Origin of the sequence: Okeania sp. SIO2C9 (assembly GCF_010672455.1) — a bacterium.
Classification (GTDB): domain Bacteria; phylum Cyanobacteriota; class Cyanobacteriia; order Cyanobacteriales; family Microcoleaceae; genus Okeania.
Window position 1 is genome coordinate 106718 of the sequence record NZ_JAAHGO010000010.1, and the last position, 57671, is coordinate 164388.

General features: G+C 36.8%; 45 protein-coding genes and 3 pseudogenes. 22 read left to right on the forward strand and 26 right to left on the reverse strand.

Annotated elements, in window-relative coordinates; genetic code table 11:
- Positions 1-6: 6 nt before the first annotated feature.
- The gene (locus F6K23_RS41665) at positions 7-150 is read left to right on the forward strand and encodes a hypothetical protein (protein ID WP_367267670.1); all 144 of its coding nucleotides are present in this window, start codon (positions 7-9) and stop codon (positions 148-150) included.
- A gap of 217 nt (positions 151-367) precedes the next feature.
- Here the strand turns inward: F6K23_RS41665 and F6K23_RS09340 are convergent, their stop codons facing one another.
- Complete coding sequence (locus tag F6K23_RS09340; protein ID WP_293153778.1) at positions 368-1213, reverse strand: hypothetical protein; 846 nt, start codon at positions 1211-1213, stop codon at positions 368-370.
- Between the two features lie 173 nt (positions 1214-1386).
- On the opposite strand from F6K23_RS09340, the pseudogene F6K23_RS41670 reads away from it, so the two are divergent.
- Positions 1387-1527, forward strand: a pseudogene (locus F6K23_RS41670) (fatty-acid synthase); the annotation flags it as partial.
- On the forward strand, positions 1515-1889 hold the full coding sequence (locus F6K23_RS09345) for a XisI protein (RefSeq protein ID WP_293153781.1): 375 nt from the start codon (positions 1515-1517) through the stop codon (positions 1887-1889). The pseudogene F6K23_RS41670 and the gene F6K23_RS09345, both read left to right, overlap by 13 nt.
- Before the next feature lie 34 nt (positions 1890-1923).
- Here the strand turns inward: F6K23_RS09345 and F6K23_RS09350 are convergent, their stop codons facing one another.
- On the reverse strand, positions 1924-2115 hold the full coding sequence (locus F6K23_RS09350) for a hypothetical protein (RefSeq protein ID WP_293153784.1): 192 nt from the start codon (positions 2113-2115) through the stop codon (positions 1924-1926).
- A 454-nt stretch (positions 2116-2569) separates the two neighbouring features.
- Here F6K23_RS09350 and F6K23_RS09355 point away from each other — a divergent pair.
- Positions 2570-3055 (forward strand): annotated as a pseudogene (locus F6K23_RS09355) (Uma2 family endonuclease); the annotation flags it as partial.
- Between the two features lie 865 nt (positions 3056-3920).
- On the opposite strand, the gene F6K23_RS09360 reads toward F6K23_RS09355, so the two are convergent.
- On the reverse strand, positions 3921-8132 hold the full coding sequence (locus tag F6K23_RS09360; RefSeq protein ID WP_293153787.1) for a pentapeptide repeat-containing protein: 4212 nt from the start codon (positions 8130-8132) through the stop codon (positions 3921-3923).
- A 598-nt stretch (positions 8133-8730) separates the two neighbouring features.
- On the opposite strand from F6K23_RS09360, the gene F6K23_RS09365 reads away from it, so the two are divergent.
- Positions 8731-8994, forward strand: coding sequence for a hypothetical protein (locus F6K23_RS09365; RefSeq protein ID WP_293153790.1), 264 nt, complete (start codon positions 8731-8733; stop codon positions 8992-8994).
- 430 nt (positions 8995-9424) lie between these two features.
- Here the strand turns inward: F6K23_RS09365 and F6K23_RS09370 are convergent, their stop codons facing one another.
- The 4 genes from F6K23_RS09370 to F6K23_RS09385 all read right to left on the reverse strand — a co-directional run bounded on the left by F6K23_RS09370 (position 9425) and on the right by F6K23_RS09385 (position 12342).
- Positions 9425-9823 (reverse strand): DUF309 domain-containing protein, encoded by a 399-nt coding sequence (locus F6K23_RS09370; RefSeq protein ID WP_293153793.1) that lies wholly within the window; start codon positions 9821-9823, stop codon positions 9425-9427.
- A gap of 226 nt (positions 9824-10049) precedes the next feature.
- Positions 10050-10412, reverse strand: coding sequence for a ferredoxin thioredoxin reductase catalytic beta subunit (locus tag F6K23_RS09375; RefSeq protein ID WP_293153796.1), 363 nt, complete (start codon positions 10410-10412; stop codon positions 10050-10052).
- Between the two features lie 545 nt (positions 10413-10957).
- Positions 10958-11191, reverse strand: a complete 234-nt coding sequence (locus F6K23_RS09380; protein ID WP_293153799.1) for a hypothetical protein — start codon at positions 11189-11191, stop codon at positions 10958-10960.
- Positions 11188-12342 carry a DUF58 domain-containing protein gene (locus F6K23_RS09385; RefSeq protein WP_293153802.1) on the reverse strand — a complete coding sequence of 385 codons (1155 nt, stop codon included), beginning with the start codon at positions 12340-12342 and terminating at the stop codon, positions 11188-11190. The genes F6K23_RS09380 and F6K23_RS09385 overlap by 4 nt, the downstream gene beginning before the upstream one ends.
- 718 nt (positions 12343-13060) lie before the next feature.
- Between F6K23_RS09385 and coaD the strand changes: the two genes are divergently transcribed.
- Complete coding sequence (coaD, locus tag F6K23_RS09390; protein ID WP_287244388.1) at positions 13061-13561, forward strand: pantetheine-phosphate adenylyltransferase; 501 nt, start codon at positions 13061-13063, stop codon at positions 13559-13561.
- Between the two features lie 371 nt (positions 13562-13932).
- Entirely contained in the window at positions 13933-14610 is a 678-nt protein-coding gene (locus F6K23_RS09395) for a DivIVA domain-containing protein (protein ID WP_293153807.1), read from the forward strand.
- A 1729-nt stretch (positions 14611-16339) separates the two neighbouring features.
- On the opposite strand, the gene hisA is transcribed toward F6K23_RS09395, so the two are convergent.
- The 3 genes from hisA to F6K23_RS09410 all read right to left on the reverse strand — a co-directional run bounded on the left by hisA (position 16340) and on the right by F6K23_RS09410 (position 18662).
- The gene (gene hisA / locus F6K23_RS09400) at positions 16340-17113 is read right to left on the reverse strand and encodes a 1-(5-phosphoribosyl)-5-[(5-phosphoribosylamino)methylideneamino]imidazole-4-carboxamide isomerase (protein WP_293153810.1); all 774 of its coding nucleotides are present in this window, start codon (positions 17111-17113) and stop codon (positions 16340-16342) included.
- A 35-nt stretch (positions 17114-17148) separates the two neighbouring features.
- Positions 17149-17835, reverse strand: a complete 687-nt coding sequence (locus tag F6K23_RS09405) for a DUF2459 domain-containing protein (protein WP_293153812.1) — start codon at positions 17833-17835, stop codon at positions 17149-17151.
- A 155-nt stretch (positions 17836-17990) separates the two neighbouring features.
- The gene (locus tag F6K23_RS09410; RefSeq protein ID WP_293153815.1) at positions 17991-18662 is read right to left on the reverse strand and encodes a TetR/AcrR family transcriptional regulator; all 672 of its coding nucleotides are present in this window, start codon (positions 18660-18662) and stop codon (positions 17991-17993) included.
- Positions 18663-18941: 279 nt separating this feature from the next.
- Between F6K23_RS09410 and F6K23_RS09415 the strand changes: the two genes are divergently transcribed.
- Both F6K23_RS09415 and F6K23_RS09420 read left to right on the forward strand, forming a co-directional pair.
- Complete coding sequence (locus F6K23_RS09415) at positions 18942-19496, forward strand: carboxymuconolactone decarboxylase family protein (RefSeq protein ID WP_293153818.1); 555 nt, start codon at positions 18942-18944, stop codon at positions 19494-19496.
- Positions 19497-19686: 190 nt separating this feature from the next.
- On the forward strand, positions 19687-20013 hold the full coding sequence (locus F6K23_RS09420; RefSeq protein ID WP_293153821.1) for a Rieske (2Fe-2S) protein: 327 nt from the start codon (positions 19687-19689) through the stop codon (positions 20011-20013).
- 421 nt (positions 20014-20434) lie between these two features.
- On the opposite strand, the gene F6K23_RS09425 is transcribed toward F6K23_RS09420, so the two are convergent.
- The 4 genes from F6K23_RS09425 to holA form a co-directional block, all read right to left on the reverse strand.
- Positions 20435-20752 (reverse strand): STAS domain-containing protein, encoded by a 318-nt coding sequence (locus F6K23_RS09425; protein WP_293153824.1) that lies wholly within the window; start codon positions 20750-20752, stop codon positions 20435-20437.
- A gap of 522 nt (positions 20753-21274) precedes the next feature.
- Complete coding sequence (locus tag F6K23_RS09430; RefSeq protein ID WP_293153827.1) at positions 21275-22264, reverse strand: hypothetical protein; 990 nt, start codon at positions 22262-22264, stop codon at positions 21275-21277.
- A gap of 210 nt (positions 22265-22474) precedes the next feature.
- Positions 22475-22621, reverse strand: a complete 147-nt coding sequence (locus F6K23_RS09435; RefSeq protein WP_293153830.1) for a hypothetical protein — start codon at positions 22619-22621, stop codon at positions 22475-22477.
- Positions 22622-24339: 1718 nt separating this feature from the next.
- Positions 24340-25341: a DNA polymerase III subunit delta gene (gene holA, locus F6K23_RS09440; protein ID WP_293153833.1), complete on the reverse strand. Its 1002-nt coding sequence runs from the start codon at positions 25339-25341 to the stop codon at positions 24340-24342.
- A gap of 33 nt (positions 25342-25374) precedes the next feature.
- Between holA and F6K23_RS09445 the strand changes: the two genes are divergently transcribed.
- Together F6K23_RS09445 and cbiE are read left to right on the forward strand one after the other, a co-directional pair.
- The gene (locus tag F6K23_RS09445) at positions 25375-26154 is read left to right on the forward strand and encodes a DUF1868 domain-containing protein (protein WP_293153836.1); all 780 of its coding nucleotides are present in this window, start codon (positions 25375-25377) and stop codon (positions 26152-26154) included.
- Between the two features lie 723 nt (positions 26155-26877).
- Entirely contained in the window at positions 26878-28134 is a 1257-nt protein-coding gene (gene cbiE, locus F6K23_RS09450; protein ID WP_293153839.1) for a precorrin-6y C5,15-methyltransferase (decarboxylating) subunit CbiE, read from the forward strand.
- Positions 28135-28935: 801 nt separating this feature from the next.
- Here the strand turns inward: cbiE and F6K23_RS09455 are convergent.
- The 4 genes from F6K23_RS09455 to carB form a co-directional block, all read right to left on the reverse strand.
- Positions 28936-29745: a phosphodiester glycosidase family protein gene (locus tag F6K23_RS09455; protein ID WP_293153842.1), complete on the reverse strand. Its 810-nt coding sequence runs from the start codon at positions 29743-29745 to the stop codon at positions 28936-28938.
- Between the two features lie 1293 nt (positions 29746-31038).
- Complete coding sequence (locus F6K23_RS09460) at positions 31039-31677, reverse strand: PEP-CTERM sorting domain-containing protein (RefSeq protein ID WP_293153845.1); 639 nt, start codon at positions 31675-31677, stop codon at positions 31039-31041.
- A 358-nt stretch (positions 31678-32035) separates the two neighbouring features.
- A complete protein-coding gene (locus F6K23_RS09465; protein WP_293153848.1) occupies positions 32036-32161 on the reverse strand; it encodes a hypothetical protein in 126 nt (41 codons plus the stop codon).
- Between the two features lie 256 nt (positions 32162-32417).
- A complete protein-coding gene (gene carB, locus F6K23_RS09470; protein WP_293153851.1) occupies positions 32418-35648 on the reverse strand; it encodes a carbamoyl-phosphate synthase large subunit in 3231 nt (1076 codons plus the stop codon).
- Between the two features lie 450 nt (positions 35649-36098).
- Between carB and F6K23_RS09475 the strand changes: the two genes are divergently transcribed.
- The 5 genes from F6K23_RS09475 (at position 36099) to F6K23_RS09495 (ending at position 38778) form a co-directional block, all read left to right on the forward strand.
- On the forward strand, positions 36099-36350 hold the full coding sequence (locus F6K23_RS09475) for a hypothetical protein (protein ID WP_293153854.1): 252 nt from the start codon (positions 36099-36101) through the stop codon (positions 36348-36350).
- Between the two features lie 346 nt (positions 36351-36696).
- Positions 36697-37683, forward strand: coding sequence for an ROK family protein (locus tag F6K23_RS09480; protein ID WP_293154120.1), 987 nt, complete (start codon positions 36697-36699; stop codon positions 37681-37683).
- Between the two features lie 232 nt (positions 37684-37915).
- On the forward strand, positions 37916-38320 hold the full coding sequence (locus F6K23_RS09485; RefSeq protein ID WP_293153856.1) for a hypothetical protein: 405 nt from the start codon (positions 37916-37918) through the stop codon (positions 38318-38320).
- A gap of 43 nt (positions 38321-38363) precedes the next feature.
- On the forward strand, positions 38364-38621 hold the full coding sequence (locus tag F6K23_RS09490) for a hypothetical protein (protein ID WP_293153859.1): 258 nt from the start codon (positions 38364-38366) through the stop codon (positions 38619-38621).
- Positions 38584-38778 (forward strand): hypothetical protein, encoded by a 195-nt coding sequence (locus F6K23_RS09495; RefSeq protein WP_293153861.1) that lies wholly within the window; start codon positions 38584-38586, stop codon positions 38776-38778. Before F6K23_RS09490 ends, F6K23_RS09495 begins: the two co-directional genes overlap by 38 nt.
- Positions 38779-39467: 689 nt before the next feature.
- Here the strand turns inward: F6K23_RS09495 and F6K23_RS09500 are convergent.
- The 7 genes and pseudogenes from F6K23_RS09500 to psbH all read right to left on the reverse strand — a co-directional run bounded on the left by F6K23_RS09500 (position 39468) and on the right by psbH (position 45859).
- On the reverse strand, positions 39468-39896 hold the full coding sequence (locus tag F6K23_RS09500) for a hypothetical protein (protein ID WP_293153864.1): 429 nt from the start codon (positions 39894-39896) through the stop codon (positions 39468-39470).
- Positions 39897-40212: 316 nt separating this feature from the next.
- Entirely contained in the window at positions 40213-41934 is a 1722-nt protein-coding gene (locus tag F6K23_RS09505) for a CTP synthase (protein WP_293153867.1), read from the reverse strand.
- A gap of 420 nt (positions 41935-42354) precedes the next feature.
- On the reverse strand, positions 42355-42621 hold the full coding sequence (locus F6K23_RS09510) for a DUF3146 family protein (RefSeq protein WP_293153870.1): 267 nt from the start codon (positions 42619-42621) through the stop codon (positions 42355-42357).
- 391 nt (positions 42622-43012) lie between these two features.
- Positions 43013-44307 (reverse strand): annotated as a pseudogene (locus F6K23_RS42830) (RNA-guided endonuclease InsQ/TnpB family protein).
- 101 nt (positions 44308-44408) lie between these two features.
- Positions 44409-45059 (reverse strand): aminoacyl-tRNA hydrolase, encoded by a 651-nt coding sequence (gene pth / locus F6K23_RS09535; protein WP_293153885.1) that lies wholly within the window; start codon positions 45057-45059, stop codon positions 44409-44411.
- A gap of 216 nt (positions 45060-45275) precedes the next feature.
- Entirely contained in the window at positions 45276-45548 is a 273-nt protein-coding gene (locus tag F6K23_RS09540; protein WP_293153888.1) for a TatA/E family twin arginine-targeting protein translocase, read from the reverse strand.
- A 107-nt stretch (positions 45549-45655) separates the two neighbouring features.
- A complete protein-coding gene (gene psbH / locus F6K23_RS09545; RefSeq protein WP_287517723.1) occupies positions 45656-45859 on the reverse strand; it encodes a photosystem II reaction center phosphoprotein PsbH in 204 nt (67 codons plus the stop codon).
- Positions 45860-45947: 88 nt separating this feature from the next.
- Here psbH and psbN point away from each other — a divergent pair, with 88 nt between their 5' ends.
- The 4 genes from psbN to F6K23_RS09565 all read left to right on the forward strand — a co-directional run bounded on the left by psbN (position 45948) and on the right by F6K23_RS09565 (position 50122).
- Positions 45948-46079, forward strand: coding sequence for a photosystem II reaction center protein PsbN (gene psbN, locus F6K23_RS09550; protein ID WP_293153891.1), 132 nt, complete (start codon positions 45948-45950; stop codon positions 46077-46079).
- A gap of 506 nt (positions 46080-46585) precedes the next feature.
- Positions 46586-47761: an RNA-guided endonuclease InsQ/TnpB family protein gene (locus F6K23_RS09555; RefSeq protein WP_367267669.1), complete on the forward strand. Its 1176-nt coding sequence runs from the start codon at positions 46586-46588 to the stop codon at positions 47759-47761.
- A 188-nt stretch (positions 47762-47949) separates the two neighbouring features.
- Positions 47950-49047 carry a chorismate synthase gene (gene aroC, locus F6K23_RS09560; RefSeq protein ID WP_293153894.1) on the forward strand — a complete coding sequence of 366 codons (1098 nt, stop codon included), beginning with the start codon at positions 47950-47952 and terminating at the stop codon, positions 49045-49047.
- Positions 49048-49213: 166 nt separating this feature from the next.
- Positions 49214-50122 (forward strand): MBL fold metallo-hydrolase, encoded by a 909-nt coding sequence (locus tag F6K23_RS09565; RefSeq protein WP_375340745.1) that lies wholly within the window; start codon positions 49214-49216, stop codon positions 50120-50122.
- Between the two features lie 370 nt (positions 50123-50492).
- Here the strand turns inward: F6K23_RS09565 and F6K23_RS09570 are convergent, their stop codons facing one another.
- Positions 50493-51311, reverse strand: a complete 819-nt coding sequence (locus F6K23_RS09570; RefSeq protein ID WP_293153897.1) for a tetratricopeptide repeat protein — start codon at positions 51309-51311, stop codon at positions 50493-50495.
- Between the two features lie 1224 nt (positions 51312-52535).
- Between F6K23_RS09570 and F6K23_RS09575 the strand changes: the two genes are divergently transcribed.
- Positions 52536-54407: a tetratricopeptide repeat-containing sulfotransferase family protein gene (locus tag F6K23_RS09575; RefSeq protein WP_293153900.1), complete on the forward strand. Its 1872-nt coding sequence runs from the start codon at positions 52536-52538 to the stop codon at positions 54405-54407.
- A 1767-nt stretch (positions 54408-56174) separates the two neighbouring features.
- A complete protein-coding gene (locus F6K23_RS09580; protein WP_293153903.1) occupies positions 56175-57539 on the forward strand; it encodes a tetratricopeptide repeat protein in 1365 nt (454 codons plus the stop codon).
- Positions 57540-57671: the final 132 nt, after the last annotated feature.

Sequence of the window (57671 nt, forward strand, 5' to 3'; positions counted from 1 at the left end):
GCTCGGTTGGAGAAGAAGTTAGGAAAGTTAGAAAAAGAGATTTTATCTACTTCTAAAAGGTTAAGTAAACCAGAGTTTGTTAAGAAGGCTGATGCTCTCTTTGTAGAGGAAACTAAGAATAATTTAGCCGAGTCAGAAAAACAGGCATAAATATTACGCGATCGCTTACTTCAGCTAAAGTCAAATTAGGTTTATTTGCTTGGGTTTAGTTATGAGCTAGCCCAACCGTAGAGAGCGATCGCTTACTTCAGTTAAAGTAAAATTAGGCATATTTGCTTGGGTTTAGTTATTAGCTAGCCCAACCTTTAATTTTGAAAATAAATAATGCAAATTTCTTTGCTAGTCAGAAGTATTGATCATTCTGTTGTTAAACAAGTGGATTTTCTATAAACTCTATAAATTGTTTTCCTAAATCTGTTGTGATACTTTCTTGGGAGCTATATTTAACATCTGAGATAATTTTGTCAATATTTTTGGTATGTTTGACAGTTCTAAAATTTTTTTCATACTTACGACGAGGTATAAAAGGATTTGAGTCTGATATTATTGACTCTATTTCATCAGTGTGTTCTTTTAACATTTCCTCTACTTCATCATAATCAGTAGTTGGAGGTTCTTCTTCAAAAGTTTCATATACTTCTCTCAATTTTATCAATCCCTTACCCCTCAATGCTAGTAATACTTGATTGTAAAAATCGCGATTTTCCTCTAAATCTTGCAAGTTAGCCAAAAATTCTTCGTAATTATAATTATCTATATAATGTAGCATTCTGAGCAATCTAATATGAGACACAGTAAATTCATCAATCCATTTAAGGAAAATTGCTTGAATATCGTCTTTAAGAGAGTTAGGAATAGCCGAATTTAAAACCGCATTTCTCAACACCTCTAATTTTTCTTGCTGATGCTCACATTCAGCAATACGGATAGCTTTCAAGAAAGTTGTCTCAAATGTAGGATTATCAAAACTTACTGCTTCAATTTTTTGCTGTAAAATCAATAAATTTTGTACTAATTCTTCTAAAAAATCATGCAATCTTTGGCTTGAAGGTTCTTTAATATAATTCTCATAAAAAGTTACTGCAAGTGAACCTATTGCGGGAATAGCACTAACTAATGCTTTCTTAGCATTATAATTTTTATCCTTACTATTTCCTTGCTTTAACAACTCTAATTTTTCTTGTAGTTGAGAATTATTATTTGTATCGCTCATTAAATATTTCCTCCTATAATAAATCATAGTTAAATATTATAGCGAGGTTTATCTAAATCCCGTCTGTGGTGAACACCGTAGTTTTTTAGGTTGGGTTTCACTCTCGCTTAACCCAGCAAAAAATTATTACAACGCGCTTATGAAAACATGATATTGCCTAACCAGAAAGAGAGTTATATCTGGCTCTTCCATTAACTGCTTTTACAGACCTTTTTGAAGGAGAAAAATTTGGTAAAATATTATTGGATAATCACCGATTAAAAATAATTATTTTTAATTCACAAACAGAGGATATTGTCAGATGGATACCATAGAAAACCATCGTCAAATTATTAAACAACTATTGACAGAATATGCTCAGATACCAACTACTGAAAGTGGGATAGAAAATAAAACTTTATTTGATTCAGAAAATGATAGATATATGTTAATTTCTTTAGGTTGGTCTCAAGAAAAGCGGATTCATTACTGTATAATTCATCTTGATATTATCGCAGGTAAAATTTGGATTCAAGCCAATAATACTGACTGTTTAATAGCAGAAGAATTAGTTGCTGCTGGAATTCCTGCTAAATCAATTGTTTTAGGAATGCAGCTTCCTGAAGTTAGACCTTACACAGCTTATGGAGTAGGAACAGAAGAGAGCGATCGCCTGATTCAGTTAAAGTCAAATTAGGCATATCTGTAGGGGCGAATGGTATTCGCCCTCCCTATTTTTCTTTGCAACTCCATCCAGACTTCTCCGTAATTTCATTCTGTAAAATTTCCTCAGAATTGGTAGCTAAATCTGGAGAAGCTGAAAACAGACCAATCAAACCATCTGCTTCTGAATTTATATTTTCAGAGGTAGATTCTAAGTTAGAATCTTGTTGGAAATTGCCAGATTTTTTTGATTCTCGCATTTGTTCAACAATCTTTTCTAATAACCATAACTTCTCATCTCAAGATAAGCCTTTGATATAATTTTCTAGTTCTAATAGTTTTGATGAAACAATATTTTTTATTCTGAAAAATTGGTTGTTAATATCTATAGTAATATAACCAATTATTTTTTGAGTTTCAACCTTATTATTTGCTCGAATAAACAATCTATAGAGTAAAAGTAAGTTTTTTCCGACTTGTAATCCTTCTTCCCTCTTCCTTACCAAACAAGCTAAAATAAAAATAAATCTCTGAAAAAAACAATATTAAATTATGACCAAAAAATAAGGTCTCAAGCCTCCCCTTTCAAGGGAAAAAAAATAAAGCTCCATATTTCAAGCCTCTGACTTAAGGCAGAGAGAGGTACTGATAACTGATAACTGATAACTGATAATTGAAATGGCAAATCTTACTAAATAGACAGTAGAAGATTATCATCGTATGATAGATGCAGGAATAATAAAAAATCGTCAAGTGGAATTAATTAATAGAGAAATTATTAATATGATTCCTGAAGAACCAATTCATCGTTTTATCAATTATAGAGCAGTTAAATACTTACGTTATATTTTAGGAAATCTGGCAGAAGTAATGGAAGCACATCCTGTTACTTTAGTTGACTCTGAACCAGAACCTGATATTACCATTGTTCGTTCTCCCGATACATTATATTTAGACCGTCATCCTGATAGTGAAGATATTTACTGCATTATTGAGATTGCTGATAGTACATTACAAAAAGATTTAGGAACTAAAAAGACATTATATGCAAATTCAGGAATAGAAGAATATTGGGTAATTGATGTTGCTAAAAAAAATTTAAAAGTATTTCGTAATCTGATGAATAATGAATATCAAATTGAACAAAACTATCAAGATGGAGTTATTTTTTTCATGGCGTTTCCTTCAGTAGAAATTTAATTCCAAAAAATAATTGGAATTGATGAAAAGGATTAAATGGGGTGTGTGACGGTATCCTTAGCATTACTATTTTTTTTGATTAATTGATGTTGGATAATAATTGTATTTACAGGACTTACGCATAACCGTCATAGTAGGGGCGAATGGCATTCGCCCTCTTACCGAATAATTAATAATTAATAATTAATAATTAAATAATTCGCGCCTTGAAGCCTCCCCTTTTATATCAAATCCGGTTGAATACCCACACTTTGGAGTTAGGAAGGCAGAAGGCAGAAGGGAAGAAAAGGCTAGAAGGAAGAAGTTTTTTTATACCGAATTAAGCGGATTTGATATTAAAGGGAAAAAAAGAAATAATATTTCCTTATTTTCAATTCCGTAGCGGTTTTAACCAGAGGTAATTATCAATTAATGAAGGATAGCGTATTGTCTAATAATTTGCGTAAGTCCTGTTGATGCTTGAACTTAGGTTCTATTACATTAGCTTAAATGTCGAAGGTCAAAATTTAATATTTTGTAGGTTTGGTTGACAAAAGGAACCCAACATTAACGAAGTCAGAAGTCAGAAGTCAGAAGCGGTGCGACCCCGCGACGACGTCAGTCGCAAGGGAACGCGCACCAAGAGAGTCAGAAGTTAACCCACCCCTCGCCCCTCCCCCTCCCAGGAGAGGAAGTAGGGGATTAGAGCAACGCTCCAAAAATATTGCGCCTTAAAAGGCGGGGTTTTAGACCCATGTTATTTTGATAAGCTTGTCTTTTAGCTAGTTTAGCATAAGCGATCGCTCTGTGAGTTTCTCACATTTAATACTATTTATGAATAGTGAGGGCGAATGCCATTCGCCCCTACATACCACACTCCCCACACTTAACGTTCTACTGCTCCTAATGCTGTGAGGCTTGCTTTTTGGATGTCGCTTAATCCTTTGACTCCCCTAATGTTGGCGTTTTCATAAGGTCTGGGTACTCTCAGGGTTTTGATGCAGTCTCCTGTTTTGATGTTCCACAGTTTTATTGTTTCGTCGGCGCTACTGCTGGCAAGAATTTGACCGTCTGGGTGGAATGCTACTCCCAATACCCAACTCTGATGTCCCCTAAAGGTGGCATAGGGTTCGTGGGTGTTGACATCCCACAAATAGACGGAATTGCTTTTTCCTCCATTTGCTAATAGTTGACTGTCTGGACTGAAGGCTGTCTTATAAGTCCAGATTTGTTGCCCTGCAAAAATAGCGAGACATTCCTGGGTGGTGACATCCCACAAACGTACTGTTTTGTCATAGCTGCTAGTAGCTAATAGCTTGCCATTGGGGCTGAAACAAACTGACATTATTTCTCCTTGATGTCCTCGGAAACTGATTAAATTGTCGTCTGTCTCAATATCCCACAACTGAACGATAGGTTCAATTCCACCAACAGCTATTTTCTGATTATCTGGACTTAGGGCAAGTGCAAAAACTTTTGATGTATAGTGCTTAGGTGCAGTTTTCAAATGTCGGTTGCTCTTAGCATCCCAAAATCTGACAGAGCGATCATCTCCAGCACTGACTAAGAAGCGATCGTCAGAACTAAAAGTAACTATATACAAATGATCTGTATGTCCGCCCAAAGTTGCTAAACATTCACTGGTATTAACACTCCATAACTTAACTTTAAAATCCCTACTACCACTGGCAATAGTTTGGCCGTCAGGACTAAAAGCAACTGATTGAACGCGCTCTCTATGTTCCCACCAAGCTGCCACTACTTCTCCTATTTCTAAATTCCAAAGTCTTACACAATGGTCATCGCTTCCACTAGCTAAAGTCTTGCCATCAGGGCTAAAAACAATCGAACGTATCCAATTATCCCAACCTCCCAAAGTGTTTTGGAGAGTGACATTATGAATATTGTCAACATTCCACAAATTAACTTTTTTATCAGCAGCACCACTGGCTAAAATTTTTCCATTAGGACTAAAAGCTACTTCCTCCAACCAAGAAGTATGTCCTCGTAAAGTATTCAATAATTGCGGATGCTTATCATAGCTGACATCCCATAATTTTGCAGTTAGATCGCCACTTCCACTAGCAAGAATTTTTCCATCTGGGGAAAATGCCATTCCTCTTACATCATTATTGTGTGCAGGTATAGTAGCAGAGACGGAAATGTTATTGATATCTCTAATATCCCAAAGTTTGATGGTAAAGTCAGCACTGCCACTTGCCAAGGCTTGACCATCCTGGCTAAAAACAATGCCCCACACTTCTTCTTCATGGTCTGACAAAGTGGCTAGACATTTACAATTACCAATGTTCCATAACTTAATATTTGTGTCTTTGCTAGCAGTTGCCAGAATTTCCCCATCTGGACTGAAAACTATCCTATTTATCCAACTTGTGTGTCCTTCTAGGGTCGCCAGACATTTACCATTGCCAATATCCCATAATTGAGTTGTACCGTCGATGCTACCAGTAGCTAAGATTTTCAGATTCGGACTCAAGGCAGTATAGAAGACAAAATTAGGATCTATGGATAAGCTTTTCAAACATTTACTGCTTGTCATATCCCAAAACTTTACTGTTTTGTCAGAGCTAGCGCTAACTAGAGTTTGACCGTCAGCAGCAAATTTTATGCTTCTGACTATATGGGTATGACCTTCCCAAGTCAAAAGTTTTTTACCATCAGCAACTTGCCACAGATGAATTTTCCCAGACTCATCTCCTGTTGCCAATAATTTACTATCAGGAGTAAAAGCAAAAGACCTGACTATATTCATAGGTTCCCTAAAAATACAATCAGTCAAATTTGCCTCAGCCAAATTAACACCCTGCAAACTAGCACCAGTAAAGTCAGCACCCAAAATAATAGACCTACTAAGATGACAACCCTCCAAACCAAACTTATCAGTCTTCACCAACAAAGTCGCCGCATTCCCACCAACATAACCAACTTCTGCCGCAGTTTTCCCCCTCGTCCCTTCCACAACTTCCCGCAACCTACCACAAACATTCTGCTTTTCCTCCTTCCCTTCCCCTAGACGCAACATCGGCAATAACAAATCCAAAACCGCCTTTGTCAACGGCATTTTTCCCAAAGTCGAACGTAAATTTTCCAGACATTCCCGAGAAAAAGTCTTCAGAGGTGGAATAGAAATAACCCCTCCCTTAGCATCCACCTCCCGACGGAAATATTCAGACCAAGTACAATTTTCACCCATTGCCTCCAAATTAACATGAGACTGCATCCGCGCCACCTCCACAAAATCATCAACCAATACTCCCAACTCCGCAGCAAACTTATAAGCAACAAAAAATTCCAACATAGAACGATGAGCAGGAGAATAGTCGCCATCCTCATTTCTAATCAATATTGTCTGACCCATCATGTCATAATGCCAATGATCCAAATCTCTTTGTTCCTGCACCCTTGACTCAAACAAACGCCGAATGCGGTCTGGAAATTCCCGATAATTCAGACTCATCCGGTCATTAGATAACATTTCCCAGGAAAGTTCGCAGAGAAAATAAAGCTTATCTGCAAGAGAAGTAAAAGTCCGCTCTTCCTTGATATCCCCTTGCATTTTATGTGTAACCGCATACAAATATATCCGCGCCAAGTCGATCGCTTTCCCTTTCTCTATCTCTGGCAACGCTGCCAAAATTAACTCGCTCATTACCGGGCGTCGTGCTAAGTCTAAAAGTTGGGAATTATTCATCACTTTTTCTACCGTAGAAGGTTCGGTATTAAAAGAAAGTACCTGACGAATTTGCTCATCGTTAAATTTTTTCAAATCCAAAACTTCAAACTGTGGCGGTTCCCCAGTCAGGTTAGCAACAGAAGCTTGTAACTCAGCATTCAACAGAGCGCGACCTTCCTGTGCTTCGGGAAAATGTTCGGTGCGACAAGTGAGAATAACCTTCGCCCCCGGTACCACCGTTTGAGCTAACTCCCAAAAATTATTAATCATCTTTTGTCGGTCAACCCTCGCTGCCATCTCGTCAAAACCATCAAAAATTACCAACAATTTACCCATACGGTTGAGTAATTCAAAAGCAGAATAACCGGGTAGAGGAATTTCATGTTGTCGGAAAAAGAACTCGGAAAATAGAGACTCCATATTAACAGCTTTAGCATAGTCCCGCAGCAAAATAATTATGGGCAAACGCGGGCGTTCCACACCTCGTTTTTTAGCATCCAAATATTTTTGTAACTGCTGCCAAGCATAATGAAAAACAAACCAAGTCTTGCCAGTACCAAACTCCCCCAAAACCGAGAGATGCTTTTTCACCGGGTCATCGAGCCATTTATCAATGTAACCATCTATCCAACCATCCGCCGCTTCGTAGTCACTCACCCCTATTTTTTGTTTCGTCTCGGGGTCAACTTCCTCCTTCCGACAAGCAAGAGGTACATATTTTTTATCAATACCCCGCTGCTTCACTTGTTTTTCCAGCCATTGAAAATAACGTTCAAAGTCAGCTTCCTGGTCTAAAAGTTCATCAAAAGTGTAGCAGAACAGATTTTGATTTTCCTCCTTTTCAACCCCATGGCGAGCCGCTTTACTAATACGACGCACAGCTACCAACCAACCCTCATCAGTTTTTTCCTTTGCCACGGACTGACGCAAAGCATTGAGGTCGCAAGTTGCCGCCTCTCCTTCCACACCCCTGACCAGAATGCGGTCATATCCCCGACGAGTCTTAACCTTAATTATCCATTCAAAAAATCTTTTACCGTGAATTTTATCTACAACATTGTAGTTTTCTGCAAATTGATAACCCAGAATTTTAAACCATTCCTTCATCTGTTGAGGTAGGGGAAATTTGTCGCGATCGCTCTGTTTTTGGAGTTCTGTTTCTACAACTCCACGAAAATTTTTGCAGGTAATTTTTTGCCCGAATAAATCTCCCAATATTTTCCATAAATTAGCTGCTTCCTGTCGAATATATCCCTCAGCAAAATTAGTTTTTATCGCAATTTCTCCATATTTTTCATTCTCCCAAGCTAGGCAAAAAATATTCTTTTGTAAATCGCTTAAACTTTTTCCTTTCTGATTAAGATATTGATTATTAACAAAATCAAAAGCTGGTTCTGGATTCATAATATTTTGAAAATAGTTTCTTAATTTTTCAACTATTGTTCATTATAGATTCTGGAAAAAATCAAATGTCGCTTTTCTTTCAAACTCCTAACTTTTTCTAACTTTTTCAAATAATTGAAGGAAGAATCTCAAATCTGTAGAGCGTCATACAATGGATAAGGGCGAATGCCATTCGCCCCTACAATTCAGAATATTTTCTAACCATTGAAGAGCCGGAAAAAGCTACATTATCAATATCGAGCGTCATAAAATGGGTAAGGGTGAATGCCATTCCCCCCCTACAATTCAGAACATTTTCTAACCATTGAAGAGCCGGAAAAAGTTACATTATAAATATCAAAGGAAGAATATTAAATCTGTAGAGCGTCATAGAATGGGTAAGAGTGAATGCCATTCACCCCTACAATTCAGAACATTTTCTCATCATTGAAGAGCAGGAAAAAGCTACATTATAAATATCAAGTAAAGCGATTTTTATTCACAAAAACCAATAAATTTTGCTATTAATTTTTAGTCAAATATCACAATTTATTAGGTAAAAATATCGGCTTCAGCACAACTAAATTTTAATTAAAATATCCTAGTCAGTCAAAAAAAAATGACAAATTCTAATAACTATCGCACCAAAACCACTATGTCAATAAACCCAAAAAAAGGAGTAGAAATAGCATTAACTACAACTCGAACAATCATTCTTGGTTTAACCACAACTTTTGCCTTAACTATTTGTCAACCCACAATTAATATTAATATTTGTTGGCGTTGTACCTTAAATTCTGAAAATAATAGTATTCCGGAAAATCAAGTAGGAGGAATTATCGATGAAATTGGCGAAATGGATTATACTACCGATCAATTATAGCAACCCCCAGATTGGTTAGGAAAATTAGTGCGAGCATCTTGCTCGCGTCATTTCAGTTATTAGTGCGAGCATCTTGCTCGCGTCATTTCAGTTATCAGTACCTCTAGTTAAAGTCAGAGGCTTTAAATATTGAACTTTATTTTTTTTATCCCCTTGAAATTGGAGGGTTGAGACCTTATTTTTTGGTCATAAATCATCATAATTACCCGATGTCCTAACTATAGTGACAACTGCTATAATATTGAAGAACAAAGATAAAATAGGGGAAAAAGGTAGAAAAATGGGTATTCCTGCATAGTAATGGTATACAAGGTACAAGGTACAAGGGATGCTTGACATTGTTAGGGTGCGTTACGCTACCGCTAACACACCCTACTGGACTCCCCTACTCCCCTACTCCCCTACTTCCCCACTCCCTGTAAGATTATATTTAAGATTCTAATTTTAAAATTTTCGGGTATTTTGTATTATCAGAAGAGCGCACAAAATCAGCAATATTTTCCGGACCAGACTCTTGTAAATTTTTCAATAATTCCGTACTTTCTGTCAGTAACTTATCAACATCAATCTCAAAATAAGTAGGTAAATAATAATTCAATTTCCTAATACCTTCCCCCAACAACATAACAGCACCACGCCAATTTTCATTACCCGCGTGATAAAGTCCAACTGCTATTTGTAAAACCCCTTGATAAAAAGTACGTTCTGGTTCTCCAGCTTCCATCCATAAAGCCTCCAGAGTATCATGGCATTTATAAAATTCTTGTTGATTAAACTCAGCTATTCCCTGCCAAAACTCTTGAGGAATTTTTTCTTGTTCAGAAGTCATATCAGTTATCACTTATCAGTTATCAGTACCTCTTGCAATTCAGTCCAGTAGCGTGCATTAGTATAGCAGAAGTAAGAAGAAAAAATATTGTTAAAATTATGTATTTTCAGTAGAAGGAAAAAGGAAAAAAATATCTTTGTTTATCTGAACAAAACTCATCAGAAAAAGCTCTACTTTGGCAAAAATTTCAACTAAACTTTCTTCCTGATTCCTTCTACTTTTCAACCTACATACTTGCTCTAGTAGCTTCTAAAACTTCTTGAGTAATTGTTTGCTCTTCCCCAGCAAAATCATTATCTGGAGTTAAAAACAACATACAATGACATTCTTTACGCTCTCGCATCGGTACACAAGGACAATTCCAATATGTAGCTTTTACTTCTGCTTCTTTATCTTCATAATGACGACATGGACATAAAGGAGCGCCCAATTCATCCTTATGTTTAGCCAACCCTTCAATTACCACTGCTGTAACGGAAGGATCTACACAAAAATAAGTATTTGTATTCTTAGCATACTTTTCAGAGAAACTTTTCATCGCCTTCAACGATTTTTCAGTGGATAGTTTGCTTTCTGTAGTTGGGTTCATAATATACGTTTGTTATGCTGTTGATATGAGATAATTCTTTCAATTTTACAGCACAAAGCCATTTTCAGGAGAAAATATGGTAAAAAACTTAGATTTTTCACTTGCATATAACAAAAAGTTAAATTTGTCAATACAAGTATAGCTTTTAGGTCTTAGGTACACCATCAACGAGGGTGCTTAAAATTGCTTGGGGTTATACAGCGCTTTTCAAATTGATGAACCACATCTTCACAAGCAAAATCTTGTAGGGACGTTCCATGGAACGTCTCTACTGTGGTTTACCCAAATGAAAACCGCTGTAAGACATGAAGTGGGGTGTAGAAGACATCCTCATGCAATTTTCCCTTCTTCCTTCTTCCTTCAAAGTTGAGACTAAAGTTGAAACTTTAATGGCTGAGTCGAAGACTATCCACAAGCAATTTTCCCTTCTTCCTTCTTCCTTCTTCCTTCTTCCTTCAAAGTTGAGACTAAAGTTGAAACTTTAATGGCTGAGTCGAAGACTATCCACAAGCAATTTTCCCTTCTTCCTTCTTCCTTCTTCCTTCTTACTTCAAAGTTGAGACTAAAGTTGAAACTTTAATGGCTGAGTCGAAGACTATCCACAAGCAATTTTCCCTTCTTCCTTCTTCCTTCTTCCTTCTTCCTTCTTCCTTCTTCCTTCTTCCTTCTTCCTTCAAAGTTGAGACTAAAGTTGAAACTTTAATGGCTGAGTCGAAGACTATCCACAAGCAATTTTCCCTTCTTCCTTCTTCCTTCTTACTTCTTCCTTCTTCCTTCAAAGTTGAGACTGAAGTTGAAACTCTAAAGGTTGAGTAGAATTAATTTCTAAACCAGAAGAATGCGAAATCTTTCCTGCTTCTGTTCCTGGAGAAATAGACTCATCTAACCATAACAACCACCGACTTCCAGAAGGTAGAGAAGATAAACTAACTCGGTCTTGAGTCAACCAGAGCAAAGACTTATTTGGTGGATTTCCTAACACAACCTCCTCCCCAAAGTTAACTCCAGCTAAAGTTTGCAATACCACCCTATTCCCCTGTACCAACCCAGTAGCAGCAGTCCAAAGCTGGACATTTTTCAGAGAGCGGTTAGCATAAAAATACAAAGAAGCTGCTACTGTTACCGCCGCTTCAAAATTATCCGTTTGCCAATGAGCAGCACTATCAAGACAAATAATAACTTCTTCTCCTCCCTTAGATACCTCTAATTCTCGAACTCTCAACTCTCCATAACGAGCGCTACTCCGCCAATGGATCAAACGACTGGGGTCGCCAAACCGATATGGTCGTAATGTCCGAGTTAAGCCTTCCGAAGCCATCAGATAACGACTATCCTCATTGAGTTGACGGCTATTTTCTTTACCAAGTTCATCTATTATCGGACAATTACTCAGGGGTAAAACAGTAGGATACACAATAGCAGTAGCTTTAGCATTCCGACTACGGCGACACCAAAATAAACCTAGAGGTGCTGCACTTCTCAGTTGAAGATCCTGCCAACGATATATTCCTCTTCTTTCGGTAGGTAAATGGTAAGTCCAATGGTAAACTTCTTTGCCAGGAATGACTTCTATTGCTTCTTGAGGTAATTTTCCTAGCACAAAAGGAATTTCATCCTTGAGTTGTACTAATGCTATTGGTTGATTAGTAGAATTTTCAATTGTGAGAGCAATAGTTAAATAGTCGTTCACCGTTACAGGTTGAATTGGATGGCGACGTACTCGTATTTGACGTAGCGATCGCCCAGGCAAAACAGCACCCATTCCCAATAATGCAAAACTCATCCCACTAATTACATATAGCCATCCTGCCATAGTATTAGTGGCAGCACCAAAGAAGAATATTGATAACATTCCGAGTAACCCACCTGCATAGCTTGGTGTTACCCAGTTAGTTTCTAACCAGTCAGAAATTTTGTAGTAAATTTTCATAGAAGAATAATTAGACAAATTTTTAAAGTTGTAATTCGAGGAACATTTTTATCATGATCTTGATCTAGTACGGATAAAAAAATATAGCAATGTGCGCTGGCATATTTACAAATTACAGGAACTGTCCAATAGCTAAAAATCTTAATATTATCAGCAATTTATTCCTCCTGTTGCCTGTGCACAGCGCTATAACTATAGCATTAAAGATTTTTATAGATTAATTTACTACTAATTATTCAAGATAAAATATTAATATTTGTTTGATTAATTTACATCCTAGTTTTTAGCATGAATTATAGACTTTATTGTCATTTTTTTTTGCTGCTTCAATTGATTTTTATCTTAATCTCAAAAAAAGCAGAAAATAATTTAAATAATACCAAAAACTAAAAGATTATTTGAAAGTACAATTATCTTTATTGTCTGGCAGTTATTACCAAAATAAATCAAACTAAAACCGAAATATATTTTTATCGATCAAAAATCTTGGTAGTTCTGTATAGTAATGGTGAATGGTGGCTATAACCCTCACTATGCTGTTACTGAAAAAATCACAATGCACCACTAGCAAATCCCAAATATCATCTAATTCAAAAAATACTGATTACTTTCCTGATATAATACTACCTCAAAAAAACAGACAAATAATATCTTGGAAATATTTCTAATAACCTTGCTAAAATATTTGAATAACTATTCTTAATATAGTAGCTATATTGTGATTGCAATCTATCCAGGCAGTTTTGACCCTATTACCCTCGGTCACATAGATATTATTGAACGAGGGTGTAAGCTTTTTGAAAAGGTGATTGTGGCCGTACTGCAAAATCCTAGTAAAACTCCTTTGTTTGCCATTGAGAAACGTTTAAATCAAATTCACTATTCCACACAACACCTATCTAATGTGGAGGTAGCCAGTTTCGATGGTTTAGCGGTAAACTATGCAAAAATGCGACAGGCTAAAGTCCTGATTCGAGGTCTACGAGTTCTTTCTGATTTTGAAAAAGAACTTCAAATGGCCCACACAAATAAAACCTTATTATCTGAAATAGAGACAGTTTTTTTGGCCACCTCTAATGAATATAGCTTTTTAAGTAGTAGTGTAGTTAAAGAAATTGCCATTTTTGGTGGATCGGTAGATCATCTCGTTCCTCAGCACATTGCTATTGATATTTATAAATGTTACGACAAAATTCAGCCAATATTAAATCAGCAGTAAGTGGACAAAATATCGAGGCAACTCACCAGTAACTCCCCTGGAACCTATATTCAGCAAGAATTAAATCGGCTGGAGGAAATTATTATCCATAGTCCTAGAATTTCCTTTGTAGGGTTTGCCCTGGTGGATGAAAACTACTCGATCAGCTAAATATAGTGCATCTGAACTTAGAAGGACACTGGATTGTCTCCCATAAAGATTAAATCCTGATTGAACTAAAAGTAAATGAACAAAATATCGAGAATAAACCTACCATTGCCTCCCTTGGATTTGATATCCAGCAGGAACTAAATCTATTGGAAGAGATTATTCTTGATAGTCCTAGAATTCCCTTTATGGGACGAACTTTAATAAATAAATAACAGTTGATAATGTTAGGACAAAACTCAGCTAAAGCCAATATTGAACCAGAAGTAAGTGGACAAGATATCGAGGGTGAACCCGCTAGTAGCTCCCCTGGAGTTGATATCCAGCGAGAACTAAATCGGCTGGAGGAGATTATTCTCGATAGTCCCAGAATTCCTTTTGTAGGACGTACTCTGATCGATGAAGAACAGTTACTAGATCAGTTAGATATAGTACGTCTGAATTTACCAGTTGCTTTTCAGGAAGCAGAAATGATTGTTCGGCATAAAGATGATATTCTTCAAGAAGCTGAACTTTATGCGGAAGAGATTATTGAAAATGCTGAACAACGAGCTTCCCAAATTTTAAATGAAATGGGTCTTGTGCAGCAGGCTAAGGTAGAAGCAGATCAGCTCAGAAATCAGGTTCAGCTTGATTGTGAAGCGATTCAACAAGCTACTATTGCTGAAATTGAACAAATTCGCTATCAAGCTCAACAAGAGTTGGAGGAAATGAAAGCTAGAGCGATCACAGAGTGTGATGAAATTCAAAATGGTGCAGATGACTATGCCGATCATGTTCTGGATAGTATTGAACAGCAGTTAACTGATATGCTCAAGGTCATTCGCAATGGTCGTCAACAATTAGAAGGAGAAGGAAATGGAAATATACCAAAGCCACTAAATCCTACTAATGATCTATAGAACCCCTGATCGTATCTTCATAAATATCAAGTTTTTTTAGCCTTGAGTCAGGAGACAGCTATACTGGAGACAGGAGGTCATTTCAGTTATCAGTTATCAGTTATCAGTTATCAGTGAACCTCCGACTGAAGTCGGAGGCTTGAAATACTGAACTAAATATTTTTTTCATCCCCTTAAAAGGGGAGGCACATACCCTCATTTTTTGGTAAGAGGGAAGAGGGAATAGGAAATAGGGAAGAGGGAAGAGGGAAGATGTGGGGAGAGATAATACAAAAAATTAAACACTCCTTCAGATGATTTTCGGTCAAAATTGATGCGCGAAAAGACTTGACTACCATAATTATATAGCTATCAAATGGGTTCTATAGGGACAATGAATTAGTCATGGTTTTATCCAAGTTCTTAAATATGTTCTGAATGTGGGCATCAACAGAAAATGTCGTGACATTTGAGAACCCATAGAACCCATTTGAGATATTTCAGTGTCTTGAAGTACATTTGCTACCAAAGCTCGATCCACGAATCATGCTGTACTCCGGCAGCCTAACATGGGTAATTGAAAGGTCAAATTCTTGAATTACCGAAAAATTGGGTTTAAAGTCTTGCCCTTTTCAGGCCAATTTATGTTATACTAGTAATAAGTGGCAAAGCTATTCAACTGCTCTAAAAACCTAGCTATTAATCTTAGCACACGATTCACCTTGAAAACTGCGGCCAGACCCCGCGTCGCCGTCAGGCGCAAGGGAATGCTGACCAACAGAAGATTTATGCGGTTTTGCACAGGAATGCTTGTGCATGGAAAAGCTTTAAGCACTAAGTACAAGAGAACCAAAATTTTTCAGGTTTTAACTGTACTGTAGGGCATAGGTTCACAGCCTCTTGAAGTAGCAGTAAGCACTCAGCTAGCCTCCTAGTGGTCTGTCAAGTTAGTTTTGATGGGTTAATCTTCCTCTGTAGCTTCTGTCTTTTCTGCTCCCTCTGGTCGTCTCAACTCATCAATTCAAAGCTGACAGACCACTAGTAGGAGGAACTACGTTATCAGCAGTCAGCTTTTCAAGGTGTATAATGGGGGGATACTCAAGAGAAGCCACTCCGCGTCTACAAACCCCCATAAAAGGCGCACCACTAATTTTTTCAAATAAGCGTGGGAGACCGTTACCCTCGAATTTTTAGCGCTCCAGCTAAATGCTGGCAAGGGTCGCATTCCGGAACGTCCAAGCTGATAGCTAGTTAATAGCGTTTGCGCACCATTCCTATATGAATGCTCCTCTGTTTGCGAGGTATTCTGTAGGAAAAGAGGCAATAGAGCAAACGCTTGAGGAGAAAACCATCTCTGGCTTAGGTATCGCAAGGTATCTAATTTAAGTGGAGTCTGTGTTGCCGTAGCCTTGCGGAACGCAAACCAAGAATCCTGGTTTCAGGAGAATCTCCGTGTCTTTAGACTGGAGAGTATGTCAAAATATGTAAAATCCTCGTCAAAAACTTTGAGAGAAATCTAACTAATGCGACTGCCAAAATTAATCTTTGCTTTGTGAGGTTGATGATGTAAGGCGGCCTTTTCTTAGATGTAAAATTGGTTCTATAGCAAGGAACAAGTTGGTGTTTGACTTATGCTGATGATGAACCTAATAAGGGGAAATATTTTTCCCAAAGATGAGCTGTTCCCTGCTATATTTCCTATTCTATATCGGTCTAAATTGGATCTATATGCAATTAAACGGATTTGATATTAAGCAAAAGCAGAATATCCTAAATTTGGAGGAATATCTTGCCAACGTCCTTGACCTACGGCTTGATTTGCTTCCGTAAGACTAATATCACCAGTATACAAAGCACGACCAACAATTGCACTTTCTACCCCCATGGGTTCTAGTGCTAACAGACTTAACAAATCAGTAATTGAACTAATACCGCCAGAAGCAATAGTGGGAATATTGATTGCAGTAGCTAATTCCCTTAAGGATTCTATGTTAGGCCCTTTGAGAGTGCCATCTCGGTGAATATCAGTATAGATGATCGCTGCAACTTTTAGTTTAGCCATTTGCCGAGCGAGGTCAGTTGCTGATATCTCAGATGTTTCTAACCACCCTTTAGTAGCTACTTTACCATGTCTGGCATCAATACCTACAATAATTTGACCAGGAAATTCTTGACAGAGGTTAGATATTAACTGAGGTCGTTCGACCGCTACAGTACCTAAAATAGCTTGTTTGACACCAAGAGCAAGCACACTTGCCACTGCAGAATAGTTGCGTAAACCTCCCCCTAATTGTATTGGTACATCTACTGCTTTGATAATCGCTTCTATTGTCTTTTGATTTACGGGTTGACCTGCTTTTGCACCGTCTAAGTCTACCAAATGTAGCTTTGTTGCTCCTTCATCTACCCACCTTTTTGCTACATCAACTGGGTTATCATTAAAAATTTGCGTTCGCTTATAATCTCCTTGATATAATCGTACACAACGTCCATCTAATATATCGATTGCGGGTATAATATTCATAGACAATATTTTTGGTATTCAAAACTACTATTTTTTTAACAGTTGCACCTACTGTTAATATGATACATAATCGAACTAGAAAGTCCGGACCATAGAGGAGTTTTTACTCCTGCTAATTTCATACCTTCTGCAGTCCAATCATTACAAGCTCTTAAAATTGAATAACTACCTTTTGCTGCATAAAAACCGCCTCCATAACTACTATCTACGATCAGGTTGATTTTATTACCTTGGGCATCTAACTGGAAGGAATTATTGATAAATTTCATCAGCCTACGGTAATTAGATTGGGTAATTATAACACACTTAATTTCATATTGTTGAGGAATATTTCTATATGCTAATACCCTTATAGCAGAGGGTGTTGGTAGGAACATGGCCTTAAAAATTGTCACAATTGGCAATGATGTCCCAGTATAAGTTTCGAGAAAATAAGCTTGATCGCCAAGGCCAAAAGCTAGATAATTTATGGAAATTGATGGATTAGCTATTAATTTTAAGTTGAAATGTTGCTGCAAATCCCAATTTTTAGTTCTGGCTGGAACTAGAATATCTGTATGGATACCAGTATTATAAATATAGATAGATATACCTTTGTTTAAGAAAGTCATATCGCAAGAATTATCATACCAATTTTTCGGAGTAAAATAACCAATAATTAAGCAAATTATTATAGATACAATCGTACTTAATACCAATCTAACAATTCGATTTTTTAACATAACAACTGGCGGTTTATTTATTTGGGATCATCAATATAAACATCTATTATGACGATATTATATTCAGAATAGATTCCAGGTTATTAAAAATAAATTATAGATGTAAAAATAAACCAATTAAATTACTATAGGAAAATTTAACTTTTTTTTATATTTTAAACTTTACTAGAGTTTTCTGAATATAAAAGCACACCACCTAGAACTAAATTGATGACTTCTTGAGTTTGTTTTTCAATCATTTCCTGACTCAAAAGTTGTCGATCTGGCTTGAGATAACTGAGATTTTCCTGAGCATCAAAATAAAAAACACAAATCCCCAGAATATTTATAGTTGTCAAAAATGGGTCAACCTGCCGGAAACTTCCTTCTCCTATTCCCCGCTCCAAAATATCCATTAAAAATACAAAGCTATCTTGCCAACCAGTTAATTTTCCGTATTTACCCTGATTTTGAATTGCTTCATGGAACCACAGTCTCCCTCTATACGGATGAGATGCTTCGTAGGCGATCGCTGAACGTATTACCATTTTCAAAGCTACTTCTGCTGGTAACTGCTCCAGGTTGGACTGCTGAATCATTTGATTAAGTTCTTTGACCAAGCGTTGAAAAACTTCCTGATACAAAGCATCCTTACTTTTGAAGTAATAGTAAATCATGGCTTTTGTTACTCCTGTACGAGCTGCGATCGCATCTATCTTTGCCCCAGCTAAACCATATTTCGCAAATTCCTCTTCTGCTGCATCTAAAATTTCTGCTTTTGTTGCTTCTCGATCGCGCAACCTTTCTTTCTTGTTAGGCGATGGTTTTTTTTTGCCTTGATGGTTCACAACTGTTATAAATAGACTCCCAAAAAGTTTATCAAAATAATGGGGTCGCGCAACCCTGCCAACAATTTCTGACTTTTGACTTCTGACTTCTGACTTCGTTAATGCCTTGCTCTGAAAAGGCCAAGTTTTACACTAATTGCTATGGCCAAAATATGGCCTTTGTCCTTAGCTGATTAATATTAGCATTTGCTTTGTTAACTCTTGACAAACAACATTTAAAAGCTTTATCTTAATAATTAACTAAATATTTAGTTAGCAAAAACAGAAGAGGAGCGACAGATGGCACATATCGATATACCATCAGGCTTTCCCGGCATTGTGGGGTTAATGAAGTATCGACCAGATACAGGCAAACTGCTGTTGGAATTGAGCGAAACCTTATTGAGAGGAGACTCACCCCTATCAGTTGAGGAGCGGGAACTAATAGGTGCTTATGTATCCTACTTGAACGAATGTAACTTTTGTACAGGTGTTCACGGTACGGTTGCAAAACAACTTCTCAAACGCAATAGTAATTTAGTTGATGCAGTTTACGACAACGTTGAGAATGCAGATATTACCGACAAACTTAGAGCGCTACTGAAAATAGCAGCAAAAGTACAGCTTGGTAGTAAACAAGTTTCTGAGGATAATATTCAAGAGGCAAAAAGTGTAGGTGCAACAGATAAAGAAATTCATGACACAGTATTAATTGCAGCAGCTTTTTGTATGTTTAATCGCTATGTAGATGGTTTGGCAACTACTACACCAAATGAGTCTGGAGCTTATGAACAAATGGCTTGTCAAATAGTAGATTCTGGTTATGCTGGAGCTAGGGAATTATTATTTGAATAATATTCAAGTTCAGAATTAAAAAATAATACAACCCTATAGATAAATCTAGGAAATTAAAACATTTTTTTTGTTAGTAAATATAATTTTTGATAATAGAATCCGGCTATATAATATATGATGATAATTCTATAATTACTTCAAGCCTTCAATCTCCCCCACTCCCCTACTCCCAACTATATAAGAGGTAGATATGGAACCGATTTTACCAGGCGCACCTTGGTTGATTGCTCATAAGTCTATGCTAGGAGTTAATCAACCTAAAAAAATCACTTTAAATGGGAAAGATTATGTTATTTGGCAGAACAAAAAAGGCGAAGTTTTTGCTCTCGATAATATCTACCCTCATTTTCAAGCTCCCTTATCTAATGGCTGGTTTTGTCAAGAACGAAACACAATAACTTGTCCTTTTCACGCCCTAGAATTTGATGGAGCAGGAAAATTATATAAGGCAGGTAAATTAGAGACTCAACCAGTTACCCAACCTTTAGAATTAATTGTTAAAGAAGATTGTATTTAGATTTATGGTGGATATGAGCCAAGATTACCAATTCCTGAGTTAATTCAAAAAGTAACTGAGGAATATGAATTTATTGGAGTAAGTGGAAAAAAGAGTATTAAGGCAGATTTTTTAAGTAGTATACTTGTTAACTATGACTATAATCATCAAAATGGTACTCATAAGGATTTGTTTCAAATGATAATTGATATTAATCATTAAGGGATTATACAAACAATCAATCTATTCTTGTTTAAACTCCCCGGTCTGAAATCTTGTTGTGTTGTATAGTTAGTGAAAAACTTCCTCCTACAATACAATAGTTACATTTATCAAGTTTTCCTACTTATACACAGTACATAATCCTTCCTTTGTTTTGAGTTATGAGTTCTAAATCATCAAATAACGTGCTTGTCCTGATTGATAATATAAGAACAAAAAGTTAGTTTACTAACTGACTATAGTTAACATTTTTCACATTCTGCTTAATATTAAATTTTCTGTCTAGTCCAGTAAGTTCTAGATAATATTTAACTGGATCGTTCAAATTTATTAGATATAAGTTACAATTATTTTTCTTAGCTATACGATGTAATGTGACCAAAGTCACTAATCCATAATTATTAATGGAATGGATAGTGGCAAGGTCTACTACACAGCAATGTTCTGAGCTATTAGATAGAATTTGTTTCAACTTATGTTGTAGCAGAGAACTCTTTTTTTTATTAAAGTCACCTAAAGGACGAATTAAGAGTGCCATGATTTTTCCTACATTGCTAATTTGAAATATAAGGTAATTATCTAATATTATGATGTAGTTAGTAAGTGATTCTCATAAGTATAACTTAGTGATAACATGAAGCTTGGCTAGTGATAATATGAAGCTTGGTTAGTGATACTTCTGTTGACTAACTAATGATATAGATCACAATTGATATTAAGCTGGAACAAGAAAATTCCAATGGCTAATATAGTCACTAAAATAGGTGCTATATTAAAGAAAAGGCAACAGTGGGAAAAACATTTCTCTCTCTAAGGTTCACAATCAGTCTATATCCTAACTAACTCTTTCGCATGCTATAGATAGCTCACAAGAACAAATCAGATAGTAGTTTTAGCATTTACATTTCAGAAAATGGCAAAAAATTAAATTTTTAAGCAAACAAATGAAAATAAATAGGGAACAGTAGGAGAGTTTCTGACATGAGAAAAATCATAAGACATAACAAAAAGAATGCGATCGCATTCTTTTCCTAATCTCTAGCTATTCTATGGAAAAGGCCTAATTAGCAGCTCGATCTGCTTTTTGGTTTGCTACATCTAGATAATTTTGATACTCAAGAACTTTTATTTGTGCTGTTTGGTAATTTGGATTAGACTCTGGCACTTCTTTCATCAGATCGACAGCTTTTTGCCAATCATTAGCTACCGCATTCCATTCAGATTTTGTTTGAGCAGTCTGGGCTTTTTTTGCAGCACTTTGGGCACTTGTGACAGCAAAATACCAAGGGTTTGAAACAGTACTTCCCGAATCATTGGTTTTTGGAGGTGGTGAAGTTTCAGTATCTTCTGAAGATGTTTCTGGTTGAGATGATCCTGGATCATTAGTTTCAGTGTTTTCTGGTTTTGAGTCACTTAGATAGGGGAAGGGAAATATTCCACTAAAGTGGAATGCAGCAAGGGTGCCTAATGATACTAACAAAATTAGTAGCAATATTCTCAGAATGAGAGGAGTTTTCTTTTTTTGAGCTTGAGGTTGCTGTGATATTTCCTCTTCATTTTCTTCATACTCAGTTTCTTCATACTCAGTTTCTTCGTCGTATTCTCCCTCCTGGTAATAATCTTCGTCTGTTTCAGTTTCGTAGTCAGCTTCAACTTCTTCTGGATCTAAGTGATCTATGTGATCTATAGGTTGCTGAATATCTTCTAAGTCCGGTCTTTCTTCTTCAAAGTCAGGTAGATCCGATTTGGGTGGGGTACCTAAAATAATTTCATCTTCCCAGACTGGTTGTTGATCGCCAGTCTGAATACCATACACTTTGACTGTGTGGATTGATTCAACTCCCAATTTAACGATTCCAGTTCTAATAAATTCAACAAGAGGAGCTTGTTGATTAGCAACTTGATCGGACTCGAGTGTAACTTCAAGACAACCATTGTCCCTAGTTACTTGGACGTTAATACCTTTTTTTTGTAGTGAGTGGTTAATAATTGAGGAGATAATTTTTGGATCTCCTTGTTTAGCAAGTTCCCGTAGATTATTTGATGCCATAAATAGCGCTCCTTTGGGCTGGAGGGCGAATAGTTGATTTACTTAAAATTATTTAATTATTATAGTGAATTACTAAAACCAAAACTTTTTGTCTCTGAGCTTCCTGATTTACCAAAAACCTGGGTATAAAGCCTCCCCCTAAAAGCTATGCTTTATAAACATCTTTCTTAACATAAAATTTGATAAAAGAGAGAAGTTATGTATTTGCCATTAAATGGATATTTCGGGAGAGTAAACGTATTTAATTAGAGGCTTTTCTCCCATATTCCACTCCTGGGAGGCGTTAGGGGGAGGTCCTATCTCTCCATTCTCTCCATCTCCCCATCTCCCCATCTCCCCATCTCCCCATCTCCCCATCTCCCTATCTCCCTATCAGAAAAGGGTTTTAGCATTTCCTTATAAGGGATAGCCCTAAAAGGGGGACTTTGTGCTATGCTTAAGAAAGCTGAAGGTATTCAACCGCTCTAAAAACCTAGCTACTAATCGTAGCGCACGATTCACCTTGAAAATTGCGGTCAGACCCCGCGTCACCCTCAGGGGCAAGGGAATGCTGACCAAGAGAAGAGTTATGGGGTTTTGCATAGGAACGCTTATGCATGGAAAAGCTCTAAGCAAAAAGTACCAGATAACCAAAGTTTTTTTGAGGTTTGAACTGTACCGTAGGGGATACGGGAACAGACTCTTGGAATAGAGTAAGCCCTTGGGCAAAGAACCATCTCACCGATTAGATTCCGCAAGGTCTTTGATTTAAGTGGACTCGTTATTTGCGTAGCCTTGCGGAACGCAAACCAAGAATCAGAGTACTGCCTCCACTAAGTTAACTTAATTTTGGGTCTTACGTTCTCTATACAGATTTATACCTTATTGACATCTCCAGGGGTTGAAACACCCTGGATTCTGCGGTTAACCCACCGCAAATGGGACGGGGCGTTTAAAGTGCGGAAGTAAATTCCGCACGCAGCCCCTCATAAATCCACATTTGCTTCAAGCCTGAAGGGCAGACTTCTAGGCTTCTCGGCATAGACTATTATCTAGCTGTTAGCTTACTTTTTTTGAATAGCTTTCACCAGTGGTTTTACTCAATATGTTGGAGCAATCTTCTCGCTGCTCTAGCTGCCTTCTTGCTTTTCCTGCGGAATGCTACGCAAACAGCCGTCGTAGGAAATTAATTCCCCGTCTCCTGTCCACCGGAATTTCACCGCACTAGCTAAAGGTCATAGCGACAAACCTTGTTCTTACTTACTATTCCACTATTTTTAAGTATAGCATATTTTCACTACGCTTTATTACCCGCGTGTCGTTATTCAACCAGCCGTTAAAACGGGCGCTGCGTACTTACTCCCGTCATTTTTTAGGTTTATAAATTCATCGACTTTACTCTATTAACTACAATCTTATTACCACTAATTTTTACCTCGTCCAGATTTTCCTCCACAATCAATTAAATTAATTTCTATAGGCTGACCAATAGCCGATGATTTCAGAATCAGAAAACCTACTACTTGGATTGTATATTAGCAGAAATTATAAATTGTTAACAAGATCTAATAATTAAAAATTGCTTCTTATCTGTCTATACCTGTAGTTATATTTATCTAAATCATATTATGATGCTTAATAGAAGCTCTAATTTTTTTACTTAGTGTCAATAAATTAGAAAACTTATGAATAGTTTAGCTGATTATGGTATGCCAATCTGATTAATTTTATTAATTTTTAAGAACAGTGATTTGAGGGGACATTAAAGATTAAAAATGATGCTCGCGTTAATTGTTAAATATTTTCTAGGTTTTTTCCTGTTGGCAATTTAATGGCTTTATATGTCCTGAATAAATATCTCCAACAATGATGATTATGACGAGGGAAAACCTGAAGATAAACTAGAAGATAAACTATACGAATTTACTCAGACCAATCGGGGTGTTTGAATTATCTTTTTCTTTTGGGTTTAATACCCCGCACCTCATAAGCGGTGTTTACAATTGGTTGAAATTTGAGTCCCCATCCACTTATTCCTTATTCAAGGCCATAATAATTCCGATGTCCTAAATTTTGACTCCCAGCCGATGATAGTTCTACGATTTTTTACTGAAGATATTTTTCTGAGAAAACACCTGACAAAGTTCTATTACTTTAGTTTGTAGTGTAGATATTTGCTCTTTTCCTTGCTTGAGACTTACTTCTAGCTCTAGTAATAAAGGTAAGGTTTTCTGTAATTGATTTAAGGACAAAGAATTAACCTCTTGTCGTAAAAAATATATCCTTTTAGGGTTGCCTATCTCCGCAGCTTGAGCGATCGCTTTTTCATCTCGCTCCCCTGTCTCTATCATTAGCTTTACCCAAAACCATATTCTAAATTGGCCTACTAGAGTAGCCACTATTCGTAATGGATGTTCGTTGTGGGCAATTAAATCTGCCACTAACTGCAAAGCTTTAACCGTATCACCTAAACGAATTGCTGTAGCTAACTTTAAACTACTTTGAGTCTGAGAACCGACTAGAGTAGTAATTACTTCTAAGTCCACTACAGAATCTCCAGATACATATAACTGTAATTTAGTCAACTCACTATGAAGTAGTCGGCGATCGTTACCTAAAGCTTCTGCTAAAAAAGTAACCCCACTAGAATTAAGTTTGACTCCTATTTCCTGAGCAACTTCTTTGACTTGCTGCTCCAGTAATTCTGTTTTCCAAGGAGGAATAGGAGAGAAATCTCTAACCTCAGCCCATTTTTGGATCAATTTTGTGGACTTAAGTCTTTTGTCAGGTTTATTGGGCGTAGTCAACAATAGCACAGTAGTTTCAGGAATCTGAGGTAGAGTACTTTCCAAATTTTCCAATAGATTTTGTGAACAATGCTGAGTTATATTAGTATCGACTAGCCAGATAAAACGACTAGCAGAACCAAAAGGAGGAGTCATGGCCTGATTCAATCCAGTTTGAACAGCATCTATTGCTGGTAAAATTTTGTCATAGTTAAAGCTAGCCCAGTTAGGATCGAGGACAGATTCACGCAAAGCATTAGCTGCTAGCATCATTGAATATTCATCCTCGCCAAAGTATAGGTAAATTGGCATAAGAAGCTATTTTTTGATAAGGGGCGATTAAGATTGGACGATACATATCAGAACTACATTAACCGAGTAGCACAGACAACCTTGCTATCAAGTTACAAATCTCAGTTGGAATATATCCAACAGTCTCCGAAATTCACTAAACTGGATGGCCAAATTGAGGCTAAGAATTTTCCTGGCTATTCTGTGATTACTCCACCGGGGGAAGAAGACTCGCAAAACGGCAACTTTTATCAGTATTTGCAACAATCTCAACAACTATTGGTAGAACTATTGGGAACTAATTTAATGATTCCCTTGCCTGGCAATAGTTTTCATTTAACCTTAGCTGATTTAATTTGGGAAAGTGCTTTTCTAGATGCTAGTCAAAGTAATCCTCAATTTGAAGAAAAACTACGCTCTTGTATTGCTGAAAGTTTTCAAGAGTTATTTATTGCCCAAAGTGGCCATCAAGTACGCTGGCAAGTTTTAGGAATTGTAGTAATGACTAGAGCTATTGGTGTTTGTCTAGTCCCAAAAGATGAAAGTTCTTATGATCGGATTCTACAACTACGTCGGTCAATTTATCAAAATCCTAATTTCATTGCTTTAGGTATTGAACAGCAATATCACTTTACTGCTCATATTACCTTGGGATATTTTGGGGAAATTCCATCAGATTTAGATATTGCTGCTGTGGGAGATGGGATTTTAGAATTAAATAATCAATGGTTGGAAAACAATTCAGAAATGTTGTTGCGTCGCGGAGAACTCCGAAAGTTTGATAATATGATACGTTATTATCGACAACCAGATTGGCCTGTTGTAGATTTGTAATTAGGGTTTGCCCTCAAAAGTCTTTATAGTAGGTGTAGGAGATAGGAGACAGGAGACAGGAGACAGGAGAAATGGGAATGAGTGAGGAGCTAGGAGTAAGAATTGTCCCAAGATTGTTCTGCCCAAATCTTGACCAAAATTCGCTCATTTTTGAACTATTACCACTTAAAACCTCGCACTTTTTGATACTTAACAAGGCTAAAACCTTTATCTATAAAGACTTTTAGATTTAATCAGCAAGCCCTAATTAAATTAGGCCAGAAATAATATAGGGAATAGGGAATAGGGAATAGGTAGGGACTTTGTATTCAAAGTCCCTACAGATTATTTCGTTTACGGGTTGTTTGGGAGCAAGTAATGAAAGGGGTATTCATAATTCTGATGTTGATTACGGTTAGTCCAAATATCTTAATTCTGATGTTGATTCACCAACGCCATTTTTTGACTTGATAAGTTAGAATTTTGATCGTAACTTGTCCTTAAGGGCAGAGTTTAAAAATTGTATTTGGAGTATTTTATATGGCGTTGCATATTTGCGCATTGGAATTAGTGTGGGGAGTGTGGAGGGCGTTACATATTTGCCCATTGGAATTATAGTTTTAGAACAAGAAGGAAGTATACAAAGATGTGTTACCTTTTTTGCAAAGATTCACCCCTTAGTTCAGCAGCGCCTTTTATATAATTCCTACGGACTACTGACTACTGATATAGCTATAAATTATCGTGAGTATAAATGTTATTGGCATAGGTTTAGATGGAGTTGTTGGACTAAATGAGTCAGTGCGGAAAATTGTTGAAAGGGCGACTGTGTTAGTAGGAAGCGATCGCCATCTCCGTTATTTTCCTAATCATTCTGCCGAAATTATTGTACTGGAAGATATACTTGAGACAATTGTAGAAATACGACAGCATTTAGATACCCCTAATAGTTGTATCGTAGTTTTAACTTCAGGAGACCCTTTGTTTTTTGGTTTAGGGAGGTTATTAGTAACTCATTTTCCGCCAGAAAAATTAAGGTTTTATCCGCATCTGAGTTCGGTACAATTAGCTTTTAGTCGCCTCAAAATTCCTTGGCAAGATGCTAAAATAATTAGTGTTCATGGCCGCTCGATGGATGAGTTGATTCAAGCACTGCAACAGGGAATTGAGAAAATAGCAGTGTTAACAGACTATAGTCATACACCAAAGGCGATCGCTAATTTATTATTGGCTTTAGATTTACCAATTGACTATCATTTTTGGGTCTGTGAAAATATCGGTAGTGAGGATGAACGAGTTCAACAATGGTCTATAGGTGAAGCACAACAAGAAATATTTGCTCCGTTAAATGTAGTGGTATTATTACGTCAAGGTAAATTAGCTAATCAATCTGTGGATTTAACTAATTTACCTTGGTTGGGAATACCGGATAGTTATTTTTTTACTTACGATGACCGCCCAGGGTTAATGACTAAACGGGAAATACGAGTGTTAATTTTGGCTGAGTTGGGTTTGCAACCAGGACAAATTATTTGGGATATTGGTGCTGGTAGTGGCTCTGTTTCAGTTGAAATTGCCCGCCTTTTTAGTGATTCTACAGTATATGCAATTGAAAAAACTGCTGCTGGAACAAGTTTAATTGAAGAAAACTGCCGTCGCTTTCAGGTGAACAATGTAGTTTCTATTCACGGTAATGCTCCTGATATTTTGCATCACCTGCGCCCTCCCCATAGAATTTTTATTGGGGGTAGTAGTGGTAAACTTAGGAATATTCTGGGAGTTTGTGGGATGAGGATGCTACCTGGAGGAATGATAGTATTAGCATTTACCAGTTTGGAAAATTTGCATACTGCTTTAAGTTGGGTAGAGGAAAGAAAAAAGAGTGATCGGAGTTGGAATTATCGTCTTTTGCAAGTACAGTTATCTCGATCTATACCTATAGCTAATTTAACTCGCTTTACTCCACTCAATCCAGTGAATATTATGATTATTAGTAGTTAGCACAGGGTAATGTATTTGCGACAAATGAAGGCAATCGCGATCCTAATGGCGATATTCGGTATTTATATCGTTGGTGTTTTAGTCTAAAAACTGGAGCAGTGAAAGAGGAAAAGCTGGATGAAGTGCTTTCAGAGTTTCTCCGTGTTAATGAATAGTTATATCAAATCCGGTAGCATCGGTGTTATTCAGTCTTTAAAGATAAGAGTCTATACTGTAGGGGCGAATGGCCATTTGCGTTCCGCAAAGCTGCCGAATCGCGCCCTTACCGAAAAATTGTGGGTATGCGCCTCCCCTTTTAAGGGGATAATAAGCGGTCGTTTGCGCAGCATGACCTAGGATGGGATGGCGAGGTCTCCTCGCCATATCCAATCGACTCCTGTGAAAAAAAATTTTCATGAATTTGTCAATCCTCTTCAATTTATTCTCAAGGAGAGGTAATTATTCATTATTCATTATTCATTATTCATTATTCATTGTTGAATGCAGCTTGTTTTCCTTGAGCAATTAAATATGAGAGTCGTCGTCCCGTGGGTAGTTGCGATCGCAACATTCATGCAACAAAACCCTTTGATTCTAAAAGTTTTTTTGGGTTGCGCTGCGCTTAACCCAACCTACAATCACTACAATCACAAATTTTACTCCTAATTTTCATAATTGTTGAACGATAAATAATATTCGCTACATAATTAAGCCCAAATTTACATAATGGCTCACTTTACAGCGGTTTTCATTTGGGTAGACCACAGTAGGGACGTTCCATGGAACGTCCCTACAAGGTTTGATGTGTGAAGATGTGGTTCATCAATCTGAAAAGCGCTGTAATCCTAATAATATAGGCAATATAGCTGTTTCATTAAAATTCAATTCTGGATGGGTTTGAGAATACAATGCCACCGAAGAACCTCCATCTAAATTAACAATATGTAAGGTCTTACCTGAAAACACAGAAAGCTTTAACAAATAGTCTGCCAGCTCATCTAATTTGACATTCTCTTTAGTAATAATAAAATATTTTCTTCGGTCTTCTTCTGTATAGGCTAATAATGTTCTTTCAAATAGCAAAAGACCATTAAGAGATTGGTTAATATATTTTGTTGTTACTTGATTACTATCTATAATTAACGGACCGGACTGAAATTCAATATTAGTTTTCTCAGTTGAAGGTTCAAATAGTTTAGTTTCAACAAACTTCAATTCTTCTGTATTTGGGTTAAAGCTAATAATATGGGAAAGTTGTTTATCTTCTTTGACCGGAGTTTTTACTTTACCTAATACAGAAAGCCATCCAGCGTGTTCTTTCGATTCTTCAAAAAATGAGCCATTAACTATATATTTATAATTCGATTTTGTTGCAACAGTTTTGACTGATTCAGCCTGGGATGGTTTGTATATCAAATCAAAATTACCAATAAAAGAAACAATCGTCATCTCATAGTTATTAAATTTATATGCCATAATTTCACCATCTTGAAAACTCGAATCAGGATCGACAGTTTGCTGAGAAATAATTTCTTTGTCTAATTTTTTTGCTCGTTGGACAACAGTAATTCCTACTCCTCCTAAACAAAGCAATACAATCACACACAAACCTATTTTGATTTTTTTGTTCATCTTTGAATTTTAAATCTAATCTTCTTGCTCAATAACCATAGCTTCTTTTTATCATTAATTTTCTGCGAAAAAAGAACTAACTGAAACAGAAATATCTGGAAATGCTAGAGGGTTAATTTTTCCTTGCCGGAAAATAACTTCCGATTGATAATTAATAGTTTTGAAGTGCTTGTCACCCTGTGAGGGGACTTACACAATTTTTAGAGCTTTAACTTCCCTGGCGGGAAGTCCCGCGCTCTCCCGTTGGCGGAGGATGGTGGCGGCAGCTATTAGGGGAGCGTCGTATGGTCAAGCCAGGGCCAATAGTCGGATACCTCCACAAATAAAACCTTCCTATACCCTTGACAAGCTAGGAGGTATGCATGTTATCATCAAGGTCAATACAGGGGGAGGACATCACCTCACACGAAACAGCGGTCATTTTTTTCATGGCTGAAGAATCCCGCGTTGTCGCGCTATGCACAACGTCGGGAGTATGTCAATATAGCCTAAACTCTCTTTATGACCAAAAAATAAGGTCAATCGCCTCCCCTTTCAAGGGGATGAAAAAAAATAGATTCAGTATTTCAAGCTTCCTACTTCAGATTTGAGGTACTGATAACTGATAACTGATAACTAATAACTGAAATGACTGGCAAATACGTCCCTGTTTTCAGTTACAGCGCTTTTCAAACTGATGAACCACATCTTCACAAGCAAAATCCTGTAGGGACGTTCCATGGAACGTCCTTACTGTGGTCTACCCAAATGAAAACCGCTTTCAACAATTAATAATGAATAATGAATAATGAATAATTACCTCTTCTTTTCAAGGAGAGGATTGACAAAGAGATGAAAATTTTTTTTTATTATCCCCTTAAAAGGGGAGGCGCATACCCACAATTTTTCGGTAATCAATCAAAAAAACGGATTGATACCAAGTCCAGTTTACCTAGACCACAAATAAGTAAGCTAAAATTCATATATATTAAGGTTTTCTCAATAATATATTGTAGTCTATAGTAATTGGATTTGGTATGAATTTCGATCAGATAGTGATTTATGAAGCTTTAGCGGAGCAGTTTTTAGCATAGTCATCCCTGAGTTCTGGAGATTGCTTTCCTAAAGGAATGCTCTGTAAATGCTGTCGCTGGCAATGACAATTGTTTTGCTGGAGAAAATATTACATGAAAAAATTGAGAGACACACCCTAAATATTTTTCGGGTGCATCTCCTCAGAATCAAATATTTGGAGATATACTTAAGTTAGGTTTTAAATTTGACGTAGGTTTGCCAGAAATTAGACCTGTGAACCTACTTTTCTTCTTTTTGTTTGCGTTTCAGGGAAGTAGCACCGATAGTACCTATGGCTAGTAAACCTAGCATAGAAGCAGGTTCGGGTGTTGATTGAACTTCCTCAAAATCATATTTTAAAGTAACTTCTCCTGACACTTCGGAAAGATTAAGACCACCAAAAAAGTCATTGCCAAGGTCTCCATCCGCAAAAAACTCTACAACCACATCACCAACAGAAGCTACATCTACAAACGCACTGGTGTCGAACACTTGCCAGTCTATTATACTCAAATTTACAGAAACCCCATCATCTACTTGAGGGTTGCTAACAAAAACACTGTCTACATCAGACAGACCAGCAAAAGCTCCACTACCAGACAAAGATAAGACAAAACTTCCTTCACAATCCTCAAAACCTGTACATAATTGAGCTGGGTCAAATGCTGAACCTGTACCAGATAAATCATAATCTAAAGAAACTCCTGTAAGGTTTCCTACAGAAGAATCAAAGCCATCAAATGAGATTGGATTAGAAAAATTGCTTACAGTTTGTTCTATAGTTGCTGCTTGAGCAGGAAGAACAGATGCTATTAAAGTTAAAGCAGACGCTAATCCTGCGGTAGTTAATCCAGAAGCGATTGAAAGCTTTTTCAACATAATTAAATTTCCTGAGTTAAGATTTATTGCCTACAACATTAATCTACCCCCCCCCCGAAATTTTCGCAATACTGATCTGCCTAACTTTACAGAATCTTTAATTTCATCTACGGTGTTTTTAGTAGTTAAAATTAGTGGAATTAACTACTAGATAAAGGCTTGAGGTGTATAGCTATGGCAACGGTACTTATAAAGTTTTGATTAAGCTAGACTAAGTTTTCCGGATATTATGCTTAAATAATAGCTTTATTACGGCTTCAGATAAATTATAGAAATTTTTATTGGTTAGTACATCTAAGAAGGCTGGAAGTGATATAATAAAACTTTGTATAAAAAATATTCTCAAGATAATGGAATTTTATTTGGTGTTGTAGATTAACAGAGCGATCGCTAGGTGCGTTACGACAGAAGTTTTCAATTTATAGCAACTTTGTGGCATGAAAGTAGCGATCGCAAAGGGAAGTAAAAAATTGAGGGGTAACAAATTACAGCGCTTTTCATTTCGGTAGACCACAAAGACGTTGCATGCAACGTCCCTAGAGGGTTTTGGTGATGACGATGTGGTTTATTGACCTGAAAACTGCTGTAAACTTTGCTCCCCTCTTTTACTTTTTTATAAGAATCTTTTGTATTGTCAAATGTAGGGACGTTCCATGGAACGTCCCTACGAAGCTAACTATGCAACAAACTCTACAACTAAATTAATTCTGACTCCTGACTCCTGTATCCTGACTCCTTCTTCAATAATAATCCTGCATCGCCTTCACTTCCAAAACTTCAGACTTCAACGCTCGAATCGCCGCCGCCGTTGCTTTCGCACCAGCAATAGTCGTAATTAATGGCACTTTATAATCTAACGAACTCCGCCGAATTTTAATCCCATCAGCACGCGCTTCCTCCCCAGAAGGAGTAGTAATAATCAACTGAATTTCTCCATTTTTAATCCCATCCAAAACATTTGGTCGCCCTTCATGCAACTTCAACATCAACCCCACATCCAAACCATGCAAACACAATACCTTCCGAGTTCCCTCAGTAGCTATCACTTTCAAACCCAACTCAATCAAGTCCTTAACCACTGGCACAACTGCTTCTTTATGGCGATCGCTCATTGACACAAATACTGTTCCCTCCAAAGGCAATTTTTGCCCTGCGGATAACTGTGCTTTTGCAAAAGCTTTACCAAAGTCAACATCAATACCCATCGCTTCACCAGTGGAACGCATTTCCGGTCCTAATATTGTGTCTGTACCGGGGAATTTCGCAAACGGTAACACCGCCTCTTTCACAGAAACGTGTTCGGGTATCTGTTCCTCCACAAAACCCAATTCCTCTAACTTTTTTCCAGACATGACTCGCGATGCCATTTTTGCCAAGGGTGTTCCTATTGCCTTAGACACAAAAGGTACTGTTCGCGACGCACGGGGGTTTGCCTCCAAAATATATACTGTTTCCCCTTGCACCGCAAACTGAATATTCATTAACCCGATAACATTCAATGCTTTTGCCAGAGCAACAGTCCATTTACGAATTGTTTCCACTGCAGCAGGAGCTAAAGTTTGATAAGGAATAGAACAAGCAGAGTCACCAGAGTGAATACCTGCCTCTTCAATATGTTCCATTATTCCACCAATAACCACCTGACCAGTACTATCCGCAATGGCATCCACATCAACTTCGATCGCATTTTCCAAGAATTTGTCAATCAAAATCGGATGTTCCGGTTCCACCTGTACCGCAAACTTCATATAACGCTCTAACTCTTGGTCCGAATAGACAATTTCCATCGCCCTGCCTCCCAACACATAGGATGGTCGTACCACTACCGGATAACCTATTTTCTGTGCCACCTCCAGCGCATCCTCAAAACTGCGGGCGAGACCGTTAGCAGCTTGACGAATATCTAAATCTCGCAAAATCTGCTCAAACCTTTCTCGGTCTTCTGCGGTATCGATAGAGTCTGGGGAAGTGCCCCAAATTTTTGTTTTAGTTTCTGTTTGCTCTAAATATTTTTGCAGAGGAACCGCTAACTTCAGAGGTGTTTGTCCGCCAAACTGAACGATAATTCCTTCCGGGTTTTCCGCCTCAATAATATTTAGTACATCCTCTTTAGTCAAAGGTTCAAAATAAAGGCGATCGCTCGTATCATAGTCAGTCGAAACAGTTTCTGGGTTAGAGTTAACCATAATTGTTTCAAACCCATCCTCTCCCAGAGCATAACTAGCATGACAACAACAATAGTCAAATTCTATTCCCTGACCAATGCGGTTGGGTCCACCTCCCAGAATCATTACTTTCCGTTTTTCAGAAGGCAAAACTTCTGACTCTTCTTCATAAGTAGAATAATAGTAAGGTGTCAGCGCCTCAAATTCTGCTGCACAAGTATCCACCGTTTTATAAGCAGGTTTAACTCCCAAACTCAACCGATGACTTCTGACCTCATCCTCATCAGTCTTACTACAATATGCAATTTGGCGATCGCTAAAACCTTGCCGTTTAATATCCCACATCTGCTCTTTTGTTAATTCGTTGAGCGGAGTGCGCTTAATCAATTTTTCTGTATCGGTCAACTCCCGCATCTTATCCAGAAACCAAATATCAATTCCCGTCAACTCATATATTTCTTCTACAGTCATTCCCAGTAACAAAGCATGACGTACTGTAAACATTCTCTCTGGGTTAGGTGTGCGTAACCCGGAGCGTACTTGTTCTAAACTGGGTAACTTTTCCCAGCGATCGCTACCAAAACCTGCCCTACCTGTTTCCAAAGACCGCAATGCTTTCTGAAACGATTCCTGGAATGTCCTACCTATTGCCATTGCTTCTCCCACCGACTTCATCTGAGTTGTCAGCACTGCTTGGGAACCTGGAAATTTCTCAAAAGCAAATCTAGGAATTTTCGTGACAACATAATCTATAGTTGGTTCAAAACTAGCTGGTGTCTTTTTAGTAATATCATTAGGAATCTCATCTAAGGTGTAACCTACTGCTAATTTTGCTGCCATTTTAGCAATAGGAAAACCAGTAGCTTTTGACGCCAAAGCTGAAGAGCGACTCACCCGTGGGTTCATTTCAATCACAATCACATCTCCATTCACCGGGTTGACAGCAAACTGAATATTAGAACCCCCAGTTTCTACCCCTATTTCCCGGATAATTTTAATCGAAGCATCTCGCAGTCGTTGATATTCCTTATCCGTTAATGTTTGAGCTGGAGCAACAGTGATTGAGTCTCCAGTATGTACACCCATCGGGTCAATGTTTTCGATCGAACAGATAATTACTACATTATCTGCTAAGTCTCGCATTACCTCAAGTTCATATTCCTTCCAACCAATCAACGATTTTTCCACTAGGATTTGAGATACTGGACTAGCATCTATCCCTGCTTGCGACATTGCTTCGTATTCTTCCTGATTGTAAGCAATCCCTCCTCCTGTCCCCCCCAGTGTGAAAGCAGGACGAATAATTAGAGGATAAGTACCGATTTCGTTGGCGATCACCTTTGCCTCTGCCCAACTACTAGCAATACCTGATGGACAAACTGGGATGCCAATTCGAGCCATTGCTTCTTTGAATAGCAGTCGGTCTTCGGCCATTTCAATTGCTGGTAGTTTAGCCCCGATTAACTCAACACCATACTTAGCTAAAGTACCATTTTTGGCCAAAGATACTGCTATATTTAAAGCTGTCTGACCGCCCATTGTGGGTAGGAGAGCATCTGGTCGTTCTTTGGCAATGACTTTTTCTACAAGTTCAGGAGTCAGGGGTTCGATGTAAGTACATTCGGCAATTTCTGGGTCTGTCATAATTGTAGCTGGATTGGAGTTGACCAGCACAACCTCAAATCCTTCTTCTCTAAGAGCTTTACAAGCTTGTGTACCACTATAATCAAATTCACAAGCTTGGCCAATTACAATCGGACCAGAACCAACAAGTAGAATTTTGCGTATATCTTGGCGACGCGGCATAGATTTATATTTATTTGTTTGACAATTAAGGTTTAATCCACAGTATTTTAAGGGTTAGTATAGTTGTAGTGTTATGATATACAGACCAATTTTATATTTGGGCATTCAAAGGATAAGTTTTAAATACTCTGAAAAAAAGAATAGGGAATGATTAATTATTAATTTAATTAATTATATAATCCTTCTATTATTACTATTATTATGATTAATTAATCTGACTTTATAGAAGTCGGAATTAATATTTTTAACTTTTGTCCAAGAAATAAGGTCTCAGACCTTTCCTTTTAAAAGGATCAGGACTTACGCAAAATATGAAAATATAAACCACCTGTAGGAGTTAACTACCTTTAACCCCTATTAGATATAGTCGCTCTGCTTTCCTACGGAATGCTGCGCAAACAGTAGGAGATACTGATAATTGGTAACTGATAACTGATAACTGATAAAGATATGCCTAGAAACCCTGATGAATTTGCTATACACCTATTGTTAGAAGGTGGCGCTCGCGAAGAAGTACGTTTTCTGACTCTTAAAGAATTTCAAACCTGGTACAGTGGCGTTATAGTTCCAAAGCATGATTCTCCAGAGTTTGTAAATGTGCCAATTAAGACTATTCAAGGAGAATATATGGTTGTTCGTCCCTCTGCTATAATTGCTATCCGGGTTGAACCTATATTTAATTCTAGTGTTGAAAGATATTAAGTGAAGTTCTCTGTCGTTGAATCTAATATCATGTCCGCTTAATTAGCAATAATAAAGTTTTTGTTTGTAGTTTTGCTCTAGCTCTTGCAATACTTATATTATTGCTAAAGTAAAACTACGCAGCTCTATTATAATTGTTCTACCGTCAGCGTAGCTCCCCCGAAGGGGACACATTATATGAGATGATAACGGGAACTTCAAAACAAGGATAACTGTACCCAATTTCCTGATGAAGTTTCTTGTTTTGTTGAGGCAATGCTACGCTTTAGATGTCCCGTTTGCGCCCTTGATGACCTAGAAAAGCGTTAAAGTGCATTGTGTGCCAGCTAAACACAGACTAACTAACATGGATATTCAGGTAATAGGTATTGATATAGGGGGAACGGCAATTAAACTGGGGCGTTTTGACAAAGATGGAGTTTGTCATCAATTTTTGAATGTGCCGACTCCTCAACCTGCAACCTCAAAAGCAGTAGTTGATGTGATGGTAGAAGCAATTTTGTTATTGCAACGCTCTGCGAACTCTGGTTTAATATCTAATTCTTCACTCAACAATTATAGTGTTAATCCACTCGATTTATCTGTAGCTAAATCTCAACCAGATAACTCAGCAGTTATTCAAGCAATAGGTATTGGAGTACCTGGCCCTACTGATGTCCAAGGTAGAATATCTAAAGTAGCAATTAATTTGACAGATTGGCAAAATGTTCCCTTGGCTGAGTGTTTGGAGGAAAAGACAGGTTTAGCAGTAGTTTTGGCTAATGATGCTAATTGTGCTGGTTTAGGAGAATCTTGGCTAGGGGCGGGTCGTCCGTTTAAAAATATGATTATGCTTACCCTGGGCACAGGTGTGGGGGGAGCAATTATTTTAGACGGTCAACTTTTTATGGGACATCAAGGTGCTGGTGGAGAGTTAGGATTAATTACTTTAAATCCTGATGGGCCAAAGTGTAATAGTGGTAATAGTGGGTCTCTAGAACAATATGTTTCTGTTCAAGCAATTCGTCGAGCTACTGGTAAAGAACCTTTGGAATTAGCAAATTTGGCTCAAGCTGGAGACAAATTTGCCCTAGAATTTTGGGAATATTATGGCAGACTTTTGGGTGCAGGTTTGGCAAGTTTGATTTATATCTTGACACCAGAAGCTGTGATTATTGGCGGGGGAGTGAGTGCTGGTGCAGAACTTTTTTTGCCTGTAGCTAAAGCAGAAATTGAGCGACGAGTTTTGTTGAGTTCTCGTTTAGGCTTACAATTATTAACGGCTAAATTAGGTAATCATGCTGGTATTGTAGGAGCTGCTAAATTAGCTTGGACAAGTTTGCATACTAATTAAACAATTAATCATCTAAATAACACGGGAGCATGAAAGCCATCGTCTTTTAAGCGATGGATGAAAGGCGAGGAGTCGGATTTTAATCCGATGTATTTTATTTGACCGAAAAGCCACGTTGAAGGCCCCGTGTTTGAACCGTGGGGATGAAAACAAGGGAGTTATTTAGACTAGACAACTAAAGTAGCCCTCTGTTACTATGATCAACAATAAGTTTTCAGTCCGCCTGTTTCAAATGTACTCTTGTCAGCAAGTTTTAGCAGGTAAAAATCCTGAATTAATTGCTATCTTAAAATTCTTGTGCGAACAGTCTCACAAGCTAACTAACATGGGAATATATTATGCCAGGCAACTATATTTTAAGTCTCAAAAAGGCATTGGCAAGTATGACTTAGAAAAGGTATACAAAAAGAACAATCACTATAAAGTTTTACATTCTCAAGCAGCACAACAAATATTGAGAACTGTAGCGGAATCATTTCGCTCTTATTATGGTCTAATAAAAGCCTATAATGAAGGTACAATCGAACACAGACCAAGGATTCCTAACTATAGAAAAAAAGGGGGAATGGCTACAGTTAGCTATCCCAAACAAGCATTAAAACTTAAAGATAATCAAATTAGAGTACCACGCTTGTAATACCTGTAAGCGCTGGTTTGGTCTAGATTGCTTTTATATTCCTATGCCAAGTAATCTTGAATTTTTATCTCTTAAAGAACTGAGAATATTACCGAGGAACAGATGCTTTACCCAAGAATTTATCTATGAAAAAGAAGAAGTAGTTAAACCTCAATTAAATCAAGATAATGTATTAGGAATAGACCATGGTGTAAATAATTGGTTGACCTGTGTATCTAATGTAGGTACAAGCGCGGGTTGTAGATGGGAAACAGATAAAATCAATGAATCGTTGGTACAACAAACAAGTATCAACTATTAAAGAAAATCAACCGACTGGATTTTGGTCAAATAAACTAGCTGCCATTACTGAAATTCGCAACCGTCAAATCCGTGATGGAATTAATAAAGCGGCCAGAATAGTGATTAATCATTGCGCACGAAAATTCTATTGGTACAATTGTTTTTGGTTGGAATAAAGGTCAGAAAAATCAAATAGAATTAGGAAAAAAAAGTAATTCAGAATTTGTACCAATTCCCACAGCCAGACTGAAAGAAAGAATAGCTCAGTTATGCTCTGAATATGGAATAATATTTATAGAAACAGAAGAGAGTTATACAAGTGTCGCTTCATTTTTAGATGGTGACGATCTGCCTATTTATGGTGAGAAACCCAATGATTGGAAACCGTCAGGAAAAAGAATAAAGCGATGCAGCGCGGTCTTGGGGGTTCCCCCCATGAGCGACTGCATCAAGAAGCGTGGTTTGTATAAAAGTAGTAATAATTGGTTAATTAATGCAGACTGTAATGGGGCTGCAAATATAATCACAAAAGTAAGCAGAAAGCTAAGGTTAAACTTAAGCCGACTGTGTAGGGGTACTTTGACTTGCCCCCAGAGAGTGTATCTTTGGTCAGCTAAGAATAGACGGAGCAACACGGATTTATCCTGTTGCGTAGTATCTGCTTAGAATCCCCTCGACTTTAGCCAGGGGAGTAGTCAAAAACACACACTAAATCGCAACATCCTAGAATTTATCTTTTTCTTTATGGGTTTAATACCTCACGGTCTACAGGGTATCTAAAATTGCTTGGGGTTTGTAGACACTAACTAAGTTGCTTATCGAAGACTATCGCCATCCATTTTTTCAGTCCTTTCTTCTTCCTTATTCAAGGTAAAGAATACCCTGTTATCTTTGTGATAAATTCCACAACCTTTTCATAAGCTTCCGGATCAATATTGGGACTAATAATAATATCTTTTGTACTATCTGGTAGCCAAAAAGTTATACGACCATTCGGTTCAGAAGCAAATGTAGTAATACAATTCAAATTTATAAACCATTCATGGCGATCATAAATAATATGTACCCAACATTCATCATTAGTGGGACAGTTTATCTCAATCTTTTCTTTAATATATTTTAGGACTAGCTGATAGTCATGTTCGCAACTTTGCTTATTTAATATAATTGGCTGACTGCTATTTGGCAACCAAAAAGTTATCTGCTTATTTGACTTACAAGAAAAAGCAGTAATACTATCAAGGTCAATCAAGTATATACTTCTTTCATAGTCTATTTTAATCCAGTAGGCCACAAGACCCCCTCAAAGCTTTGATTTCTTGCATTTCTCGACATTAGTGCAAGTTACTCTAAAAGTTCGATTGACACTATTGAGTTATCCTCGATCTTGTAAATTACTACTCTATAAAAAAGATTTCTTCTTTAATCAAGGAGTTGCACCACTACTAAAAGTTTGAAATATCGAACGTTCAAAGGTAACTATCAGCTATTAATATTAGAATATCTAACAATGGTTAATGCTGTATTTTATATTATTAGTAATACCCTTAAATTAGGCTATTAAACTTGATAACAAACAATAAAAAAAACTTTTTTGAGTAACCAATAACCTAGTCAGCACTTAAGATAGAACCTGTACTAACTACATTATCTTGGGTGACTTCAACATTATTTACAGACAAATCATAACATTTTTCTTGTGAACTAGCAGCTTGAAAAAAGCTATGAAATAGAGGGTGAGGAGTGCTAGGTCGAGATTGAAACTCTGGATGAAATTGCGTAGCAATAAAGAAAGGATGAGTGGGAAGTTCAATAATTTCTACTAACCTACCATCAGGAGAAGTTCCACTTATAACATATCCTGTTTCTAACAACAAGTTGCGGTAAGCATTATTAAACTCATATCGATGACGATGACGTTCATAAATTACCTCCTGTTGATAAGTTTTAAATGCCAATGTATCAGTTTGAAGACGGCAAGGATAAAGTCCCAGTCGCATGGTACCGCCTAAGTCTACTACATCTTGTTGTTCGGGTAACAAATTAATCACTGGGTTTGGTGTTTCAGGGTAAAACTCCGCACTATGAGCACATTCCAATTTTGCTATATTGCGTGCCCACTCAATTACCGCACACTGCATTCCCAGACATAACCCCAAAAAAGGAATTTTTTGCAACCGAGAATATTGAATAGCAGCTATTTTTCCATCAATTCCTCTCACGCCAAACCCACCCGGAACAATTATTCCATTCACCTTTTCCAGATAGGTCTTTGCTCCTTTGGCCTCCACATCTTCAGAACTGACCCAACGCAGATTTAAGTCCACACCAACCGCTATTGCAGCATGGCGTAATGCCTCTACCACTGATAAATAAGCATCGCTCAGTTGAATATATTTACCTACTATGGCAATTTCAATAGTTGTAGCAGTAGATGATTGGACATTGTTTGTCTCTATTTCAGGATTGTCCCGATGATAAAGACGATTGACCAAAGTTTGCCACTTACCAAGATTTGGCTGGCGTTGCTCCATATTTAATAATTCTAGAGCTTGCACCGCTAGTCCTTCTGCCTCTAACATTAGAGGTACTTCATAAATACTTTCGGCATCTTTTGATGTAATTACGGATGCTACAGGTACATCACAGAATTCAGACATTTTTTCTTTTAAGCTGGGACTAAGTTGGCGATCGCATCGACAGACTAGAATATCTGGCTGAATACCAATAGAGCGTAATTCTTTGACTGAATGTTGAGTGGGCTTAGTTTTCATCTCCCCTGCTGCTGCAATCCAAGGGACTAGGGTCACATGGATATATAAAACATGATTTCGTCCCACATCTTTACGAAATTGCCGAATAGCTTCTAAAAATGGCTGAGATTCAATATCTCCTACAGTCCCTCCTATCTCTGTAATTACTACATCTGGATTAGAATTTTTGGCAACTCTATGTACCCGCTCTTTTATTTCATTGGTAATATGAGGAATAACTTGAACTGTGCCTCCTTTGTAATCACCTCGTCTTTCTTTGTTGATGACTGCTTGATAGATTGAACCCTGGGTAACACTATTCAGGCGAGACATGGAGGTATCTGTAAATCGTTCATAGTGGCCCAAGTCAAGGTCTGTTTCTGCGCCATCTTCTGTGACAAATACTTCTCCATGTTGGAAGGGACTCATGGTACCTGGGTCTACATTGATGTAGGGGTCTAATTTCAGAATAGATACAGAATAATCCCGTGATTTGAGCAAACGGCCTAAGCTTGCTGCTACAATTCCTTTACCAATGCTGGAAACTACTCCACCAGTTATAAATACAAATTTACTCATAAGTTTTTTTTGAAGAAGGTTTTAGGTTAGGTTAAAGGCTGAAATAATTTCATTAGAAAGAAGGTTTTAGGTGGTAGTTTAAAGACTAGAAGAATTTCATTTCATTAGAAAGATGGTTTTATATAGAATCCGGTTATACAGTATATGTTTATCATTCTATCCACACTTCAATATTAAATCGGACCACATCCCTATCTCTACCAACTATATAATAAGTATTAAACAGGATTTGATATCAGGTGGTAGGTTTTAGGTGGTAGTTTAAAGACTAGAAGAATTTCATTTCAATAGTTATAATTTCTTGCTTTTTTGTGTAGATTTTAAGCTATCAATACTTATAAATACTTAGATTTTAAATTATTAGTTGCTTTTCGACGGTTAATCTACATTTTTAGCTAAAATCTCCCATCTAATTAATATCTAAAATTTGGCTTTAATTGTAAAATAGTAATCCCCACCAGCTTCTAGTTGATAATCCCATTTTTCTAGAAACCTACCTAAAGGTTCTTGAATTAAAGCACGTCCTTGAGAAGGGTGAATGGAAAGAGTTTTTTTATGGCGAAAACCCCATTTAAAATGCCAATTAAAAGACCCAGCACTTACTTCTCCTTCGATAGTGCCTTTTTGCCAAGACTGACGAGTTACTCTGACATAAGCAGTAGTTTCTGGTAAACCTTTATAACTCATTAATAGTTACAAGTCACACTTTTATTAAAGTCAAAATTTTAAACTTATATAATACCCTCACTTATACTAATCAAGGCACTTTTAAATACTTTCTTAAAAGTAAATTAATCTTCTGTTGGCATCCTCCCCTGCCTAAAGGCCTATCAATTACCCACATCTTTATTAACATAAAGCTTGACAAAATAGACGAGTTATGAATAAGTATTGGCTCGGCTTTTTCGGGAGGAAAAATGTATGGAAAAATACATTTTTTTGAAAACTTCAGTAGTTTTACTTAGCTACTATGATTTTTTCTCCTTCCCCTCCTGGGAGGAGTTAGGGGTGAGTCCCACAAGGGTTTCAAGACTTATGGGTAAGGGATAGGCCTAAAAGCGAGGGGATTCCCACATCACTATGAGACTTTCCTGTTTCGTCGAGTCAACTTACTTGTTGGAGTTTCCTCCTTCAAGTAGAGGTCGTTCTCTCCGGAGGCCGTTATTCCAACTGTGCCCCAGGGTAGTTGCTGATTCTCTTAATCCAGAGAATGAGTATGTTGATTGCTGAATTCTCCCCTGTCGGCAATATAACCACAGTGTGGCCATTGATTAGTCCTGGTGCTGAGAGTTTTAACCACAAGACCACCGCAGTTTGAACAATTTACACAAGTATATGTAGGTTCTACTACTACCAGAGGCACACCATAAACTCTTCCAAAATACTCCAACCATTCTCGCTCACCTGTACCATGCTGCATCTGCTATGGACTTTGCTAACTTATGGTGTTTGATCATATTACGCACTTTCAGGTTTTCGATCGCTACCAAGTCGCACTTACTGTATGACGCACTGTGCTAACTTAACTGCCCAGTCGTTACGTCTGCGTGAAACTTTCAGATGCGCTCTACCTAATCTATTTCTGGCCTTAATTTTGTTTTGACTACTCTTTTGAGTACGAGATAGACCACGTTGTCGTTTTTTGATTTTTTTGTGATCTTTGCTCAAAAATTTCGGATTCTCTATTTTTTGGCCTTGAGAATCTGTATAGAAATGATTTCAACCTAAGTCTATTCCTAATTGCTGCCCTTTGAGGTTTTTCTCCTCCTCTCTAGGGCGTGTCAATCAAGAATTGAGCATACTAGCTATCATCTCTTCTGACAACTGTGACTCGTTTGATTTGCTTGATTTGATAGAAATGAAGGTTTCGACTACCCCAAAGTTTAAAAGTACCTGCTTTAAAACCATCAGTGAAAGTTAAATAGCGTCTATCCTCCGATAGTTTCCATCCGCTAGTTTTGTATTCTACTGAGTCTCTCACAAGGTATTTTTTGTTTGCGTAGCATTCGGAAGGAAATTTGGGAAAACCTCTGTTGGTGCGCGTTCCGCAAGGGAGCTGCCGTCGTCGCGGGGTCGCACCGCCTTCTTACCAGCAACATTAGCTTGAGAATTTCGATAGAATCTTTCTATTGCTGCCCATGCCCTCTGTGCATGAGCTTGTCTAGTCATTGAGTTGAGTTATTTGGCCCAGGGAAACTCAAGATTATGTGCTAGTTTTGTGCAGTATTTGTAGGCATCGTTACGACTTTTAATTTCTCTATCTATCCATGCTCGGATCATGCTATTTCCCACAAATCAACCAGTCCTAATGGCTGAGTCTAGCTGATTATATTGGCCTTGTGTGCCTTGCAACTTCATTTCATAGATGAGCATAGAAATGTTTGATCGTTTGATGCTACGATAAAAATATACCACACAGTTGAGCATGTCTGCGACTATATGCATTCAAAAGTCCCCCGCTGAAGGGGGAGGCTTTAAACCCAATTTTCCGGTAAGCTGACACTACGATTGTTATAGAGACTCATAGCTTTTTCTATTCCTTGTCTCATAGAAAGCTCTACTGCCTCTACAACTAATTTCAGTACTTGAGTCATTAATTGACTTTCCGTTGGGCTAAACTTTCCTAAAACATGACTAATAGTATTTGGATCTCTACTTTCAGCACCAGCATTCTTTGGCTTACCTATACCTATTCGCAAACGAGGAAATTCTTGAGTCCCTAAATGAGCGATCGCTGATTTCATCCCATTATGGCCACCAGCAGACCCAGATAACCGTAGTCGCAGTCGTCCCATCGGTAAATCCATATCATCATATATAATTAGCACTGAATTTGGTGGCAATTTATACCAATCTAACACCGCACGCACTGCTTGTCCCGACTTATTCATATAGGTCAAGGGTTTGAGCAAATAAATTTTATCAGATTTTATACCTCTGCCTTCTCCAAATTCTGCTTTAAATTTCCGGTTTTCCGATAGAGAAGTCTGCCACATATTGGCTATATTATCAACTGCCGCAAATCCTATATTATGCCTAGTTCTTTCGTATTTTGGCTCTGGATTTCCCAAACCTACAATTAATTGAGGAATCACTAATTTTAGCCCTGGCGCAACCTCTTTCATTACGTTAATAATCAAAATTAAATCGTCAAAAATATTATATTTTTTTTGATTGGCTCAGGTAATTTTTTTCTCTACTTTTACCAATAATTAATAATTAAATAATTCTGGTTTAAAGCCTCCCCTTTTTAGAGAAAAACAAAGAAATGATATTTCCTTATATTCAATTCCGTAACAGTTTTAACCAGAGGTAATTATCAATTATCAATTAATGAACAACTAGCTTTTCTGGGTTGTATCTGTAGGAGAAGAAACGGTTACTACTTTTTCTGACTCTGATTCAGGAGCATACTGACTAACTTGAGACCCTTCTTCTAACTGTTTTGCCTCTCGTTTAAACTCATTTTCAAACTCTTTAGCTCCTGCCTTAAAACTATTTATAGCTTGCCCTAAACTACGACCAATTTCTGGTAGTTTTTTTGGACCGAATATCAAAAGAGCTACGACTAAAATCACAATCATTTCAGGGAGACCAATACCAAAAATATTCATCTTAATTTTTTACTCCTAAAACTTATCTGAGATTATTACTAAGGATATGGCTAGGGCTGGAGAAATTTTAATTAATTGAATTTCTTAGCCCTACTCTTTAATTCATCTTATTTAGTTAGATTAGCCCAGTCCACATCAACATTCTCTAACAACAACGAAGAGTTGTAGATTTGGAGAATAATCAACAAGAATACAAAAAATAAGCCCATAAAAACGGCCATTAATGGTGTAGTTCCCCAACCGGGAGATACTTTACCATATTCAGAGTTTAAAGGTTTGAGCAGGTCTCCTAATCCAGTTCTTTGTGCCATAAGTTTCTATGTAATCTATAATTCAGCAGAATTTTTTAATCTTTTGTAATATTGTATATGTATAACACTCATAATTTTAATGAATTATATGGAACCTGCAACAGTTCTTAGTATCTCTATCGGTGTAATGGTTGTGGCCATCACCGGCTTTTCAGTTTACACAGCTTTTGGACCTCCCGCTAAGGAGTTGAGAGACCCTTTTGATGACCACGAAGATTAAAGCTGATTAATGCTCTCTCGTTATAATTATCAAAATTTAACGGGAGATTATTGTTAAATTTAACTGGCCTCTTAGCTAGGGCCTTGAGATTAGAGCGATCGAATATATTCAACGTAATTACTTGCTTGACGCTACAATCTTCCTGAATGATAATATCTAGACCGAATTTTCCTTCAACAAACGCGGTTAAGGTTTTCCGCGCTCATAGTCCTACACCTCAAAAACCCTCCCTTGAGCAAAGTATTCGCTGATATAGTAGTCGCCATTACTATTAGGATATTCTCGCTCCTCTCAAATTTAGTCACAGCAAGAGTTTAAATCATAACTTCTAACTTTTGACTTTTGACTTCTGACTTCTATCTAAAATGGAGCTTTGAGGACTCTCGGTATAATCTCTGATTTACCGGGAGATGAATCGCGACCAAAATAAAAACAGATCACAGATCTTGATTTGCAAGGGTCTAACTTAACACCAAACTCAGATAGAATTATGTTATTATGTCCACATGATAACACTAACCTACGAATTTAAGTTAATCCCTTCTCAACAGCAGATAGCCATTATAGAAGATATTCTGGCAGTCATAAGAAAGGTGTGGAATTATGCCTTGAGAGAGCGAAAAGACTGGATTAATGGTAGGAAGTGTGCAGTTGATTCTTGTTCATTACATCAAGAGTACATAATTCCTTCGGATGCGCCTTACCCTAACTACAACATACAAGCGGCCAACTTAACTAAAGCCAAGAAGACTAACCCAGAGCTGAAAAGAACAAATGCTCAAGTCTTACAACAAGTTCTCAAGAATTTGGAAAGAGCATTTAACAACATGAAACAGCAGGGTTATGGCTTTCCTCGTTTTAAAAACAAGTACAGAATGAGGTCCTTTGTCTTCCCTCAGTTTAAAAATAATCCCATCTCTAACGAGTACATCAAACTCCCACAAATTGGATTAGTTCAGATGAGATTATCTAGGCCAATTCCAGAGGGATTTAAACTGAAACAGGTCAGAGTGGTCAGACGAGCAAGTGGGTATTTTGTAATGTTATCTCTACAAAGTCCCGTTAGTATTCCGGATACTCCAGCTTCAGGACATCCATTAGGAATTGATATTGGACTAGATAAATTTTTAGCAACTTCTGAAGGTGAATTGATTGAACGTCCAAAGTTTTTAACCAAACTACAAAGCGAGTTGACATTACTGCAACGTAGGTTAAAGTTAAAATCTAAAGGGTCAAAAAATCGACATAAACTTAACCAAAAGATAGCCAGACTTCATCAAAAAATATCAGACACCCGAAAAGACTTTCACTTTAAACTAGCTCATCATTTATGCGACCAAGCAGGAATGATATTTGTGGAAGACCTAGATTTTAGAACCTGGGCCAAAGGAATGTTAGGTAAACATACTTTAGATGCAGGGTTCGGTCAGTTCTTCAATATATTGGCTTGGGTATGCAGGAAACGAGGGGTATATTTTGGCAAAGTAGACTACAGATATACCAGTCAAATTTGTCCAAATTGTGGAACGCATACAGGCAAAAAAGATTTGTCTGAGCGTATTCATAAATGTCCTGAATGCCAATACGAAATCAACCGGGATGTGGCAGCAGCAAAAGTGATTTGTCATCGAGGTGTTACTGCGGCCTTTGCAGATGCGTGGTTCAACAAATTGACTGTGTAGGCGTACTGTCGGGGACTGGCAACAGTCTAGATAAGTGCCATTCAAGCAGTAAACCTAAATCGTGAGGTTTAGGAATCCCTCGTTATAATCAAGCGATTTAACGAGGGAGGATGTCAAAGCTGAGTGCTTTATTTAAAGAAAACAGGTTAAAATATAAGTCTTATATCCTTTATTATAGTTTGAGTTTCATGGGCAACACATTTGGACATCTATTTAGGGTCACAACATTTGGTGAATCCCACGGAGGAGGAGTAGGAGTTATAATTGATGGTTGCCCTCCCAGACTAGAAATAGATGTTGCAGAAATTCAATATGAGTTAGACCGTAGGCGTCCAGGTCAAAGCAAGATTACTACGCCACGCAAAGAAACAGATATTTGTGAAATACTGTCTGGAGTATTTGAAGGTCAAACTTTGGGTACGCCAATTATGATGTTGGTGAGAAATAAGGATGCTCGTTCACAAGATTATCAGGAGATGGCTAGTAAGTATCGTCCATCTCATGCCGATGCAACTTATGATGCTAAGTATGGTATTAGGAACTGGCAAGGTGGGGGACGCTCTTCAGCTAGAGAAACAATTGGACGTGTTGCTGCTGGGGCGATCGCTAAAAAAATTCTTAAACAATATTCTGGTGTGGAAATTGTCGGTTATGTGAAGCGCATCAAAAATTTAGAGGCCATTGTTGACTTAGAAACAGTGACTATAGAACAAGTGGAAAGTAATATTGTCCGTTGTCCAGATACTGAATGTGCAGACAGAATGATTGAATTAGTCGAACAAATACGGGATGTAGGAGATTCTCTGGGCGGTGTGGTTGAATGTGTGGCCAGGAATGTCCCGAAAGGTCTTGGCTCTCCTGTATTTGATAAATTAGAAGCAGATTTAGCTAAGGGTGTAATGTCCTTACCAGCGAGTAAAGGATTTGAAATTGGTTCTGGTTTTGCGGGTACTATTCTGACAGGTAGCGAGCATAATGATGAATTCTATACAGATGAGCAAGGGGAAATTCGGACTGTTACTAATCGTTCTGGAGGGGTACAGGGAGGAATTTCTAATGGAGAAAATATTGTGTTGCGGGCAGCATTTAAACCAACTGCTACAATTCGTAAAGAGCAGCGTACTGTTAGTCGTAGAGGTGAAGAGGTATTGTTGGCAGCGAAAGGAAGACATGACCCTTGTGTTTTACCTAGAGCTGTGCCTATGGTAGAAGCAATGGTAGCCATTGTGCTATGCGATCATTTATTGCGCCATCATGGACAATGTGAGAGTTTGAAATATAATTAGTGGTTTGCAGATTGGTTAATTATTAAAATTGGACAATTTTCTCAATTGGCAATAATTAACAATTTATAGAAAAGCAAGCTGCTATATTTTCTGTCTCTAGTTCAATTTCCCAAAAATCCAGAAATCTTTAAATTCATAAAGTGGAAACTGCTAAAAAAAAATTCATATGGAAACTAAACTTTCTTCTGAAGTGCTAACTAAAGATAATGTTGATTTCTCGAAGATGTCTGAACAAATGGGAGATTTTTTAGTGAAGTTCTGGGGTGTACGAGGTAGTGTTCCTACTCCAGGAAAAGATACTATTAGATATGGTGGAAATACTTCCTGCATAGAAATGCAAATAGCTGGTAAGCGGCTGATATTTGATGGTGGCACTGGTCTACGAGAATTAGGCGAGGAAATGATGCAGGAAATGCCAGTAGAAGCTTATATGTTTTTTACTCATTATCACTGGGATCATATTCAAGGTTTCCCTTTATTTACTCCTGCTTTTACCCAAGGAAATAGTTTTCATATCTACGGAGCTATACCTCCAGAAGGGGAGTCCATGAGAAAGCATTTTATACAAAGGGTTCTACATTATAACTCTCCTATTCCTTTAAATGGTATCCAGGCTGACTTACGTTTTTATGAGCTTCAGCATGGGGAAAAAATGATGCTGGGTGATATTGAGATTGAGACTGGTTCTCTGAATCATCCTAACACAGCAATGGGATATAGAGTGACATGGAATGGACGGACGGTAGTTTATTGTTCTGATACAGAACATTTTCCCGACCGCTTGGATGAAAGTGTGGTAAGTTTAGCCCGCAATGCTGACGTATTAATCTATGATGCTATGTACACTGATGATGAGTATCATAATCCCAACTCTTCTAAGGTAGGTTGGGGACATTCGACTTGGCAGGAAGCAATCAAAGTAGCTAAAGCTGCTAGAGTGAAGCAGGTGGTAATTTTTCACCATGAACCTACTCACAGTGATGATTTTCTCGATGAAATAGCAAAAAAAGTCAAAGCAGCTTTTCCCGAGGCAGTTATGGCCCGCGAAGGTTTAGTCCTGCCAATGGGAGTTTAAAAAGCAGGGGAGCGGGGGAGTGGGTCCGATTAAATATTGAAGTAATTAGGGCTTGCTGATTAAATGTCAAAACGTTTACTGGCAAAGGTTTTCGCCTTTTTAAATCCGGAAAAAGTGCAACTCTTTTAGCTGGAGCGACTAAAAAATTAGGATTTTGAGCTGAGTATGGCAGAAAAATCAATGGATAATTCTTCTTACTGCCTCCTCTAAATTCCCCATTCCTCCTGACTCCTGACTCCTGACTCCTGACTCCTACAAAGAGCAAAAAGACTTTCCATACGCAAACCCTAATTATAGAATTATGAACATAACTATATAAGCAGATTCTAAGGGTTAATAGCTGATAGCTAGTTAAAATTAAGAACTACTTTTAGTACAAGTTTAATAATAGTTGCTTGCGATATTCTTTACTGGTAGAGTTATCATCTCCTAAGATATTAAATATTGCCAGCATTGCTTTGCGGGCGCCGTCATTTTTATATTTACGATTCCTGGTGACTATATCTAAAAATAATTTTAGTGCTTCTTCATAGTTAGCTGATAGTGTTAAGCTACAAGCTTGAGCATACATTTTATCTAGTTCACTATCACCAGGATTTTCTGCTTCTTGTTTAAAGTGAATTAGTCCTTTTACTGCTTGTATTTGGGGATAAAACTCTCGGTTATTTTCTCCAATAGTTTCTATTAGTTTTTGAGCTTCTTCTAATCGATTTAAGCTGACTAAAAATTTCGCAGCTTCTATGATTAAACTGATATTACGAGGATATTTTTGAAAAAGCTGGTCTAAAAGATTTTTTGCTTGTTTTAGTTCACCAGATTTTGTCAAATTCCGTAGTGTTTCGAGTTCTGTTTCTAGTTCTGATTTTAGGTTAAGTTCGCCTAGAAAGTTTCGTAGTTTTGGCTCTGAAAGAACTCCTACAAAACCAGGTTTAACTTCTCCTTGAATTACGACTTTAACATCTGGTACTCCCTCTACACCATAAGTTTGAGCTAATTCGGGATTTTGATCGACATCCACTTTAGCTAGGATAAAGTCATATTCTTCAACCAACTTTTCTAAGATTGGTTTGAGCATTTTACACGGACCACACCAAGTAGCGTAGAAGTCTACTAAAACAGGTTTTTGATGGGAATTTTTTAAGACTTCGGTGGCAAAGGTTGTGTTGTCAACTTCTATAGATATACCCATTGAATTCCTAGAATATTTTGTGTTATGGCAGAAGGAAGAAGGAAGAAGGAAGAAGGAAAAGTATTATATTGTCTTAGTTTTAAGCTTTCGATCTGTCCTAATCTTTGCTTCGACTGCTATATTAACTATTATCTCATTTTGTCAGAGTTATTTTGTCAGAATTGAGTAAATTTTTAACAAAAAAAATTAGGTCTTAAATCGTAAGCATTTCCTGCGGAATGCTGCGCAAACAGCTATTAGCAGTCAGCTCTTCGGTGCGGAATGCTGGGCAAACAGCTTTTTAATAAATGAACCAAGTATTTGCTTAACTTCTACTGCATCTTTTAACAAAGAATTGAAGCACAAGAACAACTAGCTTAAATTGTCCACTAAAGATAATAAAGCTGATAACGCAGTTCCGACCATAAGAGGTTAGCTGACCGCTGACTGCTGAATACTTACGTTTAAATAAGTGTATTTTCAATGAAAAAAATATTTTTTTATAGTTATAAAAAAGAGAGATTATACCAAGTATTGTTTATCAAAGTGATTGATGATTTTTCTCGATTTCCTATACCCTTATTTCACAAATTTCACAAATATTTTTTCAGATAATCAGTTACGATTAAGATTACTTTAGTCAAAATTTTATTGGGAATATATAGCGTTTTTGAATGGGATGTGGAAACCAAGTGCTATGAAAAAGCGAATAGGGAATAGGCAATATTCATTAATTGATAATGGATAATTACCTCTGGTTAAAACCGTTACGGAATTGAATATAAGGAAATATTATTCTTTTCTCTTGGTCGATTGGATATGGCGAGGTCTCCTCGCCATCCCACCCTTCGGGAAGCTGCGCTAACGACAGCTTTTTCCCCTTAAAAGGGGGAGGCTTTAAACCATAATTATTTAATTATTAATTACTAATTATTCGGTAAAGGGGGGAAAACAGCATTAAATAGTAATAAATACAAGGATATAATGGAATCAAAAAAGCGTTTTTTCTAATAAAAAAACTCAATCTATGTTTACACCTCATTTGAAAACGCTATATGTAGACAGTTACCATTCCTTAAATCACGGTAAATTGCAAGTATTATAAAGAAGAAATAATCAAGAAGGCGTTTATTGATTTAGGAGAAAAGGAAAAAAGATTGCGTTGTTTTAGTTTGAAGTTTTTAATATGTCCGCCCCCTTTCGTTAGATTACTATAAATGTGTCAATTACTCATTACCAAATTTTATGTCGTCAAGCAATAATTTCAATCCGAATACACCTGAAGAGTATGCCAAACTTGCGACTATATATGCTAAACAGAAAAAATGGGAATTAGCAATTGAAAACTACCGTGAAGCTATTATACTAAAACCTGATTTTTCTTGGTATTACTATCATTTAGCACAAGTTTTACATCAGCAAGAAAATTGGGATGAAGCTATAAATTTGTACTATCGCGCTATAGAGTTAAACCATGATTTTTCTTGGTCTCATTATAATTTAGGAGATGCTTTAAGCAAATTACAAAGATGGGAAAATGCTGTTAATGCTTACAAAAATGCAATTAAAATAGATCGAATTTTTCCTTGGTCTTACTATAATTTAGGTAATGCTTTAGTAGAGTTAAAAAAATGGGATGAAGCGATATATAACTATATTTATGTGGTTAAGTTACAGCCAGGAGCGCCAGGAATTTACAGTAAATTAGGAGATGCTCTAGAACAAAAATATAATTCAGATATAGATGCAGCAATTCAGGATTATCATCAAGCTATTCAGCATCAAGGGCAACATCTTATTTACGATAAATTACTGGAATTTTTACAAGATAATCGAAATTTCTTTGTAGAAATAGCAAATAATTTAGCTAAAGTAGATAAGAATAATGGGGCGATTATTTTTTATAAAATAGCTCTAGAGATTAATCAAGATGAATTAGAAATTTACCACAAACTACAGCAAGTTTTAGATAGAAAACATCAGTTATCGCAAGAAATTTTAGAACTCCGAAAAAAAATAGAATTAAATCCAAATAGTAAGTCTTATTATAATTTGGGTATTGCCTTAGCTCGACAACAAAAATGGGAGGAAGCAGTTGTAGCTTATCGTCAAGCTATTGAAATTAATCCAGACCTATCTTGGTGGTTTTATTACAATATATGGGAAGCTTTTGCGAGAGAGGATCAACTATCAGAAATACTAACTTTTTTCCAGAAATTTCAAAAGTCTAATCCTGATTCTTATTGGTCTTACTTAAATATAGGAGAAGCTCTAACTCGTTTAAATAAAATTGAAGAAGCTATACCTTATTATCAAACTGCTTGTTATCAGCAAACTCAGAAGTTATACCCTGAATTAGTATCCCAACCATGGAATTTAGAACAAGTACAAGGACCGAATTTTATCATTATTGGAGTTCACAAAGGAGGTACTACTTCTCTTTATAGTTATCTGACTCAACATCCACAAATTGTTCCTCCGATTAAAAAAGAAATGGATTTTTGGTCTTGGAAATTTAATGAGTCTATAAATTGGTATCTAGCTCATTTTCCAGCAATTTCAAAAGGGAAAAATTTTCTCACAGGGGAAGCTAGTCCTAGTTATTTTGATTATCCGAATGCTGCGAGAAGAATTTTTCAAGTTTTCCCTAAAATTAAGTTAATTATATTATTGAGGAATCCTGTAGATAGAGCCATATCTCAATATTATCAATGGCTACGATTAAACTGGGAAAATCGATCTTTTGATGAGGCAATTCAATTAGATTTAGAACAGCTAATGAAAGCTCCTGAAAAAGTTAATTACTGGATGAAGGAATTAAATTATTTAGCACGAGGAGTATATGTTGAATTTTTTCAGGAATGGATGAGTTTATTTCCACGGGAACAATTCCTAATTTTGAAAAGTGAAGATTTTTATGCTCATCCAGAAGTTACTATGGCGAAGGTTTTAAATTTTTTAGATTTGCCAGAATATCAACTCTCAGAGTACAAAAATTATAATATGGGAAACTATTCTCCTATTGATTCATCAATCCGTAGGAGTTTAAATGATTATTTCCAAATTCATAACCAAAGATTAGAAGAGTATTTAGGAATGAAATTTAACTGGGATTAGGAATAAATTCAGTTATCAGTTAACAGGTAAGCATTTCCTACGGAATGCTGCGCAAACAGCAGTCAGCTATCAGCTAAGGAATAAGGAAGAAGGCCAAAATTATTTAGGGCTTGCTGATTAATTATCAAAGCATTGATAGATAAAGGTTTTAGCCTTCTAATCTTCCCAAAAAGTGCCCTTGTTTTAGTCAAAAACGTTCAAAAAGTTAGCATTTTGGGCAAATCAAGGACAGAAAAATTTAGGGACAATTCTTACTTCTACCTTCTCTAAATTCCCCGTGTCTCCTGTATCCTGTCTCCTACCTCTACTAAAAGACTTTTTCAGCAAACCCTATTTAATAGCAAATACATAACTTCTAATACCAATTCCCAAAAATAATGCTATACTTCCAATGCGACTTCAGTTATTAAGTAATAATAATAATTCAGCAATGTTTGTAAGGATTATCGGCATTAATACAAAATATATTATGTAGCAACCGAAGAAGGAGTCAGGAGACAGGAGACAGGAGACAGAATTTTAGAATAGAATTATAGCTGCCGTGATTGAGTCATCATAAGAGCAAGTATTTATGGGTAAATTTTTTACTAGGAATTTGATGAACGAAAAAAGTATTGAGATGATTTGCATAGTATAAATACCTACCAAGCTACAGATTCATATACTACTTTTAATGATACGCTCTTGAAGTGCGGAATGTGGATTTAAACATTTATTGATTTATCAATCCGTAGGAGTTTAAATGATTATTTTCAAATTCATAATCAAAGATTAGAAGAGTATTTAGGAATGAAGTTTAACTGGAATTAGGAGTAAATTCAGTTATCAGTTAACAGTTATTATTACCTCTTGCAATAGGGAGGCTACGAAAATACTGAATTTGATTTTTTATTCCCTGAAAAAGGAAGGCTTGACACCCGAAATTTTTGTCAAAAAAAGAGAGATTGAAATCTGGGTGGGCTACAATCAGGTTTTTTCAGTTATCAGTTATCAGTTATCAGTTAGCCTCCTCCGGAGGAACTGCGTTATGGTATTATTTTAAACATTTATTGATTGATCAATCCATAGGAGTTTAAATGATTATTTTCAAATTCATAATCAAAGATTAGAAGAGTATTTAGGAATGAAGTATAACTGGAATTAGGAGTAAATTCAGTTATCAGTAATTAGTCAACATTGATCAGTACCTCTTGCAATAGGGAGGCTACGAAAATACTGAATTTGATTTTTTATTCCCTGAAAAAGGAAGGCTTGACACCCGAAATTTTTGTCAAAAAAAGAGAGATTGAAATCTGGGTGGGCTACAATCAGGTTTTTTCAGTTATCAGTTATCAGTTATCAGTTAGCCTCCTCCGGAGGAACTGCGTTATGGTATTATTTTAAACATTTATTGATTGATCAATCCATAGGAGTTTAAATGATTATTTCCCAATTCATAATCAAAGATTAGAAGAGTATTATTGATTGATCAATTCCTAAGAGTTTAAATGATTATTTCCCAATTCATAACCAAAGCCTAGAAGAGTATTTAGGAATAAAATTGAACTGGGATTAGGAGCTAATTCAGTTATTTAGTTATCAGTTAACAGTCAGCAATTATTAGTATTTCCTGCAATAGAGAGGCTACGAAAATACTGAATATTCTTTATTATCCCCTGAAAAAGGAAGGCTTGAGACCCAATATTTTTGCCAAAAAAAAGAGAGATTGAAATCTAGGTAGGCTACAATCAAGTTATCATATTATTTTCAAAAGTTTAAAACATCAATATGTATTCGACTTTAACTCCAGAAATGTCAGCTTTTAGTTTATATCAAGAAGCAGAATCTTATTTAGAAGCTGGAAAATTAGATGAGGCTTATTTGTATTGTGAAAAATCTCTAGAAATATTACCAGTTTATCCTTTGACTTGTAAAACATTAGGAAATGTATTACAGGAAATGGGAAAGTTAGAAGAGGCGATAAATTGGTATACAAAAGCTATGATGCAGCAGCCAAATTGGGCGGAGATATACATAAATATTGGGAGTTTATATGCCAAACAAAATGAATGGCAGCCAGCTATAGCTTGCTATGAAACAGCTATTGAATTACAACCAAATTTGCCTGGTGCTTATCGAAATTTATCTAGGGTTTGCCAAAAACTAGGTAATTTAAGTTTGGCAAAAAAATATTGGTCTCAAGCTCAAAAAATTGAATTAGAAAAGACTGCTTTGGAAAAAGTGAATTATGGAGATATTTTATTAAATGAAGGTCAAACGGAAGAGGCAATAGCTAATTATCGTGAGGCAATAGAATTAAACTCTAATTTATCGGAAGCTTACTCTAAATTAGGAGAAATTTTTGTAGAGCGAGGAGAATTAGATTCAGCTATCAATTGTTATCAACATTTGATTAAGCTTTGGCCGGAAAACTGGATATTCTCTTACAAATTAGGCACAATTTTCCAAGATATAGGCAAGTTAAATGATGCAATTGAGGCATTTAAACGAGCTATAGAACTTAATCCCAATTTTCCTTGGTCTCACAAACATTTAGCAGATATTTTGTATGAACAGGGTAAGTTAAATCAAGCTATTACTTCTTATCATCAAGCGATTAAAAGTAACCCTAAAAATTGGGATGCTTATTGTAAAATAGGAGAAGTATTGCTCAAGCAGGGAAAAATAAATCAAGCACTTATTATTTATCAAAGTGGTCTCAAACTTAATCCTAATTTAGCTAGACTTCACTATAAAATGGGCGAAGCACTAAGTCAACAAAAAAAATTGCACTTAGCAATTCCAGCTTATCGTCGAGCTATAGAATTAAAAATAGATAACTATTTATTTTATCGTAAATTAGCAGATGCTTTACAAGAACTAGGACAACTAGATGAGGCAATTATTAATTATCAAACAGCTATTGAAATTAATCCTAATTCTTGCTGGTTATATACATCATTAGGAAAAACATATATCCAACAAGAAAATTGGTCTGATGCTATTGAATGTTTGAAAAAAGCAATACAAATTAAACCAGACTACCATAAAGCTTACGAAAAAATAGCTTATATTTTTGAACAGTTAGGCGATCGCTCTGCAGCAGAAAAATGTAGACATCAACATCAATTACCATCTGAAGTAGGGGAGTAAGGGAGTGGGGGAGTAAGGAAGTGGGGGAGTGGGGGAGTGGTAAACATTAATCCTAAGATGACATCTAATTAATCAGACCCGATATAACTTATTGAAAAGAGAATAGGGAGTAGGAGGTAAAAAATGGTGGGA

Bases quoted from the DNA above. Each gene is read 5' to 3' on its own strand.
- F6K23_RS09425 (WP_293153824.1), bottom strand. From the start codon at position 20,752: ATGGCACTCTTAATTCGTCCTTTAGGTGACTTTAATAAAAAAAAGAGT.
- F6K23_RS09405 (WP_293153812.1), bottom strand. From the start codon at position 17,835: ATGTTAAAAAATCGAATTGTTAGATTGGTATTAAGTACGATTGTATCT.
- F6K23_RS09460 (WP_293153845.1), bottom strand. From the start codon at position 31,677: ATGTTGAAAAAGCTTTCAATCGCTTCTGGATTAACTACCGCAGGATTA.
- F6K23_RS09490 (WP_293153859.1), top strand. From the start codon at position 38,364: ATGCCAAGTAATCTTGAATTTTTATCTCTTAAAGAACTGAGAATATTA.
- F6K23_RS09510 (WP_293153870.1), bottom strand. From the start codon at position 42,621: ATGAGTTATAAAGGTTTACCAGAAACTACTGCTTATGTCAGAGTAACT.
- F6K23_RS09555 (WP_367267669.1), top strand. From the start codon at position 46,586: ATGATAACACTAACCTACGAATTTAAGTTAATCCCTTCTCAACAGCAG.
- psbH (WP_287517723.1), bottom strand. From the start codon at position 45,859: ATGGCACAAAGAACTGGATTAGGAGACCTGCTCAAACCTTTAAACTCT.
- F6K23_RS09475 (WP_293153854.1), top strand. From the start codon at position 36,099: ATGCCTAGAAACCCTGATGAATTTGCTATACACCTATTGTTAGAAGGT.
- F6K23_RS09375 (WP_293153796.1), bottom strand. From the start codon at position 10,412: ATGAACCCAACTACAGAAAGCAAACTATCCACTGAAAAATCGTTGAAG.
- F6K23_RS09415 (WP_293153818.1), top strand. From the start codon at position 18,942: ATGGCACATATCGATATACCATCAGGCTTTCCCGGCATTGTGGGGTTA.
- hisA (WP_293153810.1), bottom strand. From the start codon at position 17,113: ATGAATATTATACCCGCAATCGATATATTAGATGGACGTTGTGTACGA.
- F6K23_RS09420 (WP_293153821.1), top strand. From the start codon at position 19,687: ATGGAACCGATTTTACCAGGCGCACCTTGGTTGATTGCTCATAAGTCT.
- F6K23_RS09580 (WP_293153903.1), top strand. From the start codon at position 56,175: ATGTATTCGACTTTAACTCCAGAAATGTCAGCTTTTAGTTTATATCAA.
- F6K23_RS09480 (WP_293154120.1), top strand. From the start codon at position 36,697: ATGGATATTCAGGTAATAGGTATTGATATAGGGGGAACGGCAATTAAA.
- F6K23_RS09365 (WP_293153790.1), top strand. From the start codon at position 8,731: ATGACAAATTCTAATAACTATCGCACCAAAACCACTATGTCAATAAAC.
- aroC (WP_293153894.1), top strand. From the start codon at position 47,950: ATGGGCAACACATTTGGACATCTATTTAGGGTCACAACATTTGGTGAA.
- carB (WP_293153851.1), bottom strand. From the start codon at position 35,648: ATGCCGCGTCGCCAAGATATACGCAAAATTCTACTTGTTGGTTCTGGT.
- psbN (WP_293153891.1), top strand. From the start codon at position 45,948: ATGGAACCTGCAACAGTTCTTAGTATCTCTATCGGTGTAATGGTTGTG.
- F6K23_RS09505 (WP_293153867.1), bottom strand. From the start codon at position 41,934: ATGAGTAAATTTGTATTTATAACTGGTGGAGTAGTTTCCAGCATTGGT.
- F6K23_RS09370 (WP_293153793.1), bottom strand. From the start codon at position 9,823: ATGACTTCTGAACAAGAAAAAATTCCTCAAGAGTTTTGGCAGGGAATA.
- F6K23_RS09495 (WP_293153861.1), top strand. From the start codon at position 38,584: ATGAATCGTTGGTACAACAAACAAGTATCAACTATTAAAGAAAATCAA.
- F6K23_RS09350 (WP_293153784.1), bottom strand. From the start codon at position 2,115: ATGCGAGAATCAAAAAAATCTGGCAATTTCCAACAAGATTCTAACTTA.
- holA (WP_293153833.1), bottom strand. From the start codon at position 25,341: ATGCCAATTTACCTATACTTTGGCGAGGATGAATATTCAATGATGCTA.
- F6K23_RS09570 (WP_293153897.1), bottom strand. From the start codon at position 51,311: ATGGGTATATCTATAGAAGTTGACAACACAACCTTTGCCACCGAAGTC.
- F6K23_RS09565 (WP_375340745.1), top strand. From the start codon at position 49,214: ATGGAAACTAAACTTTCTTCTGAAGTGCTAACTAAAGATAATGTTGAT.
- F6K23_RS09340 (WP_293153778.1), bottom strand. From the start codon at position 1,213: ATGAGCGATACAAATAATAATTCTCAACTACAAGAAAAATTAGAGTTG.
- F6K23_RS09485 (WP_293153856.1), top strand. From the start codon at position 37,916: ATGTACTCTTGTCAGCAAGTTTTAGCAGGTAAAAATCCTGAATTAATT.
- F6K23_RS09430 (WP_293153827.1), bottom strand. From the start codon at position 22,264: ATGGCATCAAATAATCTACGGGAACTTGCTAAACAAGGAGATCCAAAA.
- F6K23_RS09540 (WP_293153888.1), bottom strand. From the start codon at position 45,548: ATGAATATTTTTGGTATTGGTCTCCCTGAAATGATTGTGATTTTAGTC.
- F6K23_RS09385 (WP_293153802.1), bottom strand. From the start codon at position 12,342: ATGAAAATTTACTACAAAATTTCTGACTGGTTAGAAACTAACTGGGTA.
- pth (WP_293153885.1), bottom strand. From the start codon at position 45,059: ATGAAAGAGGTTGCGCCAGGGCTAAAATTAGTGATTCCTCAATTAATT.
- F6K23_RS09455 (WP_293153842.1), bottom strand. From the start codon at position 29,745: ATGAACAAAAAAATCAAAATAGGTTTGTGTGTGATTGTATTGCTTTGT.
- F6K23_RS09395 (WP_293153807.1), top strand. From the start codon at position 13,933: ATGTTAGGACAAAACTCAGCTAAAGCCAATATTGAACCAGAAGTAAGT.
- F6K23_RS09360 (WP_293153787.1), bottom strand. From the start codon at position 8,132: ATGAATCCAGAACCAGCTTTTGATTTTGTTAATAATCAATATCTTAAT.
- F6K23_RS09345 (WP_293153781.1), top strand. From the start codon at position 1,515: ATGGATACCATAGAAAACCATCGTCAAATTATTAAACAACTATTGACA.
- F6K23_RS09435 (WP_293153830.1), bottom strand. From the start codon at position 22,621: ATGGGGAGATGGGGAGATGGGGAGATGGGGAGATGGGGAGATGGAGAG.
- F6K23_RS09575 (WP_293153900.1), top strand. From the start codon at position 52,536: ATGTCGTCAAGCAATAATTTCAATCCGAATACACCTGAAGAGTATGCC.